Origin of the sequence: Amycolatopsis sp. NPDC050768, from assembly GCF_040654155.1 — a bacterium.
Taxonomy (GTDB): Bacteria; Actinomycetota; Actinomycetes; order Mycobacteriales; family Pseudonocardiaceae; genus Amycolatopsis.
On the sequence record NZ_JBFAHL010000017.1, the window covers coordinates 170,542 to 224,017 of the forward strand.

General features: G+C 71.0%; 58 protein-coding genes and 1 pseudogene (1 of these 59 cut by a window edge). 48 read left to right on the forward strand and 11 right to left on the reverse strand.

Annotated elements, in window-relative coordinates; genetic code table 11:
• From alaS to AB0H62_RS38340, 7 genes are all read left to right on the forward strand, one after another.
• Positions 1-161 carry the 3' end of an alanine--tRNA ligase gene (gene alaS, locus AB0H62_RS38310; RefSeq protein WP_220238438.1) on the forward strand. 2,503 nt of this gene lie to the left of the window's left edge, so 161 of the gene's 2,664 nt are visible here — the last part of the coding sequence; the start codon falls outside the window, past its left edge; it ends in the stop codon at positions 159-161.
• Complete coding sequence (gene ruvX / locus AB0H62_RS38315) at positions 151-651, forward strand: Holliday junction resolvase RuvX (RefSeq protein ID WP_220238439.1); 501 nt, start codon at positions 151-153, stop codon at positions 649-651. The genes alaS and ruvX overlap by 11 nt, the downstream gene beginning before the upstream one ends.
• A 704-nt stretch (positions 652-1,355) precedes the next feature.
• On the forward strand, positions 1,356-2,888 hold the full coding sequence (gene mltG, locus AB0H62_RS38320) for an endolytic transglycosylase MltG (RefSeq protein ID WP_360591568.1): 1,533 nt from the start codon (positions 1,356-1,358) through the stop codon (positions 2,886-2,888).
• Entirely contained in the window at positions 2,875-3,738 is an 864-nt protein-coding gene (locus AB0H62_RS38325) for a shikimate dehydrogenase (protein ID WP_220238441.1), read from the forward strand. The genes mltG and AB0H62_RS38325 overlap by 14 nt, the downstream gene beginning before the upstream one ends.
• Before the next feature lie 64 nt (positions 3,739-3,802).
• Positions 3,803-5,080: a GrpB family protein gene (locus AB0H62_RS38330; protein WP_360591570.1), complete on the forward strand. Its 1,278-nt coding sequence runs from the start codon at positions 3,803-3,805 to the stop codon at positions 5,078-5,080.
• The gene (locus AB0H62_RS38335) at positions 5,077-5,715 is read left to right on the forward strand and encodes an HAD-IA family hydrolase (RefSeq protein ID WP_220238443.1); all 639 of its coding nucleotides are present in this window, start codon (positions 5,077-5,079) and stop codon (positions 5,713-5,715) included. The genes AB0H62_RS38330 and AB0H62_RS38335 overlap by 4 nt, the downstream gene beginning before the upstream one ends.
• A gap of 19 nt (positions 5,716-5,734) precedes the next feature.
• The gene (locus AB0H62_RS38340) at positions 5,735-6,676 is read left to right on the forward strand and encodes a D-2-hydroxyacid dehydrogenase family protein (RefSeq protein ID WP_360591572.1); all 942 of its coding nucleotides are present in this window, start codon (positions 5,735-5,737) and stop codon (positions 6,674-6,676) included.
• Positions 6,677-6,805: 129 nt separating this feature from the next.
• Here the strand turns inward: AB0H62_RS38340 and AB0H62_RS38345 are convergent, their stop codons facing one another.
• On the reverse strand, positions 6,806-7,621 hold the full coding sequence (locus tag AB0H62_RS38345; protein ID WP_360591574.1) for a serine hydrolase domain-containing protein: 816 nt from the start codon (positions 7,619-7,621) through the stop codon (positions 6,806-6,808).
• Positions 7,622-7,993: 372 nt separating this feature from the next.
• On the opposite strand from AB0H62_RS38345, the gene AB0H62_RS38350 reads away from it, so the two are divergent.
• A complete protein-coding gene (locus AB0H62_RS38350) occupies positions 7,994-8,392 on the forward strand; it encodes a hypothetical protein (RefSeq protein ID WP_220238446.1) in 399 nt (132 codons plus the stop codon).
• An 87-nt stretch (positions 8,393-8,479) separates the two neighbouring features.
• Entirely contained in the window at positions 8,480-9,622 is a 1,143-nt protein-coding gene (locus AB0H62_RS38355; protein WP_360591576.1) for a glycosyltransferase, read from the forward strand.
• 76 nt (positions 9,623-9,698) lie between these two features.
• Here the strand turns inward: AB0H62_RS38355 and AB0H62_RS38360 are convergent, their stop codons facing one another.
• From AB0H62_RS38360 to AB0H62_RS38370, 3 genes are read right to left on the reverse strand one after another with little or no spacing between them, the layout of a single operon-like run.
• Complete coding sequence (locus AB0H62_RS38360; protein WP_220238448.1) at positions 9,699-9,968, reverse strand: HPr family phosphocarrier protein; 270 nt, start codon at positions 9,966-9,968, stop codon at positions 9,699-9,701.
• A 33-nt stretch (positions 9,969-10,001) separates the two neighbouring features.
• Positions 10,002-11,243 carry a PTS transporter subunit EIIC gene (locus AB0H62_RS38365; RefSeq protein WP_220238449.1) on the reverse strand — a complete coding sequence of 414 codons (1,242 nt, stop codon included), beginning with the start codon at positions 11,241-11,243 and terminating at the stop codon, positions 10,002-10,004.
• On the reverse strand, positions 11,240-12,049 hold the full coding sequence (locus tag AB0H62_RS38370) for a GntR family transcriptional regulator (RefSeq protein ID WP_220238450.1): 810 nt from the start codon (positions 12,047-12,049) through the stop codon (positions 11,240-11,242). The genes AB0H62_RS38365 and AB0H62_RS38370 overlap by 4 nt, the downstream gene beginning before the upstream one ends.
• Positions 12,050-12,214: 165 nt before the next feature.
• Here AB0H62_RS38370 and AB0H62_RS38375 point away from each other — a divergent pair, with 165 nt between their 5' ends.
• The gene (locus AB0H62_RS38375; protein WP_255637710.1) at positions 12,215-12,526 is read left to right on the forward strand and encodes a PTS glucose/sucrose transporter subunit IIB; all 312 of its coding nucleotides are present in this window, start codon (positions 12,215-12,217) and stop codon (positions 12,524-12,526) included.
• Entirely contained in the window at positions 12,523-12,978 is a 456-nt protein-coding gene (locus AB0H62_RS38380; RefSeq protein WP_220238451.1) for a PTS glucose transporter subunit IIA, read from the forward strand. The genes AB0H62_RS38375 and AB0H62_RS38380 overlap by 4 nt, the downstream gene beginning before the upstream one ends.
• An 81-nt stretch (positions 12,979-13,059) precedes the next feature.
• On the opposite strand, the gene AB0H62_RS38385 is transcribed toward AB0H62_RS38380, so the two are convergent.
• On the reverse strand, positions 13,060-13,497 hold the full coding sequence (locus tag AB0H62_RS38385; protein ID WP_220238452.1) for a Rieske (2Fe-2S) protein: 438 nt from the start codon (positions 13,495-13,497) through the stop codon (positions 13,060-13,062).
• A 127-nt stretch (positions 13,498-13,624) separates the two neighbouring features.
• Between AB0H62_RS38385 and AB0H62_RS38390 the strand changes: the two genes are divergently transcribed.
• From AB0H62_RS38390 to AB0H62_RS38435, 10 genes and pseudogenes are all read left to right on the forward strand, one after another.
• Positions 13,625-14,029 (forward strand): hypothetical protein, encoded by a 405-nt coding sequence (locus tag AB0H62_RS38390; protein WP_220247518.1) that lies wholly within the window; start codon positions 13,625-13,627, stop codon positions 14,027-14,029.
• 42 nt (positions 14,030-14,071) lie between these two features.
• Positions 14,072-14,557: a sigma-70 family RNA polymerase sigma factor gene (locus tag AB0H62_RS38395; RefSeq protein ID WP_220247519.1), complete on the forward strand. Its 486-nt coding sequence runs from the start codon at positions 14,072-14,074 to the stop codon at positions 14,555-14,557.
• Positions 14,554-14,709: pseudogene (locus tag AB0H62_RS38400) on the forward strand (zf-HC2 domain-containing protein); the annotation flags it as partial. The gene AB0H62_RS38395 and the pseudogene AB0H62_RS38400, both read left to right, overlap by 4 nt.
• Positions 14,710-15,933: 1,224 nt before the next feature.
• The gene (locus tag AB0H62_RS38405) at positions 15,934-16,686 is read left to right on the forward strand and encodes an A24 family peptidase (protein WP_360591579.1); all 753 of its coding nucleotides are present in this window, start codon (positions 15,934-15,936) and stop codon (positions 16,684-16,686) included.
• Between the two features lie 45 nt (positions 16,687-16,731).
• Positions 16,732-17,919 carry a chorismate synthase gene (aroC, locus tag AB0H62_RS38410; RefSeq protein ID WP_220238453.1) on the forward strand — a complete coding sequence of 396 codons (1,188 nt, stop codon included), beginning with the start codon at positions 16,732-16,734 and terminating at the stop codon, positions 17,917-17,919.
• Positions 17,916-18,440, forward strand: coding sequence for a shikimate kinase (locus tag AB0H62_RS38415; RefSeq protein WP_360591582.1), 525 nt, complete (start codon positions 17,916-17,918; stop codon positions 18,438-18,440). The genes aroC and AB0H62_RS38415 overlap by 4 nt, the downstream gene beginning before the upstream one ends.
• A gap of 57 nt (positions 18,441-18,497) precedes the next feature.
• Entirely contained in the window at positions 18,498-19,607 is a 1,110-nt protein-coding gene (gene aroB, locus AB0H62_RS38420; protein ID WP_220238455.1) for a 3-dehydroquinate synthase, read from the forward strand.
• Positions 19,604-20,035 carry a type II 3-dehydroquinate dehydratase gene (gene aroQ, locus AB0H62_RS38425; protein WP_220238456.1) on the forward strand — a complete coding sequence of 144 codons (432 nt, stop codon included), beginning with the start codon at positions 19,604-19,606 and terminating at the stop codon, positions 20,033-20,035. Before aroB ends, aroQ begins: the two co-directional genes overlap by 4 nt.
• Positions 20,032-20,955: a GNAT family N-acetyltransferase gene (locus AB0H62_RS38430; protein WP_360591584.1), complete on the forward strand. Its 924-nt coding sequence runs from the start codon at positions 20,032-20,034 to the stop codon at positions 20,953-20,955. Before aroQ ends, AB0H62_RS38430 begins: the two co-directional genes overlap by 4 nt.
• A gap of 21 nt (positions 20,956-20,976) precedes the next feature.
• The gene (locus AB0H62_RS38435; protein WP_360591586.1) at positions 20,977-22,506 is read left to right on the forward strand and encodes a beta-xylosidase; all 1,530 of its coding nucleotides are present in this window, start codon (positions 20,977-20,979) and stop codon (positions 22,504-22,506) included.
• On the opposite strand, the gene AB0H62_RS38440 is transcribed toward AB0H62_RS38435, so the two are convergent.
• Entirely contained in the window at positions 22,430-23,023 is a 594-nt protein-coding gene (locus tag AB0H62_RS38440; RefSeq protein WP_220238457.1) for a B-4DMT family transporter, read from the reverse strand. The two genes, AB0H62_RS38435 and AB0H62_RS38440, sit on opposite strands and share 77 nt — an antisense overlap.
• A 136-nt stretch (positions 23,024-23,159) precedes the next feature.
• Between AB0H62_RS38440 and AB0H62_RS38445 the strand changes: the two genes are divergently transcribed.
• The 3 genes from AB0H62_RS38445 to nusB are packed head-to-tail and all read left to right on the forward strand — an operon-like array spanning position 23,160 to position 25,323.
• A complete protein-coding gene (locus AB0H62_RS38445) occupies positions 23,160-24,257 on the forward strand; it encodes a Xaa-Pro peptidase family protein (protein ID WP_220238458.1) in 1,098 nt (365 codons plus the stop codon).
• 44 nt (positions 24,258-24,301) lie between these two features.
• Positions 24,302-24,865 (forward strand): elongation factor P, encoded by a 564-nt coding sequence (efp, locus tag AB0H62_RS38450; protein ID WP_220238459.1) that lies wholly within the window; start codon positions 24,302-24,304, stop codon positions 24,863-24,865.
• Positions 24,865-25,323: a transcription antitermination factor NusB gene (nusB, locus tag AB0H62_RS38455; RefSeq protein ID WP_220238460.1), complete on the forward strand. Its 459-nt coding sequence runs from the start codon at positions 24,865-24,867 to the stop codon at positions 25,321-25,323. The genes efp and nusB overlap by 1 nt, the downstream gene beginning before the upstream one ends.
• A gap of 381 nt (positions 25,324-25,704) precedes the next feature.
• Here nusB and AB0H62_RS38460 read toward each other — a convergent pair whose 3' ends face one another.
• Entirely contained in the window at positions 25,705-26,193 is a 489-nt protein-coding gene (locus AB0H62_RS38460; RefSeq protein WP_003096372.1) for a helix-turn-helix domain-containing protein, read from the reverse strand.
• Positions 26,194-26,454: 261 nt separating this feature from the next.
• On the opposite strand from AB0H62_RS38460, the gene pyrR reads away from it, so the two are divergent.
• From pyrR to AB0H62_RS38530, 14 genes are all read left to right on the forward strand, one after another.
• Positions 26,455-27,072 carry a bifunctional pyr operon transcriptional regulator/uracil phosphoribosyltransferase PyrR gene (gene pyrR, locus AB0H62_RS38465; protein WP_220238461.1) on the forward strand — a complete coding sequence of 206 codons (618 nt, stop codon included), beginning with the start codon at positions 26,455-26,457 and terminating at the stop codon, positions 27,070-27,072.
• Positions 27,069-28,001 (forward strand): aspartate carbamoyltransferase catalytic subunit, encoded by a 933-nt coding sequence (locus tag AB0H62_RS38470; protein ID WP_220238462.1) that lies wholly within the window; start codon positions 27,069-27,071, stop codon positions 27,999-28,001. The genes pyrR and AB0H62_RS38470 overlap by 4 nt, the downstream gene beginning before the upstream one ends.
• Entirely contained in the window at positions 27,998-29,284 is a 1,287-nt protein-coding gene (locus AB0H62_RS38475) for a dihydroorotase (RefSeq protein WP_360591590.1), read from the forward strand. The genes AB0H62_RS38470 and AB0H62_RS38475 overlap by 4 nt, the downstream gene beginning before the upstream one ends.
• The gene (locus AB0H62_RS38480; RefSeq protein WP_220238464.1) at positions 29,284-29,799 is read left to right on the forward strand and encodes a transporter; all 516 of its coding nucleotides are present in this window, start codon (positions 29,284-29,286) and stop codon (positions 29,797-29,799) included. The genes AB0H62_RS38475 and AB0H62_RS38480 overlap by 1 nt, the downstream gene beginning before the upstream one ends.
• Positions 29,796-30,929 (forward strand): glutamine-hydrolyzing carbamoyl-phosphate synthase small subunit, encoded by a 1,134-nt coding sequence (gene carA, locus AB0H62_RS38485; protein ID WP_220238465.1) that lies wholly within the window; start codon positions 29,796-29,798, stop codon positions 30,927-30,929. The genes AB0H62_RS38480 and carA overlap by 4 nt, the downstream gene beginning before the upstream one ends.
• Entirely contained in the window at positions 30,929-34,243 is a 3,315-nt protein-coding gene (carB, locus tag AB0H62_RS38490; RefSeq protein ID WP_220238466.1) for a carbamoyl-phosphate synthase large subunit, read from the forward strand. Before carA ends, carB begins: the two co-directional genes overlap by 1 nt.
• Positions 34,240-35,085, forward strand: a complete 846-nt coding sequence (pyrF, locus tag AB0H62_RS38495) for an orotidine-5'-phosphate decarboxylase (protein WP_220238467.1) — start codon at positions 34,240-34,242, stop codon at positions 35,083-35,085. Before carB ends, pyrF begins: the two co-directional genes overlap by 4 nt.
• A gap of 107 nt (positions 35,086-35,192) precedes the next feature.
• On the forward strand, positions 35,193-35,510 hold the full coding sequence (mihF, locus tag AB0H62_RS38500) for an integration host factor, actinobacterial type (protein WP_003096398.1): 318 nt from the start codon (positions 35,193-35,195) through the stop codon (positions 35,508-35,510).
• Complete coding sequence (gmk, locus tag AB0H62_RS38505; RefSeq protein WP_220238468.1) at positions 35,507-36,169, forward strand: guanylate kinase; 663 nt, start codon at positions 35,507-35,509, stop codon at positions 36,167-36,169. The genes mihF and gmk overlap by 4 nt, the downstream gene beginning before the upstream one ends.
• A gap of 23 nt (positions 36,170-36,192) precedes the next feature.
• Positions 36,193-36,444: a DNA-directed RNA polymerase subunit omega gene (gene rpoZ / locus AB0H62_RS38510; protein ID WP_220247522.1), complete on the forward strand. Its 252-nt coding sequence runs from the start codon at positions 36,193-36,195 to the stop codon at positions 36,442-36,444.
• Positions 36,437-37,675 (forward strand): bifunctional phosphopantothenoylcysteine decarboxylase/phosphopantothenate--cysteine ligase CoaBC, encoded by a 1,239-nt coding sequence (coaBC, locus tag AB0H62_RS38515; protein ID WP_220238469.1) that lies wholly within the window; start codon positions 36,437-36,439, stop codon positions 37,673-37,675. Before rpoZ ends, coaBC begins: the two co-directional genes overlap by 8 nt.
• A gap of 81 nt (positions 37,676-37,756) precedes the next feature.
• Complete coding sequence (metK, locus tag AB0H62_RS38520) at positions 37,757-38,959, forward strand: methionine adenosyltransferase (RefSeq protein ID WP_220238470.1); 1,203 nt, start codon at positions 37,757-37,759, stop codon at positions 38,957-38,959.
• A 202-nt stretch (positions 38,960-39,161) separates the two neighbouring features.
• On the forward strand, positions 39,162-41,324 hold the full coding sequence (locus tag AB0H62_RS38525) for a primosomal protein N' (protein WP_220238471.1): 2,163 nt from the start codon (positions 39,162-39,164) through the stop codon (positions 41,322-41,324).
• Between the two features lie 443 nt (positions 41,325-41,767).
• Entirely contained in the window at positions 41,768-42,322 is a 555-nt protein-coding gene (locus AB0H62_RS38530; protein WP_220238472.1) for a GNAT family N-acetyltransferase, read from the forward strand.
• 1 nt (position 42,323) lies between these two features.
• Here AB0H62_RS38530 and AB0H62_RS38535 read toward each other — a convergent pair whose 3' ends face one another.
• Both AB0H62_RS38535 and AB0H62_RS38540 read right to left on the reverse strand, forming a co-directional pair.
• On the reverse strand, positions 42,324-43,451 hold the full coding sequence (locus AB0H62_RS38535; RefSeq protein ID WP_360591595.1) for a hypothetical protein: 1,128 nt from the start codon (positions 43,449-43,451) through the stop codon (positions 42,324-42,326).
• Position 43,452: 1 nt separating this feature from the next.
• Positions 43,453-44,517 (reverse strand): helix-turn-helix transcriptional regulator, encoded by a 1,065-nt coding sequence (locus AB0H62_RS38540; protein ID WP_220238474.1) that lies wholly within the window; start codon positions 44,515-44,517, stop codon positions 43,453-43,455.
• A 252-nt stretch (positions 44,518-44,769) separates the two neighbouring features.
• Between AB0H62_RS38540 and AB0H62_RS38545 the strand changes: the two genes are divergently transcribed.
• The 4 genes from AB0H62_RS38545 to AB0H62_RS38560 all read left to right on the forward strand — a co-directional run bounded on the left by AB0H62_RS38545 (position 44,770) and on the right by AB0H62_RS38560 (position 46,714).
• A complete protein-coding gene (locus AB0H62_RS38545) occupies positions 44,770-45,399 on the forward strand; it encodes a hypothetical protein (RefSeq protein WP_220238475.1) in 630 nt (209 codons plus the stop codon).
• A 20-nt stretch (positions 45,400-45,419) separates the two neighbouring features.
• Complete coding sequence (locus tag AB0H62_RS38550) at positions 45,420-46,082, forward strand: Crp/Fnr family transcriptional regulator (protein WP_220238476.1); 663 nt, start codon at positions 45,420-45,422, stop codon at positions 46,080-46,082.
• A gap of 84 nt (positions 46,083-46,166) precedes the next feature.
• Positions 46,167-46,496, forward strand: a complete 330-nt coding sequence (locus AB0H62_RS38555) for a hypothetical protein (RefSeq protein ID WP_255637717.1) — start codon at positions 46,167-46,169, stop codon at positions 46,494-46,496.
• A complete protein-coding gene (locus tag AB0H62_RS38560) occupies positions 46,493-46,714 on the forward strand; it encodes a hypothetical protein (protein ID WP_220238477.1) in 222 nt (73 codons plus the stop codon). Before AB0H62_RS38555 ends, AB0H62_RS38560 begins: the two co-directional genes overlap by 4 nt.
• Positions 46,715-46,862: 148 nt before the next feature.
• Here the strand turns inward: AB0H62_RS38560 and AB0H62_RS38565 are convergent, their stop codons facing one another.
• Positions 46,863-47,318: a GatB/YqeY domain-containing protein gene (locus AB0H62_RS38565; protein ID WP_220238478.1), complete on the reverse strand. Its 456-nt coding sequence runs from the start codon at positions 47,316-47,318 to the stop codon at positions 46,863-46,865.
• Between the two features lie 95 nt (positions 47,319-47,413).
• On the opposite strand from AB0H62_RS38565, the gene fmt reads away from it, so the two are divergent.
• From fmt to AB0H62_RS38580, 3 genes are read left to right on the forward strand one after another with little or no spacing between them, the layout of a single operon-like run.
• Positions 47,414-48,340 carry a methionyl-tRNA formyltransferase gene (gene fmt, locus AB0H62_RS38570; RefSeq protein WP_220238479.1) on the forward strand — a complete coding sequence of 309 codons (927 nt, stop codon included), beginning with the start codon at positions 47,414-47,416 and terminating at the stop codon, positions 48,338-48,340.
• Positions 48,337-49,761 (forward strand): transcription antitermination factor NusB, encoded by a 1,425-nt coding sequence (locus tag AB0H62_RS38575; protein WP_360591599.1) that lies wholly within the window; start codon positions 48,337-48,339, stop codon positions 49,759-49,761. Before fmt ends, AB0H62_RS38575 begins: the two co-directional genes overlap by 4 nt.
• Positions 49,758-50,261 carry a flavoprotein gene (locus AB0H62_RS38580; RefSeq protein ID WP_220238481.1) on the forward strand — a complete coding sequence of 168 codons (504 nt, stop codon included), beginning with the start codon at positions 49,758-49,760 and terminating at the stop codon, positions 50,259-50,261. The genes AB0H62_RS38575 and AB0H62_RS38580 overlap by 4 nt, the downstream gene beginning before the upstream one ends.
• A 54-nt stretch (positions 50,262-50,315) precedes the next feature.
• Here AB0H62_RS38580 and phoA read toward each other — a convergent pair whose 3' ends face one another.
• A complete protein-coding gene (gene phoA, locus AB0H62_RS38585; protein ID WP_220238482.1) occupies positions 50,316-51,701 on the reverse strand; it encodes an alkaline phosphatase in 1,386 nt (461 codons plus the stop codon).
• Positions 51,702-51,871: 170 nt separating this feature from the next.
• On the opposite strand from phoA, the gene rpe reads away from it, so the two are divergent.
• From rpe to AB0H62_RS38600, 3 genes are all read left to right on the forward strand, one after another.
• Positions 51,872-52,558 (forward strand): ribulose-phosphate 3-epimerase, encoded by a 687-nt coding sequence (gene rpe / locus AB0H62_RS38590; RefSeq protein WP_220238483.1) that lies wholly within the window; start codon positions 51,872-51,874, stop codon positions 52,556-52,558.
• A 92-nt stretch (positions 52,559-52,650) separates the two neighbouring features.
• The gene (locus AB0H62_RS38595) at positions 52,651-53,256 is read left to right on the forward strand and encodes a riboflavin synthase (RefSeq protein WP_354885620.1); all 606 of its coding nucleotides are present in this window, start codon (positions 52,651-52,653) and stop codon (positions 53,254-53,256) included.
• Positions 53,257-53,286: 30 nt separating this feature from the next.
• The coding region (locus AB0H62_RS38600) for a 3,4-dihydroxy-2-butanone-4-phosphate synthase (protein ID WP_360591602.1) at positions 53,287-53,476 on the forward strand (190 nt) is incomplete at its 3' end.

Below are 53,476 nucleotides of genomic sequence, written 5' to 3' on the forward strand. Positions count from 1 at the left end.
AGGGCATCGCGGCGGGCAAGCTCGTGCCGTCGTTCGCCGAGGCCATCGGTGGCCGCGGCGGCGGCAAGCCCGACATGGCACAGGGTGGCGGCAGCAACCCGGCCGGCGCGCAGCAGGCCGTCGAGGCGCTGCGTGCGGCGGTCGCCGGCGTTGGCCGCTAGCTCGCGGCGGGGCCCGGATCGACCCGGTGAGTCCGATCCGGGCCGCGGCAGGCGGCTCGGGGTCGATGTCGGGTCTGTCCGGGTGGGGGTGGCGCTGAGCGATCCCGCCCCCATCCTCGCGAGCCCGCTCGTTACCCTCTCCCGTGATGCGAAGGACGACAGCGATCTGGACAAGCTTGCCGAACTCGTCACCGAACACGAGGTGGTCGAGGTGATCGTGGGCTTGCCGAAGACACTGGCGAACCGAACCGGACCCGCCGCGCAGATCGCGGTGGAGTACGCCGACAAGCTGGCCACGCGGGTCGGCGACGTGCCGGTGCGCCTCGCCGACGAACGGTTGACGACGGTCACGGCGTCCCGAATGCTTTCCCAGCGGGGGGTCAAGGGACGCAAGCAGCGGGCGGTGGTCGACCAGGCCGCCGCCGTCGAGATCCTGCAGGCCTGGCTCGACGCCGCCGCCGCGCAGCGCGCCCGGAAAGGCGAGTCATGACCGAGCCCCGCGGTCCCGAAGACCAAGGCGGCCGCCGACGGTTGCGCGATCCCGGCACCCCACCGCCGGGCGGGCCGCGGCGAGCCCGGCGCACGCCGCCGCCGTCCGGCGCCCATGAGCAGCCGCCGCGTTCCCACCACGCCGCCCCCGAGCCGTACGACGACGCCCCGCCGCCCCCACCGAGCGGCGGCCGACGGCGCCGTCGCGAGGCCTCGGACGAGGTGCCGCCTCCTCCTCAGGCCCCTCCGCCGGGCCCACCGGGCTCTCCGCCCGCCACCGGCCGTCGCCGCCGACGCGATCCCGCCGACGTGCCTCCGCCTGACTTCCCGCAGCCCTCGGGTGACCCTCGCCGAGGCGATCCGCCGCAGCCTTCCGGCGACCCGCGGGGTGCCGGCGAGATGCCGCCTCCGCCGCCGGGCCCGCCCGCCGGGCCGCGCCGCCGTCGCCGCGCCGAGCCGGGCGACGTGCCTCCGGCACCGCCGCGCCGCCGTCCGCGCTCGGACACCGGCGACCTGCCGCTGCCCGGCGACCCCGGCCCTTCGCGCCCGGTCCGCCGTCCCGGCCCTCCGGACGGCTCCATGCCGCCGGATCCACGTTTCGCAGGTCCTGTGGACGGCTCGATGCCGCCTGACCCGCGCTTTGCCGGCCCGGTGGACGGTTCGATGCCGCCTGACCCGCGTTTCAACGGCCCGGTCGATGGCTCCATGCCGCCGGACCCCCGGTTCGCCGGCCCGCCTGACGGCTCCATGCCTCGCGACCCCCGCTTCGCCGGTCCCGTCGACGGTTCGATGCCGCCTGACCCGCGCTTCGCCGGCCCGCCCGACGGCTCCATGCCGCCCGACCCGCGGCTCGGCAGGCCGGGTCCGTCGCCGAGGCGCAGGCCGCAGCCGGTCGAGCACCCGACCGACGTGATCCCGGCCGTGCCGGACTCGGCGCCGCAGGAGCGTGAGCAGCTCGACGACCTGTTCGGCGACGACGACTACGAAGACGAGTACCGCGAAGACGGCGAGTACGACCAGGCGTACGACGACGAGGAGTACGGCGAATACGAGGACGCCGAGTACGAAGACGAGGAGTACGCCGAAGAACCCGCGCCCGCCAAGAAAAAGAAGAAGCGCAAGCGCAGCAAACGCGCGCTCGGCTGGGTCGCGGCGCTGCTGGTCCTCGTGGTGTTCGCCGGCGGCGCGTACTACGGCTACCAGAAGATCTTCGGCTACAACGACTTCGACGGCACCGGCGAAGGCAGCGCGCTCATCCAGGTCGAAGACGGCGACACCACGTCGGCGATCGGCGGCAAGCTGGTGGACGCGGGCGTCGTCGCGAGCACCTCGGCGTTCGTGAAGGCCGGCGCGGAGAACACCGCGCTGAGCCGGATCCAGCAGGGCTACTACCTGCTCAAGCAGCACATGTCCGGCGAGAGCGCGGTGTCGCTGATCACCTCGCCGGGCGCGCACGTCGGCCGGCTGGAGATCCGCCCGTACATGCAGCTCGACGACGTGAAGCAGCCCGGCGACAAGGTCGCGCCGGGTATCTACTCGGCGATCTCCAAGGCCTCGTGCGCCGAGCTCGACGGCAAGAGCACCTGCGTCTCCACGGACGCGTTGCGCAAGACCGTCGCGGACGCCGATCTCAAGACGCTCGGCGTGCCCGACTGGGCGGTGGACCCCGCGCAGAAGGCCCTGAGCAAGGACAAGCGCATCGAAGGCCTGATCGCGCCGGGGCTCTACGACGTCAAACCGGGCTGGACTGCGTCGGAGCTGATCACGAACCTCGTGAAGCAGTCGGCCTCGGCCATCCAGGCCGCGGGCTTGAGCGCCCAGAGCACCGGGCCCAAGCAGACGCCGTACCAGACGCTGATCGTCGCGTCGCTCATCGAGCGCGAGGCGATCACCCCCGATTTCCCCAAGATCGCGCGGGTCATCTACAACCGGCTCGACCAGAGGATCAAACTCGGCTTCGACTCGACCGTGAACTACGTGGTCGACAAACCGACCCTGCTCACGAACAAGGCGGATCGGGAAGCCCCGGGGCCGTACAACACGTATCTGAACTACGGCCTCCCGCCGACCCCGATCGGGGTGCCCAGCACCGACGCCATCAAGGCGGCGCTCGACCCGCCGGACGGCGACGAGCTGTACTTCGTGAAGTGCGAGAAGGACGGGCACTCCTGCTTCGCCACGACGCTGACCGACCACAACAAGAACATTGATCTGGCGCATTCCCGTGGCGTCTTCTGACGGGCCCCGCAAGGCCGCGGTGCTGGGCAAGCCGGTCGAGCACTCGCTTTCGCCGGTGCTGCACCGCGCGGCGTTCGACGCGCTCGGGCTCACGGGCTGGACGTACGAGCGCGTGGAGACCGGGGCCGACGAGCTGCCCGGGTTCGTCGACGGGCTCGGCCCCGAGTGGGTCGGCCTGTCGGTGACGATGCCGGGCAAGCGCCGGGCGCTCGACCACGCGGCCGAGGTCACGCCACGCGCGGCGGCGGTCGGTGCGGCGAACACGCTGGTGCGCGTCGAGGGCGGCTGGCTCGCCGATTGCACCGACGTCGACGGCGTCACGGGCGCACTGCGGGCCGCGGGTGGGTACGCACCTTCGCCGGGCGACCGGGCGGTGGTGCTCGGAGCCGGCGGAACGGCGGCGGCCGCGGTGGTCGGGCTCGCCGCGCTGGGCGTGGCGTCCGCGAGTCTCGTGGTGCGGGAGCCTAGGCGGGCGGGGGAGACGCTCGACGCGGCCAAGCGCGCGGGCCTCGATGTCGAGGTGCTCCGGTGGTCCGAAGTGGACTTCCCGGCGCTGGCGGCGCGCACGGCCGTGCTGGTGAACACCGTGCCGCCAGAGGCGGTGCTGGCTCACATCTCCGCGCTCGCGGGCGTGCCCAGCGTGCTGGACGTGATCTACCACCCGTGGCCGACGCCGCTGGCCGAAGCCGTCGCCGCTCGCGGTGGCCGGCTGGCGACGGGGCTGGACATGTTGCTGCACCAGGCGTTCGGCCAGGCGGAGCACTTCACGGGCCGGCCCGCGCCGCGTGAGGAGATGCGCGCTGCCCTGCGGGCGGCGACCGGGGACATCCTGCCGCTGCCGATTTCCTGAGGCGTGCCGGCTGCCGAATCGCTATCCTGGCCGACTGCCCATTCGCCGTTGATCAGGGGGATCCTTGCCGTCCACGAGCCAGCAGCCGCACACCGACGACGAAATCCGCGAGTCCTGGGTCGACGAGCCGCCGCGCCTCGACACCACGGTGACGCTTGCCGAGTACGACTCACAGTGGCCGGTGTTGTTCGAACGCGAAGCTGAGCGAATCCGCACAGCTCTGGGGGAGAACGTGGTGCTGCTCGAACACGTCGGGTCCACTTCGGTACCCGGCCTCGCCGCCAAGCCGATCATCGACATCCTGCTGGAAGTCCCGGACTCCGACGACGAGGACGCCTACGTGCCGGCGCTCGAAGCCGCGGGCTACCGGCTCGTGATCCGCGAGCCGGACTGGGAGAAGCACCGCTGCTTCACCGGGACCGACCCGAAGGTCAACCTTCACGTCCATTCCCCGGGCAACGGCCAGACCGAGCGATACCTGCTCTTTCGTGATCGGATGCGCACACATCCTCAGGAGCTGGCGACATACCTTGCGAAGAAACGCACACTGGCTGCGAAAACCTGGACGTACATCCAGCACTACGCGGACGCGAAGAGTGAGGTCATCGACGAGATCGTCGGCCGCGCCCGCGCCGCGCGGCTCGAAACGGCGCAGTACGACGGGTTCAGCCAGGCCTACGCCGAGCACGCGGCGAAAAGCGTGACGAACGCGCTGTACGACCGCCCGGCGATCGTGGAGCTGGCCGGTGACGTGACCGGCAAGCGGGTCCTTGACGTCGGGTGCGCGGCCGGTCATCTGAGCGCGTTGCTCGCCGGCCGAGGTGCCGACGTGCTGGGTGTTGACATCAGTGAAGGCCTGATCTCCTTGGCGCACAAGGAGTTCGGTGGCCTGGCGAAGTTCGAGGTCGCCGACATCGCGAAGCCACTGTCCCTTGAGGACGGTTCGATCGACGTCATCACCGCGTCCCTTGTCCTGCACTACCTGGCAGATTTCGGACCGACGTTGTGCGAATTCCACCGCGTGTTGCGCCCGGGCGGACAGCTCGTGTTCTCGGTGCACCACCCCGGCGAGGACTGGCACTGGTTCGAGCGCGAGAACTACTTCGAGACCGAGCTGCTCGACGACGAGTTCCTGCTCGGTTCCCACCGTCAGGCGGTGCAGTTCTACCGCCGGCCGCTCAGCTGGACGTTCGACGCGGTGCGCGACGCGGGGTTCACCGTCGACCGGCTGGTGGAACCGATGCCCGTGGCCGAGGCCGACGCGGCCGACCCGCGGATCGCAGAGGGGCTGCGGACGAAGCCGCGGTTCCTGTACTTCCGTTGTGTGGCAGGAGAAGCATGATCCTGGAGTGCCGTGCGGTGCTGTTCGACGTCGACGGGGTGCTAGTGGACTCCACGGCTTCGGGCGAGCGGTCGTGGACGCGGTGGGCGCGAGAGCACGGGCTGGACCCGGCCGTCGTGCTCGACGGGGTGCACGGCCGCCGGTCCACGGAGACGGTGCGGATGCACCTGCCCGAAGCCCAGGCCGACGAAGGCCTGCGCCGGATCGACGAGCTGGAGATCGGCGACGCCGGCACCACCGTCGCGATCCCCGGCGCGGCCGAGCTGCTCGCGAGCGTGGCAGGGAACTGGGCCGTGGTGACCTCGGCGTCGCGGCCGTTGCTCGAAGCCCGGCTCGCCGCCGCGGGCCTGCCGCTCGCGCCCGTGGTGGTGACGGCCGCCGACGTGTCGCGGGGCAAACCGGACCCCGAGGGCTATCTGCTCGGGGCGCGGCGGGTCGGCGTGCCGATCGGCGAGTGCGCGATCTTCGAGGACAGCGGCAACGGCCTGGCCGCCGCGGTGGCGGCCGGCCCCGCCGCCGTGGTGGGCGTGGGCCGCGGCGCGCTGGACTCGCCCGCCGCGCCCGTGGTCCAGGATCTGGCCGGGATCCGCTGGACCGGCGCCGGCTTGCGGGTGGACGCTGTTCTGCGCGCCTGAGCGGACTACGGTGGGGCGCATGAAGATCGCGATCCTCGACGACTACCAGAACGTCGCGCTCAGCTACGCCGACTGGGACTCCCTCGGTGCCGACATCGAGGTCATCACCGAGGCCTTCACCGGCCCCGACGACGTGGTCCGGAAGCTGGCCGGCTTCGACGTCGCCGTGGCGATGCGCGAGCGCACGCGGTTTCCCTCGGAGGTGCTCGATCGACTGCCGGATTTGCGCCTGTTGGTGAGCACCGGCCGTCGCAACGCGGCGATCGATGTCGCGGCGGCGAAGCGCAACGGGGTCGTCGTGTCGGCGACGGGGTACCTCGGCTCGCCGACGCTGGAGCACACGTGGGCGTTGATCCTGGCCGCGGCGCGGAACCTGCCGGCGGATGTGCGGTCCATGCAGGAAGGTGGGTGGCAGGTCGGCGTCGGGACCGTGTTGAGCGGGAAGACGCTGGGCCTGCTCGGGTTGGGGCGCCTGGGGAGTGCTTCGGCGAAGATCGGGCAGGCGTTCGGAATGGAGACGATCGCGTGGAGCCCGAATCTGACGCCCGAAAAGGCCGCGGAGCACGGGGTGACGGCTGTCGGCAAGAAAGAGCTGTTCGAGCGTAGTGATGTGTTGTCGGTGCACGTGGTGCTGTCCGACCGTAGCCGCGGGTTGGTCGGGGCCGCGGAGCTGGCGCGGATGAAGCCGACGGCGTTGCTGGTGAACACGTCTCGTGGGCCGATTGTGGATGAAGCTGCGTTGGTGGATGCCTTGCGTTCGCGGCAGATCGCCGCGGCGGCGTTGGATGTGTATGACGTGGAGCCGTTGCCGGCTGATCATCCGGTTCGTGGTCTCGACAACGTGATTCTGACGCCGCACGTCGGATATGTGAGCCGGGAGACGTACGAGATCTTCTATCGGGATGCGGTGGAGGATATTGCGGCTTTTCAGGCTGGGGAACCGATCCGCGTCATGGAGTGAGGTTTTCGGTTCGTCGCCTTGGGTGGTGGGCCTGGTTGCGTAGGTCCGTCGCCTTGGGTGGTGGGGCAAAACGCCCCAATGTGGCGTTGGTTGCGTTGAGCGCACCGAACGCAACATTGGGGCGGTGAGTCAGCCCTTCAGTTCTGCCAGTACCGCATCCGTGAACGGGGGCCACACCTCGGCTGCCCACGGGCCGAACGAGCGGTCCGCCAGGGCGACGCAGGCGTGGCCTGCTTCGGGGTCCACCCAGAGGAAGGTGCCGGACTGGCCGAAGTGGCCGAAGGTGCGCGGGGAGCTCGCGGAGCCGGTCCAGTGCGGAGACTTGTGGTCGCGCAGCTCGAAGCCGAGGCCCCAGTCGTTGGGTTTCTGGTAGCCGAAGCCGGGGAGGACGCCGTTGAGGCCGGGGAAGGCGACGTCGGTGGCGGCGGCGAGGGTGGAGGGCGCGAGGAGCTTCGGGGACTGCAGTTCGGCGGCGAAGCGCAGTAGGTCGTCCACAGTGGACGTGGCGCCGGAGGCGGGGGAGCCGTCCAGGGCCGTGGTGGTCATGCCGAGGGGGTCGAGCAGGGCTTCGCGCTGGTAGTCGGCGAAGGCGATGCCGGAGTGTTCGGTGAGGGTTTCGGCCAGGACCTCGAAGCCGGCGTTGGAGTACAGGCGGCGGGTGCCAGGCGGGGCCATCTCCTTGTGCGCGTCGAAGGCGAGGCCGGAGGTGTGCGCGAGCAGGTGCCGCACGGTGGAGCCCTCGGGGCCGGCGGGCGTGTCCAGCTCGACCACGCCCTCCTCGAGCGCGATGTGCGCCGTGTACGCGGTGAGCAGCTTGGTCACCGACGCCAGGCGGAACACGCGGGCGGAATCGCCGCGGCGGTCGCGCACCGCGCCGTCGGCGGAAACCACCCCGGCCGCGGCGTTGTCCACCGGCCACTTGTCGATCAGGCGCAGGCTTTCCATGTAGCCAGCTTAAACATCCCGGTTACGCGCGAAGGGGCCACCCGGTGTCGGGCGTCCTCTGCGGGCCTGGATCGGCTGCCTGCATCGTCTGGTCGGTGCTGGTCAGGGCGATCGGGCAGTGGTGACTTGATCACTCGATTGGCGGGTTTTCGCGTGTGAGATTGCCGGATACTGTCGAGATCGCAGGGGGAGGGGACGAGGTGGCGGTTTACTGCCGTCGCAGATTTTAAACTGTGCTTTCATTGGCGGCTTGGAATAACAGCCACTGGGCTGGCCATGCAATTTTCGCTGTGTCTGTCGACGCAGTTCTGTGGATTGTCGCCTGAAAATCTCCCGTCGTAGGTTTACATTAACGTTTGGGAAGGAAGCGCTATGTCGACCGATGCGAGGGAAGGGTTTCTTGGTCGCATTGAGGAAGATCTTGCCGCCCCAGTGCCGGCGAGGCGGTCGGGATCGGGACGCCGCGCCTTGAAATCTGGGCTGGCTGTGGGCGCTTTGGCTGCTTCTGCGGTGCTTTCCGGGTTTGGTGGTGTCGCTTCGGCTGAGTCGATGTCTGCGAGCTCGGCCGCAGCTCCCGCGAGTTGTTCGACGCCTGATCCGATTCCGCGGACGCAGTCGAAGTGGTGCAACCTGGCCAATTTCGTTTTTGCCTATGAGTACGACTATTCGCCCAATGGTGGAATCGTGTATTGCTATGTTTTCGATCTCACTGTCTATAATGCGCCGTGCGGCGGCACGGTTCATGTTGGAGAGAAGGAAGCATGCGCGTGACCGCGTGACCGCGTGACCGCCAGGTTTTCTGGGCGTGGGGCGAGTTTTCACGTCTTGCCTCACGCCCGCCTGCCGAAGGGGGACAATATGAGATATTTGCCGGTCCACGTGGTGATTCTGGCCAAGGATGAAGAGCGTTGTATTGGCCGCTGCCTTGACAGTGTCATCGGGCGCGGGTTCTCGAGCATTGTGGTCCTGGACACGGGGTCGGTGGACAGTACTTGCGGGTTGGCGGCAAGTTACGAGGCACATGGCGTGCAATTGGTTCGGATTCCATGGATGGAATCCTTTGCGGCCGCCAGAAATCGGGCACTTGAGCTATTTGACAGCGTCTGGGTCTTTTTCGTTGATGCTGACGAATGGCTCCCCGTGGGAGAGGTTGAGAAACTCTTTGGCGGATTGAGCGCACTTGCCAATCAGCCTCGGGAAGATCTGGCCATCGCGCCGGTTATTTACGATGTCGACCGCGATTCCTGGGTAAATGAAGTGCCGCGTGTGTTCTTCGCAAGCGGCTGCATAGAGTACCGAGGTGAAGTTCACGAGTATCCGGTGGTGTCGGCTGATGGTGACTCGCCGGTTCGCCTGCATAAACTCAACTTCACGCTCAATCATGACGGTTACGGTAGGGAGGTGGCTGTCCGGAAGCGAAAGACGCAGAGAAATCTGGCGCTGCTTTCGGCTGCGCGAGAGCGCGACCCTGAAAACCCGAGATGGCTGTATTTTAGTATCCGCGACGGCCTTCCATTGCACAGTCCTGAATTTCTCCTGCAGGCCTGCAATAAACTCGTAGAAATGGCTGATCACAAGTCGTCTGGCGGTGACCGTACGAACGCCGGCGAGTATCTCCGGCGCGCTCTTCCTCTCGCGTCTCAGAACCTGGGGTTCCACGGCTGGTGGAGCGAGGTGGAACGGAACTGTGTCGTACTTGACGAGTTGGACGGCGAATGCAGTCCAGATGCACAGTATTTACGCAGGATTTCGGATCTCTGGCTAGGTGGTCTGCCTGATTCCTCGTTGAGCGAGCTCATTCGCATTCGTAAGGATGACCGAATCGTAGCGAAGAGTACCCTCTGTCCGCAGGGAAGGCACTTGGATGCGGTTATCGCGGCCGGAATTGAGGCGCGATACGGAGGCGACGAGGCTGACCGATACCGGGATATGTGTGCGCCCTGGGATGACATGTTCTTCGTGTCATCGAGAATTCGGATGCCTCAGGCGGAGTTGGCTTGAACGCTGGTAGCCAGTGGTTCTTGAAGCCGCAAAGGGCGGGGGCGGAGTGTGAATCCGCCCCCGCCCGAGCAGCCTGTCAGTTGCCGTCGAGATCCGTGGCGACGAGCTCCGCCACCGCTTCGATCGCGGCGTCGGCGCCCTCGCCCTCGGCGCTGATGACCACCTCGTCGCCGAAGGCGGCGGCGAGCGTCATCAGGTTGAGCACGCTGCCGGCGGCCACCGCGTCGCCGCCGGCCTTGGCGATGGTCACCGCGACGGGTTGCGCCGCGGCCGCCTTGGCGACCAGCGCGGCCGGCCTGGCGTGCAGGCCCACCTTGCTGGCCACGGTGACTCGTTTCTCCGGCATGGTCGTCCTCTCTCGGTTTTCTTGTGGTCGAGCTTACTTCGCGGCCGTGCGGTCGAGGTCGGCCTCGATGGAGTCGTCCTCGCGGCCCGGTGTCTTCAGGTTCCACTTCGTGATCACGAACCGGAAGACCACGTAGTAGATCGCGGCGAAGACCAGGCCGATCGGGATCAGCCAGACGACGTTGTGCGCGGTGTCCAGCGACGAGTTCAGGGCGAAGTCGATCGCGCCGCCCGAGAACGAGAAGCCGAGGTGGATGTTGAGCGCGTTGCAGACCGCCAGCGAAACACCGGTCATGATCGCGTGGAAGATGTAGAGCGGCCACGCCACGAACATGAACGCGAACTCGATCGGCTCCGTGACACCGGTGATGAACGAGGTCAGCGCAGCCGAGATCATGATCGAGCCCACGAGCTTCTTCTGGCCCGGCTTCGCGGTTTGCCAGATCGCGAGCGCCGCGGCGGGCAGGGCGAACATGAAAATCGGGAAGAAGCCGGTCTGGAAGATGCCCGAGCCCTGGACGTGGTTGTTCAGGAAGTTCGGGATGTCACCGCCGTTGAAGACGAACCACACCGGCACGTTGAGCAGCTGGTGCAGGCCGATCGGGATCAGCAGGCGGTTGAGCACGCCATAGATGCCGCCACCGACCACCGGGGAGCCGACCACAGCCTTGCCGACGTCGTTGATCGCGGCGTCGACGTACTTGAAGACCAGGCCGAAGATCACGCCGAGGATGATCATCGCGAACGCGGTGACGATCGGCACGAAGCGGCGGCCGCCGAAGAAGGCCAGCCAGCTCGGCAGCTTGATCCGGTAGTAGCGCTGCCACAGCAGGGCGGCGACGATGCCGCTGATCACACCGGTCAGCACGCTGTAGGGCCAGTGGATCGGCGACGCGTCCCACGCGGGCTTGTAACCCTGCTGGCTGCTGATCGGCGCGATGGCCTGGATCACCTTGTTGAACACGATCCAACCCACGACCGCGGCGACGGCTGTCGAGCCGTCGCCCTTACGCGCGAAGCCGACCGCGATACCGATGGCGAACAGCAGCGGCAGCCAGTCGAACAGGCCACCGCCCGCTGCGCCGATCACGGCCGAGACCTTGTCCCAGCCCAGGCCCTTGCTGCCGAAAACGTCGTCCTGGCCCAGCCGGTTGAGAAGACCGGCAGCGGGCAAGACGGCGATGGGCAGCATCAGGCTGCGGCCGAAGCGCTGCAGCCCGGCGAGCCCGCCGCCGCTCTTCTTGCCCTTCGCCCCCTCTGTGGTGGTGGCGCTCATCGTCGGGTACCTCCGTGGTGGGGTTGGTGGCCGGAATCCGGGGTGTTCCGGTCCAACTGCATGGTCACCTGGTAGTGGTCTCCCCGGTACCAGGACGTCATGTCCTCCACCGGTTCTCCGCCTGCGCTGGAGACCCGGCGGAAAACGAGGAGCGGAGTGCCGGTGCGCATGCCGAGCAGGCGCGCCGTCTCGCGATCCGCGGACTCGGCCCACACCGTCTGGTACGCCTGGTCCGGCCGCAGGTCGTAGGCCTCGGCCAGCTGGGCGTACAGGGAACGGGTGAGGTCGAGGTCGAGCAGTCCGGGCGTGCGGCCCGCGTGGTACCAGCCGCGTTCCACGGCCAGCGGCACGCCGTCCGCGCGCCGCAGCCGCACAAGCCGGTGGGCCGCCACGCCCTCGGCGAGGCCGAGTGCGTGCGCCGAGGTCACCGGCGGGACCTCGAGCGACGTGGACACCACCTCCGTGGTCGGGGTGAGCCCGCGCCGGCGCATGTCGTCGGTGAAGGACATCAGGTAGAGCTGCAACTCCATGCGGCGCGCGGCGGTGAACGTGCCCTTGCCGCGCACCCGGGCCAGCAGGCCCTCTTCGACGAGCTTGCCGATCGCCGAGCGGACCGTGAGGCGCGAGACACCGTAGCGCTGGGCGAGCTCCCGCTCCGACGGGATCGGCGAACCGGGCGGGAGCTCGCGCTCCACAGACCGGCGCAGGATCTCGCGCAGCTGGGCGTGCTTGGGCGTGGGCCCGTTGATCACCCGGTCGACCCGGTCGACGCCGTCGGGCGGCGGGACGTGCGCGGCAGCGCTCATCGATGTCACCCTCCTCGTGTCGTCGCACCGGGCGACCGGTGCTCGCGTCTTCGCCGGAAGATTGGTACGTTCCGGTCTAGACCAATAATTCCGATGGGGCAGAATGCTCCGCCTCGCGAGTGGGTGTCAACCACCGTTATACGTTCGTGGCCTGCGGCGACGTGCATGCCGACGAACGGCGTAGTACTGGTGGAGCGCACTGGCTCACGTGGGGAACCAACGGGAAACGAGGAGGCCGCGATGGCGGATGACAGGCCTGAGAAGATTCTCGCGGCGCTCGGCGGCGTGGACAACGTCGTCGAGATCGAAGGCTGCATCACGCGCCTTCGCTGCGAGCTGGAGGACACCAGCCTCGTCGACGAGGCGGCGCTCAAGGCCGCGGGCGCGATGGGCGTGGTGAAGATGGGCTCCGCGGTGCAGGTGATCGTCGGCCCCGAGGCGGACACGATCGCCAGCGACATCGAGGACCTGATGTGAGCCTCGAAATCCTGAGCCCCGTCGCGGGCGAGGTCGTCGCGATCACCGAGGTGCCCGACCCGGTGTTCGCCGAGGCGATGGTCGGCCCCGGCATCGCCGTGAAGCCGAGCGGCGGGCGCTCCGACGCCGTCGCGCCGGTCGACGGCACCGTCGTGACCCTGCACCCGCACGCCTTCGTGGTGGCGACCGAGGACGGGCGCGCCGTGCTCGTGCACCTCGGCATCGACACGGTGAAGGAGAAGGGCGAGGGCTTCACCCTCCACGTGGTCAAGGGCGAGTCGGTGCGCGCCGGCCAGCCGGTGATCGGCTGGGACCCCGAGGCCGTGACGGCCGCCGGCTACTCGCCGATCGTGCCCGTGGTCGGGCTCGACGCCCAGGCCGACGTGCTCGCGGGCCTCGAGCCCGGGCGCACGGTCGCGGCGGGCGACCCGCTGTTCAGCTGGAACGGCTGAGGAGTTTCACGCCGAAAGGGCCCCTTGTGGACGGTGATCGTCCACAAGGGGCCCTTCGCGTGCGTTGGGTGGTTTACGTCGTCAGGCGGTGACGACCTCTCCGTTGTCGACCTTCACGTTGATCTTCGGCAGCGGCTTCTCGGCCGGGCCGTTCTTCACCGCACCCGTGAGCGAGTCGTACACCGAACCGTGGCACGGGCAGTGGATCTCGGCGCCCTGCGGCGGGTTCACGGTGCAGCCCTGGTGGGTGCAGATGGCGCTGAAGCAGTTCACGGTTCCGGCGGTCGGCTGGGCCACGATCACGTCCTGGCCGTCGGGGGTCTTGGCGGACTTCGCCTGGCCGACGGGCACGTCGGACAGCGCGATCACCTTCCCGCCGGGCTTGGGGGCGTCGCCGCCCGAGGAGCCCGAGTCCGAGCCGGCGCCACAGGCCGCGAGGGCGACGGTGCCCACGGCGACGCCGGCGACGGCGGCCCCGGTGGTGAGAACGGAGCGGCGGGTGTGCAGTTCGGCAGTCATGCCCCTACTAACGAGATGATCGCCCGGCTGGTTCACCCGTTCACCGCAAAGCGTTGTCCGGTGAACCGGATCGGCCGTGTCCCCGTGTAATGGGGGAGAGGATTCAGACGGGGTGAAGGAGAACATCATGCTGGCCAACTGGATGCGAGGGTTGGGCGCGATCGGGCTGGTCGGGTCCGCCGCGGTCCACTTCTACCTGTACTTCGGCAGCGGCTACTCGGACATCGCCGTGGTCGGTCCGCTGTTCCTGGTGAACGGGATCGCCGGGATCGTGATCGCCGTCGCGCTGCTGTTCTGGCACCACTGGGTGCCGCCGTTCTTCACGCTCGGCTTCGGCGGCGTGACGTTGCTCGCCTACCTGCTGTCGGTGACCGTGGGCCTCTACGGCGTGCACGACCAGTTCAACAGCCAGTTCGAGTACTGGGGCGTGGTCACCGAGGCGCTGTGCGTGATCTGCGGCCTGGTGCTGCTGGTGCAGGAGGTGCGCGCCAGGCAGTCTTCCGGCGGGCACGCGGTGCCGGCCGGACGCTGACCGGGGCTTTCCGTGGCGAGGAGTGACGTCGAGGACCAGCTGATGCGCGCGCTGCACGAGGAACACGCGGCCGCGCTCTGGTCCTATGCCCTGCACCTGACGGGCGGCAACAGGAACCACGCGGAGGACGTGGTGCAGGAGACGCTGCTGAGGGCGTGGCGGCACACCGACGTGCTGGACCAGTCACAGGGCTCGGCCCGCGCGTGGCTGTTCACGGTCGCGCGCCGGATCGCCATCGACGGGTGGCGGTCGGCGACCTCGCGCTCGGAGGTCGTCACCGACGCTCCGCCCGAGCGCGCGGTGGCCGACGGCACCGAGCGGGCCGTGCAGGGATGGCTGGTGGCCGAGGCGCTGGGCGAGCTCTCGGTGCGCCACCGCGAGGTGCTCGAACTGTGCTACTTCCAGGGGTACTCGGTGGCCGACGCGGCCCACCGCCTGGGGATAGCCGAGGGGACGGTGAAGTCCCGCACGCACTACGCGCTGCGGGCGCTTCGCCTGGCTTTGGAAGAGCGGGGGGTGACGCAGTGACCGCCGACGAGTTCGCGACCTACGACGCCGCGTACGTGCTCGGTGCGCTGTCACCGGAGGACCGGCAGGCGTTCGAGGAGCACCTCCAGGAGTGCGACCGGTGCGCCGCCGCGGTCCGCGAGCTGGCCGGGCTCCCGGGTTTGCTCGCGCAGACCAGAGGTGGTTCTCCGGGGGGAGCCTTCGGGCCCGGCGAACGTGACGGCGGCGGCGCGGGGACGCCGCCGGGTTCGGGGCCGGTGCCCGATCTGGTGATCGTGCCGGGTTCGGGGCCGGGCTCGGATGTGCCGGGTGTGCCGGGGTTTGCACTGGGTGTGCCGGGATCGGATGTACCGGGGCGGGGATCGGTTGTGCCGGGCGTGCCGGGATTTGTGCCGGGATCGGATGTGCCGGGACATGTGCCGGGTGTGCTGGGCTCGGATGCGCCGGGTATGCCGGGACCGGGCTCGCGGTCGGTGCCTGACCTGTCGGCGATGTCGTCGACGCCGGGCTCCCAGGCGATGCCGGACTTGCTGCCGATGCCGGACTTGCTGCCGGTGCTGATGCGGAAGGTGCGGCGCCGCCGGCGGATCCGGGACGGGGTGACCGGGGGAGTGGCCGCGCTGGCCGTCGCTGCCGGGGTGGCTTTGGCGGTGTCCGTTTCGCTGCCGGACGTGTCTCCGCCGCCCGCTGCGCCCGCTGTCGCCGCGCCTCCGCCACCGCCTGCGCTCGCCATGTCGGCCCTCGGCGAATACCCGATCCAGGCCGCGGCCCGCATCGACCCCCAGTCGTGGGGCACCGAGGTCCAAATGTCCTGCAGCTACCGCGGCGGCAAGGGCGGGGACTACTCGCTCGTCGCCCTCGGCCGCGACGGCACCGCGACCGAACTCGCCACCTGGAAGGCCCTTCCGGAGAACACGGCCAAGGTCGTGGTGGGCACACCGATGAAGTCCCAGGACATCGCCTCGCTGGAGATCCGGAGCGTACGGACGGGGAAACCGTTGATGCGCCTGGTTTATCCATGACTCGCTGACTCACGGGCTCGCTTCGGCCCACCCCAATGTGGCGTTGGTTGCGTTCAACGCACCGAACGCCACGTTGGGTGCGCCCAGCGCACCCAATGCCGCATTGGGGCGCTTGGCGCGACCTCCGGATGCTGTGACTCGAGTTGTTGGCGCGTAGCTGCTGACGGGCTCGGGTTCTTTGTGTGCCGGCCGGTTTGGGCTGCCCGGTCGAGTGAATCGAGCGGGTTTTCGGCGCGAGCGGTCCACTCGCGACAGGCGCGGTTTGGCGTGGTGGGCGGGCGCTGCGAACGTGGGTGCATGTCCTGGGGAATGGTCGTTGTGGGTGGGGCGGTGGTGCCCCTCCTGGTGTGGTTGCTGAGGCGGGCGGGTGCGCCCGTGTCGCCGGTCGTGGCCGTCGCCGTGGTGGTGGCTGCGCTGCTCGTCGTCGTGTGGCGGTGGCAGGAGGGGCGCTGGGCCGAGTGGTGGTGGCCGGTGCCGTGGGTGCTCACGGTGGTCGGGGTGCCGTTGTGCCTGGCGGATGTCCGGCATCGGCGGTTGCCGGATGTGCTGACGTTGTCGGCGTATCCGGTCATGGCGACCGCACTGACCGTCGCCGCCGTAAGCGGGGGCGGGGCGACGCTGCTCGTGAGCGCGGCGGAGGGCGTGCTCGTGTTCGGCGGCGTCCATCTCGTCGTCCACCGGGTCAGGCCGGCGCAGCTCGGGGCAGGAGACGTGAAGCTCGCCGGTGTGCTCGGCGCGGTGCTGGGGGCGCTCGGCTGGGCGTCGGTGGCGGTCGCGGCGGTCGCGGCGGCCGGCCTGAGTGCCGTCGTGGCCGTGGGAGCGCAGGTGCCGGCCATCGCCGAGCGGGCGCGCCGCACCCAACGAGCGAGCGGCCTTCCGGCATCGGCCACCTCGCCGAAGGGCGCATCCCGCGCAGGTAGCCATCCGGCATCGGCCACCTCACCGAAGGACGCGCCAGGCGCGCATCCGGCATCGGCCACCCAGGAGACATCCCCACCACAAGCCAGGGACGGGCCTTGCGCCCATCGGGCGATTCGGTGTGGTGTGCCCCACGGGCCGGCGTTGGTGGTCGCGGCCTGGACGTGCGCCGTGTTTCCCGGGGTGGGTTCGGGGGTGGTGCCGAGCTGAGGGGCTGCTGGTCAGGCGCCCCGCGAGCCGTGACAGGATTGCCAGGTGTTGCGCTGGATCACCGCAGGAGAATCGCACGGACCCGCCCTCGCCGCTGTGCTCGAGGGCCTGCCCGCTGGTGTGGAGGTGACCACCGGAGACCTCACCGCGCAGCTCGCGCGGCGACGCCTCGGGTTCGGTCGCAGCCCGCGCATGGGGTTCGAGACCGACCACGTGCAGTTCCTTGGCGGCGTCCGCCACGGGATCTCGCAGGGCGGCCCCATCGCGGTGCAGATCGAGAACGCCGAGTGGCCCAAGTGGGAGCAGGTCATGGCGGCCGACCCCGTGGACCCCGAGGTGCTCGCCGGCCTGGCGCGCAACGAGCCGCTCACGCGGCCGCGCCCCGGCCACGCCGATCTGCCCGGCATGCAGAAGTACGGCTTCGACGAGGCCCGTCCCGTACTGGAGCGCGCGAGCGCCCGCGAGACGGCGTCACGCACGGCGCTGGGCACGGTGGCGCGCAACTTCCTGCGCCAGCTGCTGGGTGTGGAGGTGCTGAGCCACGTCGTGTCGATCGGAGGTGCCGACGCGCCCGAGGGGCCGCTGCCGCAGCCGGGTGACCTGGCCGCGATCGACGAGAGCCCCGTGCGGGCCTTCTCGGCCGAGGGCACCGAGGCGATGGTCGCCGAGGTCGACGCCGTGCGTAAGGCGGGCGACACCGTCGGCGGCGTGATCGAGGTGCTCGCCTACGGGCTGCCGCCGGGCCTCGGCTCCCACGTGCACTGGGACCGCCGCCTCGACGCGCGCCTCGCGGGCGCGCTCATGGGCGTGCAGGCCATGAAGGGCGTGGAGGTCGGCGACGGCTTCACCACCGCGCGGCGCTGGGGCAGCCAGGCCCACGACGAGATCGACCGCGGCACCGGTCCGGTCGGCGTCACGCGCCGCTCCAACCGCGCGGGCGGCCTCGAAGGCGGCATCACCAACGGCGAGCCCCTGCGCGTGCGCGTGGCGATGAAGCCGATCTCGACCGTGCCGAAGGCGCTGTCCACGGTGGACGTGCGCACGGGTGAGCCGGCCGTCGCGATCCACCAGCGCTCGGACGTGTGCGCCGTGCCGCGGGCGGGCGTCGTGCTCGAGTCCGTGGTGGCGCTGGTGCTGGCCGACGCCGCGCTGGAGAAGTTCGGCGGCGACTCGCTGGCCGAGAGCAAGCGCAACGCCGAGGGCTACCTGAAGGCGCTCGAGGAGCGCTGGTGAGCCCCCGCGCCGTGGTCGTGGGACCGCCGGGCTCGGGCAAGAGCACGGTGGGCCCGCTGCTCGCCGAGGCGCTCGGGGTGGCGTTCCGCGACACCGACGACGACATCGTCGAGCGCACCGGCCGCGCGATCTCCGACATCTTCGCCGAGGACGGCGAGCCGGCGTTCCGCGCGCTCGAAGCGCAGGCCGTCGCCACCGCCCTCGACGAGCACGACGGTGTCCTCTCCCTCGGCGGCGGCGCTCCGCTGACCCTGGAGACGCGGGCGCTGCTGGCGAAGCACACCGTGGTGTTCCTGAGCGTCGGCCTCGCCGCCGGCGTGCAGCGCACCGGCCTGTCGAGCGCGCGTCCGCTGCTCGCGGGCGTGAACCCGCGCGCCACGTTCAAGTCCCTGCTCGACGCGCGCCTGCCGGTGTACCGGGAGGTGGCGACCGTCGAGATCGAGACCGACCAGCGGACGCCCGCCGAGGTGGTGGCCACCGCGGTCGCCGCGATCGAACCGGCCGAAGTCCGCAAGCAGTAGGACGCTGAGCAACACAGACCCGGAGTGCCACAACTCCAGGAGTAGTGAGGAAAACCCGTGTCCCAACCCGTCCGGATCCGCGTCGCGACCGCGCACCCGTACGACGTGCTCGTGGGCCGCGGCCTGCTCGCCGAGCTCACCGCGCAGCTCGCCGACGCGTCGAAGATCGCGCTGATCCACCCGCCCACGCTCACCGCCACGGCCGAGGCCGTGCGCGAGGAGCTCGCCGAAGCGGGCCTCGACGCGCACCGCGTGGAGATCCCGGACGCCGAGGACGGCAAGGCCTTCTCCGTCGCCAGCTTCTGCTGGGAGGTCCTCGGCCGGATCGGGCTCGACCGCCGCGGCGTGGTCGTGGGCCTCGGCGGCGGCGCCGTGACGGACCTGGCCGGCTTCGTCGCCGCCACCTGGATGCGCGGCGTGCGCCTGGTCAACGTGCCGACCACGCTGCTCGGCATGGTCGACGCGGCCGTCGGCGGCAAGACGGGCATCAACACCGAGGCCGGCAAGAACCTCGTGGGCGTGTTCCACGAGCCGAGTGCCGTTCTCGTCGACCTCGCGACGCTGGAAACCTTGCCCCGCAACGAACTCGTGGCCGGCATGGCCGAGGTCGTGAAGACCGGCTTCATCGCCGACCCGCGCATCCTGGAGCTGATCGAACAGGATCCCGAAGCCGCCCTCGACCCGACCGGAGACGTGCTGGCCGAGCTGGTCCGCCGCTCGATCCAGGTGAAGGCCGACGTCGTCGCCGCCGACCTGCGCGAGTCCGACCTGCGCGAGATCCTCAACTACGGCCACACCCTCGGCCACGCCATCGAGCGCCGCGAGCGCTACCGCTGGCGCCACGGCGCGGCCGTGAGCGTGGGCCTGGTGTTCGCCGCCGAGCTCGCCCGCCTCGCCGGGCGCCTCGACGACGAGACCGCCGCGCGCCACGCGTCCGTGCTGAAGCTGATCGGCCTGCCGACCACCTACGACGCCGACGCACTGGGCCAGCTCATGGAAAGCATGAAGGGCGACAAGAAGACCCGCTCCGGCGTGCTGCGGTTCGTGGTCCTCGACGCGCTCGCCAAGCCCGGCCGCCTCGAAGGCCCGGACCCGGCGCTGCTGGCCGCCGCGTACTCCGCGGTCGCGGCCGACGCCCCCAAGAGCGGCGGGAGCGTGCTGCTGTGAAGGTCTTCGTCTTCAACGGCCCCAACCTCGGCCGCCTCGGCAAGCGCGAGCCCGCCGTCTACGGCTCGACGACCCACGACGACCTCGCCGCCCTCTGCGTGAAGACGGGCACCGAGCTCGGCCTCGACGTCGAGGTGCGCCAGACCGACCACGAGGGCGAGCTCGTCGGCTGGCTCCACGAGGCCGCCGACGGCGGTCACCCGGTCGTGCTCAACGCCGGCGCCTGGACGCACTACTCGATCGCCGTGCGCGACGCCGCCGCGCAGCTGTCCGCGTCGCTGATCGAGCTGCACATCAGCAACGTCCACAAGCGGGAGCAGTTCCGCCACCACAGCGTGCTCTCCGACGTCGCCACCGGCGTGATCGTGGGTCTCGGCGTCGACGGCTATGGCCTCGCGCTGCGCTGGGTCGCAGCGAACGTGAAGTGACCCAGGAGCTCATCACCGACCGGCTCCGGCTGCGCGCCCTGACCGAGGCCGACACCGACGCCGTGGTGGCGGTGTTCACCGACCCGGAGATGAGCCGGTTCTTCGCCGCCGACTTCTCCGACCCCGACCAGGCCCGCGCCATGGTGGCCCGCCGCCTTGCCTACGACGGGCCCGAAGGCCAGGGCCACTGGGTGGTCGAGCACGAGGGCGAAGTCGTCGGCGTCGCTCACCTGCGCCCGTCGTCCGAGCTGCCTGGCGACGGCGCCGAGGTGGGGTACTTCGTCGCCGCGAAGCACGCGGGGAAGGGCTTCGCCACCGAAGCCGCCCGCGCGCTCGTGGACCATGGCCTCACCACTCTCGGCCTGCCCGCCGTATGGGCGCTCGTCCACGAGGACAACGCGGCCAGCCTCGCGATCACCCGCCGGCTCGGCTTCCTCGACGTCGGCTCCGGCGTGCACTACGGCGACGTGCACCGCGTGCTCGTCGCGCTGCCCACCGCGCACGGCCGGCCCCACCACCTCGAGCTTTGGGTCCCCGACCTCGCGCGCGCCGAACGCAGCTGGGGTTGGCTGCTGGGCCGGCTGGGCTGGCGCGAGTACCAGCGCTGGCCCGACGGCGTCAGTTGGCGCCTCGGCCCCACGTACCTCGTGGTGGAGGCCTCGCCCGCCATGGCCGCCGGACCGCACGAACGCCTTCGCCCCGGCCTCAACCACCTCGCCCTGCACGTCGCCACCCGCGCCGAGGTCGACGAGCTCGCGGCCGGCGGGCCCGGCTGGCGGCCCCTGTTCGCGGACCGTTTCCCCTACGCGGGCGGGAAACCGCACTACGCGGCCTACCTCGAGAACGACGACGGCTTCGAGGTCGAGCTTGTTGCCCTCGAACACCCGCGAGACGGGGACGCGTTCACCCAACCGGGTTAGGACTGGTTAGACTCGACCATCATGCACCCGTTTCGTGGCGGGGTTCGGCGACCCGCGCGAGCCCTGTTCGCCCTGGCGTTGTCGGGGGTCGTCGTGGCGGGCTGCAGCGACAGCTACGCGCAGACCCAGGCCGACGGACCCGACCACGGCGGCATCGCGGGCGGCAAGCCGGCTCCGGCGAAGCCCCCGCGCGTGGCGAACGTCCCCCTGGAGACCGCGAAAGCCCGCCAGAGCAACGGAGTGGTCGCCGCCGGAGCCGCCGACGCGGTCTACAACTACGGCCCCACGGCGATGGTCGAAAACGGCAAGACCCGCCTGTGGTGGTGTAGCCAGTACGGCAGCGCGGCCCCGCCCGGCGACGACATTCTCTACGCCGAGGCGCCCTCCGCCGACGGTCCCTTCACCGGACCCGGTGGCGGCGCGCCGATCGCGGTCCTGTCCGGTTCGCCCGGTGCGTTCGACGGCGTGCACACGTGCGACCCGTCCGTGCTGCGCGTCGGCGGCACCTACTACCTGTACTACACCGGCGCGGCGGGCGACCACGCGCTCGGCAACGCCGTCGGCCTCGCGACGAGCCCCGACGGCGTCCACTGGACCCGCGCGGCGGGCGGGCGCCCGATCCTCGGGCCTTCGCACGACGTGCACCGCGACAACGTCTACGGCGCCGGCCAGCCCTCGGTCGTGTTCCTCGACGGCTGGTACTACCTCATGTTCACCGACACCACCGGCCGCGCCGCCGGCTGGAACGGTGCCGGCCAGTTCGTGATCCGCTCCCACGACCCGGCGTTCGGCAGCGGCGTGGAAGCGTTGGGGGACAAGGGTTTCGGGCCCGTATCGAGCACCTCGGCACCACGTGAGCGCTCGGTGGTCGACGGGTTCAGCGCCGACCTCGAATGGGTCGGCGCGCTCGACGCGTTCGTGATCGCCCACGAGACCGCGGACGGCACCACGCTCACCTTCTGGGACAAGGACTTCACCCTCCAGCCCTACACGCCGCTGGTGATCCCCGGCGCGTGGAAGGAAGGACCCGGCCTCATTCGCCGCCCGGACGGCCACGCTCCGACGTCGGTCACCGACCCGTGCGACACCGTCTCGTTCGACGTCGTGCGCGCGACCGCGATCGGTTCCGCGGGTGCGCCGACGGGCCTGAAGCACTTCGGGCTCGACGTGCAGGGCGCCGGCGGCTGCTCGAGCCCCGACCGCGTGACCACGACGTTCGACGGCGTCGCGATGCCGTCACCGGACCGCCGGATGGACCTGTTCCGCCGCGGCGTGCGCATCCGCGTCGACCGCCGCTCCGTCGCGACCGCGCTGGCCGGGGAAGTGGTGGACCGGCCGCTCGCGCCGGTCGCCGGGCTGCCCGTGAAGACGACGCTGAAGTCCGGCATGAACGTGGTGCACTCGTACGGCCACGGGTACGGCGTGGTGCTCGGCAACGAGCTCTACGGCCTGCCCGACACCACGATCGTGGACCTCAACGGGGCCGAGGTGACGGAGATCGACCCGCGACAGTGGGACGCCTACGCGCCCGGGCTCCCGCTGGGCGGCTGACGGGCGACGGCTTCGGCCGCGGCGCGCCGGCCGGCTCGGCCTCCGGCAGCTCCAGCTGACCCGACTGGCTGCCTGACCCGTCGTCCTCGTCGTCCTCGGGTTCCGGCTCCTCGTCCTCCGGCGCGGGCCGCCGCACGCGCGAGCCGACGAACAGCCCCAGCCCGGCCGGCACCAGCACCAGCAGCGCCGAGAACGCGGCACCCCCGGTGAGCGCCGCGCCCAGCTCCGACGTCCCGGTCTGGTCGACGAACACCGCACGCCCGATCACATACAGGATGCCGGAGACGACGCCGGCCACCAGCGACGCGATGAACCAGGCCCGGCCGCGGTCCGGTTTGCCGCGCCAGCCGTCGACCGCGCTCCACAGCGCCGCGACGCCCACCAGCACGGCGAGGGTGACGGACGTGATCACAGTCTGGTCGGTCGGGTGGAACACGGACCACTTGGCGAGCAGCGTCATGGCGGCGGCGTGGACGACGGCCATGACCAGCCCGCGAGTCAACCAGGCACCCAGCATGGACGGAGTGTAGGTGCCACCGGGTGAACGCCGTGTGGTCCACCCGGAGCAGCGGCTCCGGGTGCCCGGCCGCTTGCGGACGGTGACCGCCGCGAGCGTCCCCGAACCGGGCGATCCGCGTGGCTAAGCTGGCCGGGTGCCTGAAACCCACGCTCACCGTCGCGGCGCGCTGCGGTCCCTGATCACCGATTCCGGGGTCGACGCGCTGCTGGTCACCGACCTGCTCAACATCCGCTACCTCACCGGGTTCACCGGGTCGAACGCCGCGCTGCTCGTGCACGCCGGCGGCGAGGCGCAGACCGTGTTCTGCACCGACGGCCGCTACACGACCCAGTCGGCGTCCGAGGTGCCCGATCTCGAACGCGTGATGGGCCGCGCCAGCGACCGTGTGCTCGCCGACTTCGCGGCCCGCGCCCACGCGACCTACGGGCGTACCGGGTTCGAGAGCCAACACGTGAGCGTGGAAGACCACGAGGCGCTCAAGGTGCGCTTCGACAAGGTGGCGCTGGTCCGGACGCCCGGGCTGATCGAGCAGCTGCGCGCCGTGAAGGACGAGGTCGAGGTCGCGGCCCTGCGCTCGGCCTGCGCGGCGGCCGACCGCGCGCTCGCCGACCTGCTGGCGTCCGGCGGCCTGCGCGCCGGGCGCACCGAGCTGGAAGTGGCACGCGACCTGGAGAACCGCATGCTGGAGCACGGTTCGTCGGAGCCGTCGTTCGCCACGATCGTGGCCGCCGGGCCCAACTCGGCGATCCCGCACCACCAGCCCACCGGCGCACAGCTGCGCGAAGGTGACTTCGTGAAGCTCGACTTCGGGGCGACCGTCGACGGCTACCACTCCGACATGACCCGCACGTTCGTGCTCGGCAAGGCCGCCGACTGGCAGCGCGAGCTCTACGACCTGGTCCACCGCGCCCAGGCGGCCGGCACCGCGGCCGTGTTCCCGGGCGCCGACGTGTCCGAAGTGGACGCCGCGGCCCGCTCCGTGATCGCCGCCGCGGGCCGCGCGGACGAGTTCGCGCACGGCCTCGGCCACGGCGTCGGGCTCGAGGTGCACGAGGCGCCCAGCCTCGCTACCACGGGCGTCGGTACACTGTCCGCCGGTATGGCGGTCACCGTCGAGCCCGGCGTCTACCTCGCGGGGCGCGGTGGCGTGCGCATCGAGGACACGCTCGTCGTGCGGGACTCCGGGCCCGAACTCCTCACCCTGAGCACCAAGGACCTCGTGGCCGTCTGAGACGGGCCGCGGACGAAGAGATCGACACAGGAGACCGAAAGCTCGTGGCCACCACCAACGACCTGAAGAACGGGCTCGTCCTCAACCTCGAGGGCCAGCTCTGGACCGTCACCGCGTTCCAGCACGTCAAGCCGGGCAAGGGCGGTGCGTTCGTGCGCACCACGCTCAAGCACGTGCTGACGGGGAAGGTCGTCGACAAGACCTTCAACGCCGGCACGAAGGTCGAAACGGCCACCGTGGACCGCCGGAACATGACCTACCTGTACAAGGACGGTCAGGACTTCGTGTTCATGGACGGCGACACCTACGACCAGATCACGGTTCCGGCCGAGGTCGTGTCGGACAACGCCAACTACATGCTCGAGAACACCGAGGTCCAGGTCGCGGTGCACGAGAACGAGGCGCTCTACATCGAGCTCCCGACCTCGGTCGAGATCGTCATCCAGCACACCGACCCGGGCCTGCAGGGCGACCGCTCCACCGGCGGCACCAAGCCGGCGACGCTCGAGACCGGCGCGGAGATCCAGGTCCCGCTGTTCGTCTCGACCGGCGAGAAGATCAAGGTCGACACGCGTGACGGCCGGTACCTCGGCCGCGTCTCCAGCTGATGGCGGACAAACAGAAGCCGCACCCGAACCGCGGCGGCGCGATCAGCAGGCGGCAGGCCCGCCGGCGTGCCGTCGAGATGCTGTACGAAGCTTCGCAACGCGGCACCGACCCGGTCACGCTGCTGGCCGACCGGGTCGGGTCCACCGACGTCGACCCGGTCGCCGACTACACGATCACCGTCGTGGAGGGCGTCACGACCCACCGCGAGCAGGTCGACGAGCTGCTGGCCGAGCACTCGCAGGGCTGGACACTGGACCGCATGCCGCCGGTCGACCTGGCGGTGCTGCGCGTGGGCGTCTACGAGATGCTCTGGTCCTCCGACGTGCCCGACCCCGTCGCGATCGACGAGGCCGTGGGCCTGGCGAAGGAGCTCTCGACCGACGACTCGCCGCGCTTCGTCAACGGCGTGCTCGGGCGCATCGGGACGATCGCCGACCGCCTGCGGGCCGTGCTCTGACCCGCTGACTTCGTAGTCGAAAACAGCCGAAGGCCGCGAGCTCCGTACTGGAGCCGCGGCCTTCGGCGTTGTGCTGGTGTCCCCAGGAAGCCTCACGAGTGGGGTCCGGAAGAGGTCTTCGTCACACCGAGCGTGTCAGAGCCGGCTCCGGGCCGTGCTCGAGCCCGCCCGGGCGTCGCTCGGTGAACCGGGTTCACCGTCACAGCAACCCGGAAGCGCTAGCCCGAACGGGTCACGCGCCGGAACGGCAGACGCGGGTGCGAGGGGACGGCCGGGGTGGTGTTGATCACCGTCCGCAGCCGGTCCGGCGGTGTCCGAAGCTCGGTGGGTGTTTCCGGTGCCCCGCCGAAAACACCCACCGCGTCGGGCAACCGCCGCCCATCAGTCTTCTTTGGACGGACGGGCCTCGGGCGGCAGGACGCCCCAGTCGATGAGCTGTTCGGTGAGCTCACCGGGGGTCATGTCGTAGATGATCGCGAGCGAGCGCAGGTCCTCGGTGCGGATGGAGAGTACCTTGCCGTTGTAGTCGCCGCGCTGGCTCTGGATCGTGGCCGCGTACCGCGCGAGCGGGCCGACCTTCTCCGCGGGCAGCTGCTGGAGCCGCTCGAGGTTGATCACGATCTTCGTGGCGGGCTCGGCACCCGAGGGCACACGGCCCTCCGGCAGCAGTTCGACCACCGGTACACCGTAGAAGTCGGCCAGTTCGGCGAGCTTTTGGACGGTGACGGCGCGGTCGCCACGCTCGTACGAGCCGACGACGACGGCCTTCCAGCGGCCGCCCGACTTCTGCTCGACGCCGTGCAGGGACAGGCCCTGTTGCTGACGGATCCCGCGGAGCTTGGCCCCGAGCGCCTTGGCGTAATCGCCCATCTGGTGGTTCTCCGTTTCCTCACCCCCACGCCGGTCGTGGTGACCGGTCAGGGGACTCCTCGAGTCGAATACTCAGAGTAATGGTTACGCATAGTTGTCACCAGGTCAAGCAGAAGGTCTCCGTACCTGGTCGCGGACGTGGGCACACCACCCGGAAGGATGATTGACCTCGCCTGCTACTGTCGGTGCGATTTCCCGGCACGAGCTGGGAGTCGACGTCCTTTAAGGACCCGTCCAGAGAGGCGGGGAAGGAGGTCCGCCTTGTCGTCACGTCCGCGTGGCGCGGCGGAACCGGTCGGGGAGCGCGAGCTTCTTTCGGCCGGCGATGTCGCGCGCACCATCGCCCGGATGGCCCATCAGGTCATCGAGAAGACCGCACTCGGTGCGAGTACTTCGGGCGATGCCTCATCCGCACCACTCGCCCCACCCGTGTTGCTGGGGATCCCCACCCGCGGTACTCCGCTGGCGACCCGGCTCGCCGGGAAGATCGGCGAGTTCTCCGGCGTCGTCCCCCCGACGGGGGCCCTCGACGTCACCCTGTACCGCGACGACCTGCGTCGCCGTCCACCGCGCGCGCTCGAGCAGACGCAGCTGCCGCCCGGCGGCATCGACGACCGGGTGGTGATCCTGGTCGACGACGTGCTGTTCTCCGGCCGCACCATCCGCGCCGCCCTCGACGCCCTGCGCGACCACGGCCGCCCGCGCGCCGTGCAGCTGGCCGTGCTCGTCGACCGCGGCCACCGCGAGCTGCCGATCCGCGCCGACTACGTCGGCAAGAACGTGCCCACCGCGCGGGCCGAGGGCGTGTCCGTGCTGCTGTCCGAAACGGATGGGCGCGACGCGGTCCTGCTCCGCGCACCGGAAGGAGAGTCCCGGTGAAGCACCTGCTCGCCACCGACGGCCTGGACGCCGACACCGCCACGGCCGTCCTCGACACCGCAGACGAGCTGAAGCACACGCTGCTCGGCCGGGAGGTCCGCAAGCTGCCGACGCTGCGCGGCCGCACGGTGATCACCCTGTTCTACGAGAACTCGACCCGCACGCGCGTGTCGTTCGAGATCGCCGGGAAGTGGATGAGCGCCGACGTGATCAACGTCTCGGCGTCGAGCTCCTCGGTGAACAAGGGCGAGTCGCTGCGGGACACCGCGCTCACGCTCGCCGCCGCGGGCGCCGACTGCGTGATCGTCCGGCACCCCGCCTCGGGCGCCGCGCACCGGCTGTCGGGCTGGCTCGCCGAGGCCGGCACCGCTGTGGTCAATGCGGGCGACGGCACCCACGAGCACCCCACGCAGGCGCTGCTCGACGCCGCGACCCTGCGCGAACGGCTCGGCTCGCTGAAGGACCGCCGGGTGGCGATCGTCGGCGACGTGCTGCACAGCCGCGTCGCCCGGTCGAACATCCACCTGCTGAGCACCCTCGGCGCGGAGGTGGTGCTCGTCGCGCCGCCGACGCTGCTGCCGGTCGGGGTGGAGACACTGCCGGTCACGGTCTCCCACGACCTCGACGCCGAACTGCCGGCCGTCGACGCCGTGATGATGCTGCGAGTGCAGGCCGAACGTATGCACGGGGGCTTCTTCCCGTCTTCGCGCGAGTACTCGATCTCCTACGGCCTGTCCGAGCGGCGCCAGCGGCTGCTGCCGGACCACGCCGTGGTGCTGCACCCCGGCCCGATGCTGCGCGGGATGGAGATCGCCTCGGCGGTCGCCGACTCCCCGGCCTCGGCCATCACCGAACAGGTCCGCAACGGCGTCCACGTGCGCATGGCGGTCCTCTACCACCTCTTGGCCAGTGAAGGAGCCGCAGCGTGAGCTTGGTGATCAAGGGCGCCCGCCCGTACGGGGAGGGCGAACCGGTCGACGTCCTGATCGAGGACGGCGTGATCACGGCCATCGGTGCCGTCGAGGTCCCCGAAGACGCCGAGGTGGTCGAAGCCGAGGGCCAGGTGCTGCTGCCCGGGTTCGTCGACCTGCACACCCACCTGCGCGAGCCCGGCCGGGAGGACATCGAGACCATCGAGACCGGCTCGGCCGCCGCGGCACTGGGCGGCTACACGGCCGTGTTCGCCATGGCCAACACCGACCCGGTGGCCGACAACGCGCTCGTGACCGACCACGTGTGGCGCCGCGGGCAGGAGGCCGGCCTGGTCGACGTGCACCCGGTCGGCGCCGTCACGGTGGGGCTCAAGGGCGAGAAGCTCGCCGAGCTCGGCACGATGGCCAAGGGCACCGCCGCCGTACGCGTGTTCTCCGACGACGGCGTCTGCGTGGCCGACCCGCTGCTGATGCGCCGCGCGCTGGAGTACTCGACCGCACTCGACGTCGTGATCGCGCAGCACGCCGAGGAGCCGCGGCTTACGGTCGGCGCGCAGGCCAACGAGGGCGAGAACTCCGCCCGCCTGGGCTACCCGGGCTGGCCGGCTTCGGCCGAGGAGTCGATCGTCGCGCGCGACTGCCTGCTCGCGTTGCACGCCAAGGCGCGCCTGCACGTCTGCCACGTGTCCACCTCGGGCACGGTCGACGTCCTGCGCTGGGCAAAGGACCGCGGGACCAAGGTGTCGGCCGAGGTCACGCCGCACCACCTGCTGCTCACCGACGAGCGCCTGGCCACCTACGACCCGGTGAACAAGGTGAACCCGCCGCTGCGCACGGGCGGCGACGTCGAGAAGCTGCGCGCCGCGCTGGCCGAGGGCGTGATCGACTGCGTCGCCACCGACCACGCGCCCCACGCCGTGCAAGACAAGGACACCGAGTGGAGCGCCGCGCGCCCGGGAATGCTGGGCCTGCAGACCGCGCTCTCGGTCGTCGTCCGCGCGATGGTGGAGCCGGGCCTGCTCGACTGGCGCGGCGTCGCCCGCGTGATGAGCGAGCGGCCCGCCGCGATCGGCAACCTGCCCGACCACGGCCGCCCGCTCGAGGTCGGCGAGCCCGCCAACCTGACCCTCGTGGACCCCGGTGCGGAGTGGACGGTGCGCGGGGCTGAGCTCGCGAGCATCTCCGCGAACACCCCGTACGAGGGAATGCGGCTGCCTGCCGTGGTGACGGCCACCGTGCTGCGCGGGCGGATCACCGCGCGCGAAGGGAAGATCTGCTGATGGACCGGTTCCTCCTCGTTCTGGGGATCGTCGCCTTCTTCCTCCTGTGCCTGTGGGGCATGTGGGTGGGCTGGCGGCGCAAGTCGCGCTCGCAGAGCGCGCAGGTGCCGCCGTTCCCGGGAATTCCCGGGGATCCCGGTGAGATCCTGCTGGAGTCGACCGGGCTCTACGTCAGCACCACCACCGCCGGCCACTGGCAGGACCGCGTCGTGACGCGGGGCGCGGGATTGCGCACCGGCGCGGTCTGGCGCCTGTACCCGGGCGGCATCGCGGTGGAACGCGGCGGCGCGCCCGACTTCTGGATCCCGCGCGAGGCGGTCACCGGGATCCGCCGCGACTCGAAGATCGCCGGGAAGGTGATGGGCACCGACGCGCTGCTCGTCATCACCTGGCGCCTGGGAGACGCCGACCTCGACACCGGCTTCCGCGGTGACGAGCTCGACGACTATCCACAGTGGATCGAACAGCTTTCCCCCGACAACTCGGATCACGACATCAAGGGAGGTGCCCAGTGAGCACCGCGAACGGCACTCGCGTCCCCGCCGCCCTGGTTCTGGAGGACGGCCGGGTCTTCCGCGGCGCGGCCTACGGCGCGCGCGGGCGGACGCTCGGCGAGGCGGTGTTCTGCACCGGCATGACCGGCTACCAGGAGACGCTGACCGACCCGTCCTACCACCGGCAGATCGTGGTGCAGACCGCGCCGCAGATCGGCAACACCGGCTGGAACGACGAGGACGACGAGTCGGCCCGCATCTGGGTCTCGGGCTACGTGGTGCGCGACCCGGCCCGCACGCCGTCCAACTGGCGCAGCAAGCGCGGCCTCGACGAGGAGCTGGTCCGCCAGGGCATCGTCGGTATCTCCGAGGTCGACACGCGCACGCTCACCCGCCACCTGCGCGAGCAGGGCGCGATGCGCGCGGGCGTGTTCTCCGGCGACGCGCTGGGCAGCGAAGAGCAGATGGTGGCCGAGGTCCTGGCGAGCCCGCAGATGAAGGGCGCCGACCTCGCGGGCGAGGTCTCCACGGACAAGCCCTACGTCGTCGAGGCGCAAGGCGAACGGCGCTTCCGCGTCGCCGCGCTCGACCTGGGCATCAAGTCCAACACCCCGCGCCTGATGACGCAGCGCGGCATCGAGGTCCACGTGCTGCCGTCCGCGACCACAGTCGAGGAACTGCTCGCGGTCGAGGCTGACGGCGTCTTCCTCTCCAACGGCCCCGGCGACCCCGCGACCACCACGCACGCCACCGCGCTGACGAAAGCCGTGCTGGAGCACGAGATCCCGCTGTTCGGCATCTGCTTCGGCAACCAGATCCTCGGCCGCGCGCTGGGGCTGGGCACGTACAAGATGCGCTACGGCCACCGCGGCATCAACATCCCGGTGATCGACGTGGCCACCGGCCGCGTCGCGATCACGGCGCAGAACCACGGCTTCGCGCTCGAAGGCGAGCCGGGCCAGCGGTTCGAGTCGCCCTACGGCGCCGCGCAGATCAGCCACTACTGCCCGAACGACGACACCGTCGAGGGTGTGCGCGCCTTCGACGTGCCGGCGTTCTCGGTGCAGTACCACCCCGAAGCCGCGGCCGGTCCGCACGACGCGGCGCCCCTGTTCGACGAATTCGTGACCCTGATGGAGAAGAAGGCCTGATGCCGAAGAGGACGGACATCCAGCACGTGCTGGTGATCGGCTCCGGGCCGATCGTGATCGGGCAGGCCGCCGAGTTCGACTACTCGGGCACGCAGGCCTGCCGGGTGCTGCGGGCCGAGGGCCTGCGCGTGAGCCTGGTGAACTCGAACCCGGCCACCATCATGACCGACCCCGAGTTCGCCGACGCCACCTACATCGAGCCGGTGACGCCGGACTTCGTGGAGAAGGTCATCGCGCAGGAGCGGCCCGACGCCATCCTCGCGACGCTGGGCGGGCAGACGGCGCTCAACTGCGCGGTCGCGCTGCACGAGCGCGGCGTGCTCGAGAAGTACGGCGTGGAGCTGATCGGCGCCGACATCGACGCCATCCAGCGCGGCGAGGACCGGCAGAAGTTCAAGGACATCGTGCGCACGATCGGCGCCGAGGTCCCGCGCAGCCGCGTCTGCAACACCATGGAGGACGTGCGCGCCACCGTCGCCGAGCTCGGCCTGCCGGTCGTGATCCGGCCGTCGTTCACCATGGGCGGCCTGGGTTCCGGCCTGGCCTACACGCCCGAGGAGCTGGAGCGCCTGGCGTCCACCGGCCTGAGCGAGTCGCCGGTCACCGAGGTGCTCATCGAGGAGAGCGTGCTCGGCTGGAAGGAGTACGAGCTCGAGCTGATGCGCGACAAGAGCGACAACGTCGTGGTCGTCTGCTCGATCGAGAACGTCGACGCGATGGGCGTCCACACGGGCGACTCCGTCACCGTCGCGCCCACGATGACGCTCACCGACCGCGAGTACCAGGTGATGCGCGACGTCGGCATCGCCGTGCTGCGCGAGGTCGGCGTGGACACCGGCGGCTGCAACATCCAGTTCGCGATCAACCCGGACGACGGGCGCATGGTCGTGATCGAGATGAACCCGCGTGTGTCCCGTTCGTCGGCGCTCGCGTCGAAGGCCACCGGCTTCCCGATCGCCAAGATCGCCGCGAAGCTCGCCATCGGCTACACGCTCGACGAGATCCAGAACGACATCACCGGCGAGACCCCGGCGGCCTTCGAGCCGACGCTCGACTACGTCGTGGTGAAGATCCCGCGCTTCGCCTTCGAGAAGTTCCCGGGCGCCGACCCGACGCTCACGACCACCATGAAGAGCGTCGGCGAGGCGATGTCCTTCGGCCGCAGCTTCCCCGAGGCGCTCGGCAAGGCCATGCGGTCGATCGAGACCAAGGCCACCGGCTTCTGGACGCTGCCGGATCCCGAGGGCGTGACCATGGAGTCCACTTTGGACTCGCTGCGCGTGCCGCACGAGGGCCGGCTGTACGAGGTGGAGCGGGCGCTGCGCCTGGGCGCCACCGTCGAGCAGGTGCACGAGGCCAGCGGCATCGACCCGTGGTTCGTGGACCAGATCGCGCTGATCGGCGAGGTCGGCTCCGAGGTGCGCGATGCGCCGGTGCTCGACGGCGAGCTGCTGCGCCGCGCCAAGCGCACGGGCCTGTCCGACCGCCAGGTCGCCGCGCTGCGCCCGGAGCTGGCGGGGGAGGACGGCGTGCGCACGCTGCGCCACCGTCTCGGTGTGCGGCCGGTGTTCAAGACCGTGGACACGTGCGCGGCCGAGTTCAAGGCGGACACGCCCTACCACTACTCGGCCTACGAGACCGACCCGGCGGCGCAGTCGGAGGTCGTGGCGCAGGGTGACAAGCCGAAGGTGCTCATCCTCGGCTCCGGTCCGAACCGGATCGGGCAGGGCATCGAGTTCGACTACTCCTGCGTGCACGCCGCGATCGCGCTGCGCGAGGCCGGGTTCGAGGCCGTCATGGTCAACTGCAACCCCGAGACCGTCTCCACCGATTACGACACCTCCGACCGCCTGTACTTCGAGCCGCTGTCCTTCGAAGACGTGCTCGAGGTCGTGCACGCGGAGCAGCAGTCGGGCACCGTCGCGGGCGTGATCGTGCAGCTCGGCGGCCAGACCCCGCTGGGGCTCGCGAAGCGCCTGGCCGACGCCGGTGTGCCGGTGGTCGGCACGCCGCCGGAGGCCATCAACCTGGCCGAGGACCGCGGCGCGTTCGGCGAGGTGCTCGGCGATGCCGGGCTGCCGGCGCCGAAGTACGGCACGGCGACGTCGTTCGAGGGCGCCAAGCGGATCGCCGACGAGATCGGCTACCCGGTGCTCGTGCGCCCGTCCTACGTGCTCGGCGGGCGCGGCATGGAGATCGTCTACGACGAGGAGACCCTCGCCGGCTACATCCGCCGCGCCACCGAGGTCACGCCCGAGCACCCGGTGCTCGTGGACCGCTTCCTCGACGACGCGATCGAGATCGACGTCGACGCGCTGTTCGACGGCGAGGAGCTTTACCTCGGCGGCGTGATGGAGCACATCGAGGAGGCCGGCATCCACTCCGGTGACTCCTCGTGCGCGCTGCCGCCGATCACGCTCGGTGCCACCGACCTCGAAGAGGTGCGCCGCTCCACGGAGGCGATCGCCCGCGGCGTGGGTGTGCGCGGCCTGCTGAACGTGCAGTACGCGCTCAAGGACGACGTGCTGTACGTGCTGGAGGCCAACCCGCGCGCCTCGCGCACGGTGCCGTTCGTCTCGAAGGCCACCGCGGTGCCGCTCGCGAAGGCGGCGGCGCTGGTGATGACCGGCTCGACGATCAAGGACCTGCGCGCTTCGGGTGTGCTGCCTGCTGAGGGCGACGGCGGCCGGATGCCGGCCGACTCGCCGGTGGCGGTCAAGGAGGCCGTGCTGCCGTTCCACCGGTTCCGCACGCCGGAGGGCCACGGCGTGGATTCCTTGCTGGGCCCGGAGATGAAGTCCACGGGCGAGGTGATGGGTGTGGACGTGTCCTTCGGGAAGGCGTTCGCGAAGTCCCAGAGCGGCGCGTACGGCTCGCTGCCGACGTCCGGGCGCGTGTTCGTCTCGGTGGCCAACCGCGACAAGCGCTCGATGGTCTTCCCGGTGAAGCGGCTGGCGGACCTCGGGTTCGAGATCCTGGCGACGTCCGGCACCGCCGAAGTGTTGCGGCGCAACGGAGTCGACTGCACGGTGGTGCGCAAGCACTACGAAGGTTCCACCGAAGCCGAGCCGAACATCGTCGACGTGATCCTCGCGGGTGGCGTCGAGATGGTCATCAACACGCCGTACGGGAACAGCGGCCCGCGCATCGACGGCTACGAGATCCGCACCGCGGCGGTGTCGCGCGACATCCCCTGCATCACCACCGTGCAGGGCGCGGCGGCGGCCGTGCACGGCATCGAAGCGCTCATCCGGGGTGACATCGGGGTGCGCAGCCTCCAGAGTCTCCAGGCGGCGCTGAAGGCCACGAAGTGAGCGGGCAGCGGTTCGGGGCCCGGCTGGCGAAGGCGGTCGCGGAACGCGGGCCGCTGTGCGCCGGCATCGACCCGCATCCGGGCCTGATCGAGTCCTGGGGCCTGCCCCTGGACGTCAGTGGTCTGGAACGGTTCGCGCTGGGCGCCACGGAGGTCCTGGCGGCCGCCACGGCGATCGTGAAGCCGCAGTCGGCGTTCTTCGAGGCGTTCGGCCCGCCCGGCGTGGCGGTGCTCGAACGCGTCGTGGACGCGGCCCACGACGCCGGTGCCCTCGTGCTGCTCGACGTCAAGCGCGGCGACATCGGCTCCACGATGGCGGCCTACACGGCCGCCTACGTGGCCGAGGGGGCAGCGTTCAAGGCCGACGCGGCCACCGTTTCGCCCTACCTCGGGTTCGGCGCGCTGGATCCAGCCGTGGCGGCCGCCACGGCGGCGGGCAACGGCCTGTTCGTGCTCGCGCGCACGTCGAACCCGGAGGCCCACGCGCTGCAGAGCGCGCGGCTGGCGGACGGCCGCACGGTGGCCCAGAGCATCGTCGACGCGGCCGCGGACCACAACGCCGGTGCCGAGCCCCTCGGCGACGTCGGCGTGGTCGTGGGCGCCACGATCAGCCCCGGTGAGCTGGACCTTTCCCGGCTCGCCGGGCCCGTGCTCGCGCCCGGGTTCGGCGCCCAGGGGGCAACTGTGGCGGACTTAAGGGCAGTCTTCGGGCCCGATCTGCCGGGGGTGCTGCCGGCGTCTTCGCGCGACCTGCTGCGCCACGGTCCGGACCCCGAGGCCATGCGCCGCGAGGTCGTCCGGGTCACGGCGCTGCTGGGCCACACAGCCGAAAAAGACCAATAGCAGGCCCCGGAATCGGCCTCCACCAGCCACCCCCGCATTGTGGCGCCTGCTCAAGGGTGGGTACCGTCGCGTCACCCACCCAGATTTGAGAACTACCGGAGGAAAACGTGGCACTTCCCCAGCTGACAGAGGAACAGCGTGCTGCGGCGCTGGAGAAGGCCGCCGCCGCCCGCCGCATCCGTGCTGAGCTGAAGGAGCGGCTGAAGCGGGGCGGTACCACTCTGGTCGACGTGCTGAAGCAGGCCGAGGAGAACGAAGTCCTCGGCAAGATGAAGGTTTCGGCCCTGCTCGAGGCTCTCCCCGGCGTCGGCAAGGTTCGTGCCCAGCAGACCATGGAACGACTGGAGATCGCGCCCAGCCGCAGGCTCCGCGGACTCGGCGACCGGCAGCGCAAGGCGCTGCTGGCCGAGTTCAGCGGAGAGTGAGCGGCGTCGGTCAGGACTACCCGGTGATCCGGGGCACCGACCGCGACGGTGAGCCGGTGGCGGGGGATACCTCCCGACACCGGCTCACCGTCGTCTCGGGGCCTTCCGGGGTCGGGAAGTCGAGCGTGGTGGGGGAGCTGCGCAAGCTCGAACCGGACATCTACTTCAGCGTCTCGGTCACGACGCGGAAGCCGAGGCCCGGAGAAGTCGACGGAAGCCACTACCACTTCGTGGAGCGGGCCGAGTTCGACCGGATGGTCGCAGACGGGCAGCTGCTGGAGTGGGCGGAGTTCGCGGGCAACCGCTACGGCACGCCGCGCGAGCCCGTGGAGCGGGCCCTGGCGGCCGGCCGGCCCGCCGTGCTGGAGATCGAGCTGCAGGGCGCGCGGCAGGTCCGGGCGGCCATGCCGGAGGCCCGGCTCGTGATGCTGATGCCGCCGTCGTGGGACGAGCTGGTCGGCAGGCTCACCGGGCGCGGCACCGAATCCGAGGCGGCGGTCGCCGCCCGGCTCGCCGAGGCGGAACGCGAACTGGCGGCCGCGGGCGAGTTCGACGTCCGGCTCGTGAACGCCGACGTGAGGACCGCCGCGGCGCGGTTGCTAGACTTGATTACCGGTGGCGATTCCTCTGCCGCCGATATCCTGGACGATACGGAGTAGCACGAGTGGCTGTTCAACAGGCGATGCTGGAAGAGCTCGAGGGCATCACCAACCCGCCGATCGACGACCTGCTCGAAAAGGTCTCCTCGAAGTACGCGCTGGTGATCTACTCGGCCAAGCGCGCGCGTCAGATCAACGACTACTACGCCCAGCTGGGCGAGGGTCTGCTGGAGTACGTCGGCCCCCTCGTGGAGCCGGGCCCCCGCGAGAAGCCGCTGTCGATCGCGCTGCGCGAGATCCACGGTGGCCTGCTCGAGCACACCGAGGGTGAGTGACACCAAGCCCAGGATCGTCCTGGGCGTAGGCGGCGGCATCGCCGCCTACAAGGCCTGTGAGGTCCTGCGAGGCCTCACCGAGTCCGGGCACGACGTTCGCGTGGTGCCCACCGAGGCCGCGCTGAACTTCATCGGCGCGGCCACCTTCGAGGCCCTCTCGGGACACCCGGTGCACACCGGGGTGTTCACAGAGGTGCCCGAGGTGCAGCACGTGCGCGTCGGCAAGGAAGCCGACCTCGTGCTGATCGTCCCGGCGACCGCCAACCTGCTGGCCAAGGCCGCGCACGGCATCGCCGACGACCTCCTCACCACGACCCTGCTCACCGCCCGGTGCCCGGTCGCCTTCTTCCCGGCGATGCACACGGAGATGTGGGAGCACCAGGCCACGCAGGACAACGTGGCGCTGCTGCGGTCGCGCGGCATGGTCGTGACCGAGCCCGCAGCCGGACGCCTCACGGGCGTCGACACCGGCAAGGGCCGGCTGGCCGACCCTGCCGAGATCGTGGACCTGGCCCGCCTGCTGCTCGACGAGCCCCGCGCGTTGCCGCGCGACCTCGAGGGCCTGCGCGTGGTCGTCTCCGCGGGCGGCACGCGCGAGCCGCTGGACCCGGTCCGCTACCTGGGCAACCGTTCGTCGGGCAAGCAGGGTTTCGCGCTCGCTCGCGTCGCCGCCCAGCGCGGTGCCGACGTGACGTTGATCGCCGCCCACACCGTCGAGTTGCCCCAGCCCGCCGGTGCGCACCTGGAGCGCGTGTCGAGCGCGGAGGAGCTGCGCAAGGCCGTGCACGCGGCCGCCGCCGACGCCGACGTGGTCGTGATGGCCGCCGCCGTCGCCGACTTCCGGCCGGCCATGCGGGCCGAATACAAGATCAAGAAGTCCGACGACTCGCCCGACCCCGTGATCACCCTCGACCGCAACGCCGACATCCTCGCCGAGCTGGTCCAGGGCCGTCGCGAGGGCCAGACGGTGGTCGGGTTCGCCGCCGAGACGGGCGACGAGCACGGCAGCGTGCTCGACCACGCGCGCACGAAGCTGCGGCGCAAGGGCGCCGACCTGCTGGTGGTCAACGCGGTGGGCGACGGCAAGGCGTTCGGCACGGAGGACAACTCCGGCTGGCTGCTGGCCGCCGACGGCACCGAGCAGGCGATCCCGCTCGGCGCGAAGGCGCGGCTCGCGGCCACAGTGTGGGACGCTGTAACAAGCTTGCGCGAACGTCGACTCCAGCACTAGGCCTTCTGGGTAATGTAGGGCTGTCTAAGGGGTACCTAAGTTCACGGGTACCGAGCCGAAATCGAGGGAAGTGACGAGGTCGTGACTGCGTCCACCAAAAGGCTGTTCACGTCGGAATCGGTGACCGAGGGCCATCCCGACAAGATCTGTGACGCCATCAGCGACTCGATCCTCGACGGCCTGCTCACCAAGGACCCGCGCAGCCGGGTCGCCGTGGAGACGCTCATCACCACGGGCCAGGTGCACGTGGCCGGCGAGGTGACCACCGAGGCCTACGCCGACATCCCGACCATCGTGCGGGACGTGATCCTGCGGATCGGCTACGACTCGTCGGCCAAGGGCTTCGACGGCAACTCGTGCGGCGTGAACGTGGCGATCGGCTCCCAGTCGCCGGACATCGCGCAGGGCGTCGACACCGCGTACGAGTCGCGGGTGGAAAGCGACGAGGACGAGATCAACCGTCAGGGCGCGGGCGACCAGGGCCTGATGTTCGGCTACGCCTGCTCGGACACCCCCGAGCTGATGCCGCTGCCGATCGCGCTGGCCCACCGGCTGTCGCGCCGGCTGACCGCGGTTCGCAAGGACGGCGTGCTGCCGTACCTGCGCCCGGACGGCAAGACCCAGGTCACCATCGAGTACGCGGGTGAGCAGCCCGTGCGCCTCGACACGGTGGTCGTGTCCACGCAGCACGCCGACGGAATCGACCTGGAGCAGATGCTCGGCGTCGACGTCAAGCAGCACGTGGTCGAGCCGGAGCTGGCCGAGCTGGGTCTCGACACGGCCGGCACCCGCCTGCTGGTCAACCCGACCGGCCGCTTCGTGATCGGCGGCCCGATGGGCGACGCCGGCCTGACCGGCCGCAAGATCATCGTCGACACCTACGGCGGCATGGCCCGCCACGGCGGTGGTGCCTTCTCGGGCAAGGACCCGTCCAAGGTCGACCGCTCCGCGGCGTACGCGATGCGCTGGGTGGCGAAGAACGTGGTCGCCGCCGGGCTGGCCGGGCGCGTCGAGGTGCAGGTGGCCTACGCGATCGGCAAGGCCGCTCCGGTGGGCCTGTTCGTGGAGACGTTCGGCACCGAGACGGTGGACCCGACGAAGATCCAGGACGCGATCAGCGAGGTCTTCGACCTCCGTCCGGCCGCGATCATCCGCGACCTCGACCTGCTGCGCCCGATCTACGCGCCGACCGCCGCGTACGGCCACTTCGGCCGCACGGATCTCGACCTGCCGTGGGAGAGCACCGCGCGGGCCGACGCGCTGCGTTCGCTCGCGGGCGCCTGAGTTTCTCGGTAGCTCTGACTGCCGGTGAAGGGCTCCTTGGGGAATTCCCTCAAGGAGCCCTTCACTGCTTTCCGGCGGCGGCACGCTCGAACCACCTGCCCACCGCACCCCGATGCAGCATGGGGTGCGGTGAGCGCACCGAACGCCGCGTTGGGGCGTTCTGGCGGTGGGACCGTCGGTGGGGTCTGGTAGAGATCTCGGGGTGAGCAGCTCCGAACCCGCCCCGCTGTGGGACCTCCCGGAGCCTTCGCGCTCCGCCTCGGAGCCGAAGGCTTCTTCGTCGCGTGCCGGTGCGGCCAAAGCTGCTGTGCCGAAGTCTGGTGCTGCGTCCGGTGCTGCGGCGAAGAAGGCCGCCGCGAAGAAGGCTCCGTCGCGCAAGGGGGCGCAGCAGCCGGCGCCCGAGCTGCCCGTCGCGAAGATCGTGGTGGACATCCCGCTGGCGCACCTGGACCGGACGTTCGACTACCAGGTGCCCGACAAGCTGCATGACGCCGCGGTGCCGGGTTGCCGCGTGCGGGTGCGGTTCGCGGGGCAGCTCGTGGACGGCTACCTCGTGGAGCGCACGGACACCACGGAGTACGAGCGGAAGCTGGCGTACCTGGAGCGCGTCACGTCGAGTGAGCCGGTGTTGCCGCCTTCGCTGCACGCCGTGTGCCGGTCGGTGGCCGACCGCTACGGCGGCACCCTGTCCGACGTGCTGCGGCTGGCTTTGCCGCCGCGGCACGCCAAAGCCGAGGCCGAGCCCGCTTCGGAACCGGCGCCGTCGCCGGACGTGCCGGACGTGTCGGCGTGGTCGCGGTACCAGTGGGGTCCGGCGTTCCTGGACGCCGTGGCCGACGGCAAGCCGGCCAACGCGGTGTGGCAGGCCCTGCCGGGCGAAGACTGGCCGCGCCGGCTCGCGGAGGCCGCGGCGGTGGCGGCGTCGTGCGGCCGGGGCGCGGTGCTCGTCGTGCCGGACCATCGGGACCTCACGCGGGTGCACGAGGCGTGCGCGGCGCTGATGGGCGAGGACGCCGTGGTGGCGCTGATCGCCGGGCTCGGGCCCGCGGAGCGGTACCGGCGCTGGCTCGCCGTGCTGCGCGGCGGCGTCCGGGTCGTGGTGGGCACGCGCGCGGCGATGTTCGCACCGGTGGCCGACCCGGGCCTGTTCGTCGTGTGGGACGACGGCGACGACTTGCACCTCGACCCGCACGCGCCTTACCCGCACGTGCGCGACGTGCTCATGGACCGCGCGCACGCCACGAAGTCGTCGCTGCTGGTCGGCGGTTTCGCGCGCACGGCGGAGGCGCAGCTGCTCGTGGAGTCGGGCTGGGCGCAGGCCGTGCTGGCCGACCGCGCCGAGCTGCGCGCGGCCGCCCCGCGGGTGACGCCGGTGGGGGAGGACTTCGACGTCGCCCGCGACGAGGCCGCGCGCGTCGCCCGCCTGCCCGCGGTGGCCTTCGAGGCGGCGCGCCAGGCGTTCGCCGCCGGGCTCCCGGCGCTGATCCAGGTGCCCCGGCGCGGCTACGTCCCGGGCCTGGCCTGTGGCAACTGCCGCACGCCCGCGCACTGCCGCCGTTGCGCCGGTCCGCTGGCGCTGCCCGGCGGCTCGGTGGACGGCGCGCCGAAGCCGCCCGCGTGCCGCTGGTGCGGCGTGCCGGAGACCGCGTTCCATTGCCAGGCTTGCGGTTCCGTGCGGCTGCGCGCGGTGATCGTGGGCGCGAAGCGCACCGCGGAGGAATTGGGCCGGGCCTTCCCGGGCGTTCCCGTGCGTACTTCCGGCGCGGCCGAGGTGCTGGCAACGGTGCCGGGAGGCCCCGCGCTGGTGGTCTGCACCCCCGGCGCCGAACCGGTCGCCGAGGGCGGCTACGGCGCCGCCCTGCTCCTCGACGGCTGGGCCCTGCTCGGCCGCCAGGACCTGCGTGCCGCCGAGGAAACCCTGCGCCGCTGGATGGCCGCGGGCGCCTTGGTGCGCCCGGCCGCTTCGGGCGGCCGGATCGTGGTGGGCGCCGAGGCCGGCCTGTCCGTGGTCCAGGCCCTGGTCCGCTGGGACCCGGCCTGGCACGCCGCCTTGGAGCTCGGCCAGCGCCGCGAACTGGGCTTCCCGCCCGCCATGCGCATGGCCAGCGTCGAAGGCACGCCCGACGCCGTCGCCTCCGTCCTCGACGACCTGCCCCTGCCCGACACCGGCGAAGTCCTCGGCCCCGTCCCCCTGGGCGACTTCGACGCCGACGGCAACGCCTCCCGCGAACGCGCTCTGGTCCGTGTGGCGCGTCCGGAGGGCAAAACGCTGGCCGCTCTGCTCCACGACGCCGCGGCCCGCCGCGACGCCCGAAAGGCGGCCGAGCCGGTGCGGATTCAGCTGGATCCGCTGGAGCTGATCTAGCACCGTTTCAGCCGACGGGCAGGTAGTTCCGCCCAGTCTCTTGGCTGCGCGGTCCGGCGGGTGTGGCGCGCCGGAGGGCTAACCGGGGTCTGCCGGGCTACGAGACGCCGCGGCCCGCTGGGACGCTCGCAAGGCGGCCGAGCCGGCGCGGATTCAGCTGGATCCGCCAGCACCTTCCGAGCCGGCCGTGGTGGTGCAGTCCTCTCCCACACCCCCGGGCGAGGGGCGCCGGACGACGGTCGAAAGGTCGGGTTCGCGAACGTTGTCCGGACCACTGTCCGGCCCACCCCGTTTCGTTTCGGCCTTGATCGGGCATGTGGAAGGCGGTCGGGGGAGGGCCCGGCGGGATGAAGCACGCCCGCGGCGCTGCTCCGTGCGCGCGCCGGGACTGCTCCTTTCGCTGGCTGCGCGCTTTCACCGGGTCCCCCTACGCTGGAGGCGCGATGTTCAGGACCGATCCGCGCGACGCCGACGGCTGCCCGTCCGGCGAAGGGGAGCCCGCGGCCGAGGCGACGATCCGGGCCGCCGAACCGACCGACGTCACCGCGCTGAGCACCGCGCTCGGCGCGGAAGAGTACTTCGCCGACCGGCTCGGGAGGCAGGCCGAGGGGCTGGGCGTCCTGCTCACCGCGTGGTGGGCGGATCGGCCGGTCGGGGCCTTGTACCTGTGGCTCGAGGACGCCGAGGAGCCGCCCATCCGCAGCCGGCTGCCGGGCGTCCCGCTGCTGACGCACGTGGAAGTCCTGCCGGCCACGCGCAATCGCGGCGTCGGCCGGGCGCTGGTCGACGCGGCCGAGGGGCGGCTGGCGAGTCTCGGGCACCGGCGCGCCGCGCTGGCCGTGCGCACGGACAACGCGGACGCGGCCCGGCTGTACCGGAGGCTCGGTTACCGGGACTGGGGGCACGGCACGGTTGTCTGCTACGCCGAGCACTTCCTCCCGGACGGCCGCACCGTGTCCGAAGCCGAGCTGTGCCACGTGCTGGTGAAGACCCTCTGAGTCAGCTCCGCAGCACCAGGTCGGCGATGCCGAGGGTCTGGAACGCGGCGTCCACGCCGCCGGTCACGTGCTGGTCGTGCAGGCCGGCCACGTGCGCGCACCACGTCACCCGGTCTTCCTGCCACGCTCGCAGGAAATCCGCGCACAGCTTCGGCGTGATCATTTCCTCGTTGCGGTGCAAGGCGGTGCGCAGCGCCTCGACCATGTTGTCGCGCCGGTCGGGATCCAGCCCGGCCGCGACCTGAACCTGGAGCATGGCGGCGCGGATGAAGTTCCGGCGGACCTCAAGGAAGCTCGTCCAGTACCCCTCCGTCGCGGCTTCGAGGCCGAGGCCCTGGTCGAGCAGGCCGTAGACGCCCTCGGCGAGCGTGTCGCCCAGTTCCTCGGACTCGGCCCGGATCTGGTTGTACGGGTCGTACTCCGCCTGGTGCGCGGTCCCGGTGAGCGCGGTCGGCCGCAACCTTCTGTCGCCCAGCAGGAAGAACCAGTCCTCGTTGTAGAGGTCCGGGAAGAACGAGTCGAAACACCGCTCGCCCACGACCAGCGCACCGCCGCCGACGAACGTGTCCTGCCGCCCGCCCGACTCGCGGTAGGCGTGGCACACCACGGAGTTGTCGGGCATGCCGGTGTTCGTCAGGCCGACGGCCGCGTGGGCACCGAGCAGACCCGAGGCCTCGCGCAGGTCGGCCGGGCGGGGCAGCGTGATGTCGTCGTCGAGGAACAGCACGCGCTGCCAGTTCGCGAGGCCGGCGACGAGCAGGCCCAGGTTGCGTTTGAGGCTGGTGTCGGCGCCGCGGAGCAGCTCGTGCTCCCACAACAGCTGAGACGCGGCGAAGCGGGGCATGACGCCCGGCGGGAGACAGTCGGTGTCGATCGCGAAGGCCCGCACCCCGGCCTTCTTCGCCGCCAGCGCGACCCGGTCGGCGCTCGCCTTCTGGCTGCAGAGCAGCAGCACCGGCGCGTCGAGCTCCCGGGCGATGGTCCAGGTGTGGTCCAGAGCGTGCTCGTCGCGGCCGTTGGGCACGACGATCGCGTCCAGCTCGGCCTCGGGAGTCCTCCCGGCGCCGACCTCGGCCAACAGGCGCCGGTGGGTGGTGTGCTGCGCCGGCGCTCCGACGGCAGTGGTCATCTCAGCTCGTTTCTGGCCATTCGTGCAGCCGGTGCTCCGCCAGCGTCCAGTCGGGCGTGAGCCCCTGGTTGTTGAAGATCGGCACGCGGCTGATGATGCTGAAGGAGTCCGCGTGGGCGAATCGGGCGTCCAGGTGGGCCTGGTTGCGATCGCGGAAACGCGGGTCGGTCAGCGCTCGCACGGCTCCGAGGGTTCCCCGGCCGTACATCCCGTTGCACACGGTGACGGTGCGTTTGCGGTTGAGCGGGTTGACTCCGTGGTAGAAGAGCGCGACATCGGCGACGAGGGTGTCGGCGTCTGACGTCTGGGCTTTGAAGCGTTCGGTCGTGCCGTCCGTGCGGGTCACCTCGAAGCTGCCCGGCACGTCCTGGCCAGGGCCCCCGCGGCCGATCTGCCGCACCGGCGCGTCGATCAGGTTGAGCAGCTCGCGGGTCTGCGGGTTGAAGTCGACGCCGCCAAGTAGCACGAGGTGCGCCGTGTAGTCCTTGGGGCGCAGGGGGACCCGGGGGTTCGCGGTGCGGAAGGAGACGTTGCTGGTGGGGTTGCAGGCCCGGATGTGGCCGTACAGCTCGATCAGCGCGTCCGGGTCGGCATAGCTGAAGAGCCGGGAGTAGTCGGGACTGGCCGGATCCGCGTAGCCGATCCGCATGTCTTCGGGCAGCTGCGCGTCGACGATCACGACGTCTTCGTTCGGCGGGAACCGCCAGACGTTGCCCGGCGCGAAATCGGCCGAGCCCGTCGCCTCGTGGGAGCCGCCGCGCAGCTCGGTCAGCTCGGCGAGCAGGTCCTCGCGCCCGCGCTGCTCCTGCTCGGTGAGCTGCTCGGCCGCCAGCAGGCGGAACGACTGCCCCTCGATCGACCGCCGGGTGGCGAAGAACGTGGCGTACGCGTCGAGCCGGAGCATGGGTGGCGACACCGGGTTGCTGGTGTTCTCCCACGACGAGAGCAGCGTGTTGCTCACCCCGAACACGTCGGCGAGCTGGCGTTGGGTGATCTGCACCCCGGACCAGGTCTCCTTCCGCAGCGCGCGGAGGCGTCCGGCGAGGGCGGGGCTCGGCTGGGACACGACTTCAGACCTTTCAGTGAAGTCCACTGGAACGCGAGTGACGAAGATTGTACACGGAGAGTACGGAGTCGGCTTGAGAGGCTCGCCGGGACGGGTCCGGCAGGAGATTGAGGGGTTGTTCAGTCCGTCTGTCGGCAAAACTCTTAGGGAGAACTTAAGTCTAAGGCTCTGTTCAGGTTCAGTCGCAGCCTTTATAGTTCGATCTATGGAAGTCTACTGGATTTCAGGAACCACCTGAACAGGGGGTCGGCCATGGACACCAGCGTTCTGCACGTGCCACTGCATCGAGCGATCGTGGTGGTCGACATCGAGGGGTCGACCACCCGCACCAACCCCGCTCGGGCCCGGCTGCGCGCGATTCTGTTCGACCTGCTCGACGAGGCGTTCCGCGCCGGGGGGATCGCGGAGGGGTTCCGGGACCCCTTCGTGGACCGCGGCGATGGCGCGTTGTGCCTGGTCCGGCCGGTCGACGAGGCGCCGAAGACGGTCCTGCTCGCCGAGGTGGTGCCCGCCCTGGCGGAGCTGCTCGCGCGGCACAACGCCGAGAGACCCGACGAGGCCTTCCGGCTCCGGGTGGCGATCCACGCCGGCGAGGTGCACTACGACCTCCACGGCCCCTACGGCGAGGACGTCGACCTCGCCTGCCGGCTGCTCGACGCCACCGAGCTGCGGCGCCGGCTGCGCACCGCCGACGGGCCGCTCGCGCTGGCCGTCTCCGAGGCCATCCACTGGTCGGTGGTCCGCCACGACTACGACGGGATAGACCGCACCGCGTTCACCGACGCATTCCACGTGCGGGTGGGCGGGAGACGGATGCGGGGCTGGCTCCGCACCGCAGACTGGGCCGGGGCCGGCAGCCCCAGGACGGGGCTCACCGCCTGACGAGCCGGGAGGTGACCGGCGTGGAGACGACCGGATTCTGGCCGGCGCTGGGCGAGGCCGACCGCGGCAAGGTGGCGGAGCTGGCGGTCCGCCGCACCTACCGCCGGGGCGACGTGGTGTGCCGCGAAGGCGACCGCGCCGCGGTGGTGGTGCTCCTGCTGTCGGGCCACGTCCGGATCACCAACGCGACTTCCGACGGCCGCGAGGTCGTGATCGCCGTGCGCGGCGCGGGCGACGTGGTCGGCGAGCTCGGCGCCATCGACGGCGGCCCGCGCTCGGCGACCGTGTCGGCGCTGGACGATCTCGACGCGCTCGTCGTTCCCGCCGCCCGCTTCGCCGCGCTGTGCCGGCGCGAAGCGGCGATCTCCTGGGCGTTGCTGCTGGTCCTGGCCGACCGCATGCGCGACATCGGCCGGCAGCGGCTCGACGTCGGCGGCGGCACGATCACCCGGCGCGTCGCGGCGCAGCTTATGCAGCTGGCCGTGCAGCACGGGGTGCGCCGGGGCGACGACATCGTCATCGCGATCCCCGGCACCCAGGCCGAACTCGCGACCACCGCGGCGGTTTCGCGCGAATCGTGGGCCCGGGTGACGCGGGAACTGCGCCGGCTCGGCGTGCTCAGCACCGCGCGCGGGCAGGTCGTGATCCACCGGCTCGCGGAACTGGGCCGGCTCGCTCGCTGAACTTTGCCCGAACGTGTCTGCAGACACAGATTTCCCTGCGCCACAGGGGAATCTTGGTAGCACACACTCACGACGGAGGCAGCCATGGACCCGTTTCTTCCCGCCCCGCAACCGATTCGATGGCGCCGCGGGGTCTACGCGGCGGCGCTGGTGATCCCGTTCACCGTGATGCAGCTGTGGGCGCTGCTGGTGCTCCTGAGTCTCGCCGACTTCAGCGGCCTTGTCGTACAAGCGGTTCTGGTGCTCGTGCTCGGCTCGGCGGTCTCGCTCGCCGTCGGCTGGCGGTGGGCCTGGCGCCTGGGTTCCGAACGCCGGCGCGCTCTCGAAACCCGCCGCGAGTTCGAGGCCTGGCGTGATGCCGCACGCGAAACCCCGCCGGCCGAACGGATCGGCGCCGGGCGAGGCCGTCGATGAGCGCGCTGGCGGCCGCCGCCACCGAGAGCGGCCCCGACACGTCGACGGTCGTGCTGGTTGTCGCTCTCGTCGCGTTCATCGTCGCGGTCCGGATCGTGCGGCGGATCGTCGGCTTCGTCGTGAAGACCGCCGCGTCGGCCGCCGCGCTCGCCGGCGTCGTCATGGCGGTCGGCGGACTCGGCGGACTGACGACGCTGGCCGTGCTCGCCCTTCAGTAGGCCGCCCTCGTTCTCCTTGCCACGCCACGATTCCCGGGCGGCCGGGAACCCGGTCCCGCACGCGGCGGGCACCGGGTTTTCTCTTTTTGGCGAAGGAATCCGCTCGACCAGCTCGCCGACGCGCGAACGTTTCGCCGGTGATACCCGCTCAGCCGGCCAGCTGCCGCTTCACCTCCGCCGCGACCCGGCCGCCCTCCGCGCGCCCCGCGATCTTCGGCTGTACCGCCTTCATCACCGCGCCCATCCCCGCCATCCCGGACGCGCCGGTGCTCGCCACGGCGTCCGTCACCAAGGCCGTCAGCTCCTCGTCCGAAAGCTGCGCCGGCAGGTAGCTCGTGAGGACCTCCGCTTCGGCGCGTTCGCGGTCGGCAGATTCGGCGCGGCCGGCGCCCGCGAAGGCCTCGGCGGCATCGCGGCGTTTTTTCACCTCGCGGGTGATGATCTTCTGAACCTCGTCGTCGGAGAGCTCGCGGTGGGTGTCGCCCGCGGTTTCCTCGTAGCCGATGGCCGAGAGCGTGAGCCGCAGCGTCGCGGAGCGGAGCTGGTCGCGCGCCTTGATGGCGGTGGTGAGGTCGTCGTGGAGGGTCTGCTTGAGCGTGGTCATCCCCCGATCCTGGCACCACCGCCGCGGCGACGCGCGGGTCTTCTAGACTCGACCGTGATGTCCAACCAGTACGAATCGCTTCCGGAGGTGCGGTGATGAGGCTCGTTTTCGCCGGTACCCCCGAACCCGCGGTGCCCTCGCTGCGCGCTCTGCTCGAATCCGGCCGCCACGAGGTCGTCGCGGTGGTGACGCGCCCCGACGCCCAGGCCGGGCGCGGCCGCCGCGTCGTGCGCTCGCCCGTCGGGGCGCTCGCCGACGAGCACGGCATCGAGGTGCTCACGCCCGCGCGCGCCGGGGACCCCGCGTTCCTCGCGCGCCTCACGGAGCTGGCGCCCGACGCGTGCCCCGTCGTCGCGTACGGGGCGCTGTTGCCGCAGTCCGCGCTCGACATCCCGGTCCACGGCTGGGTGAACCTGCACTTCTCGCTGCTGCCCGCGTGGCGCGGCGCCGCGCCGGTGCAGTCGGCGATCCGCGCGGGTGACGAGATCACCGGCGCCAGCACGTTCCGCATCGTCAAGGAGCTCGACGCCGGGCCCGTCTTCGGCGTCGTCACCGAGAAGATCGGCCCGGCGGACACCTCGGGTGTGCTGCTGGGCCGGCTCGCCGAGTCGGGCGCGCACCTGCTGCTGTCCACCATGGACGGCATCGAGGACGGCACGCTGCGGGCCGTCGAGCAGTCCGCCGACGGCATGACCTACGCGCCGAAGGTGACGGTCGAAGACGCTCGCGTATCGTTCGCTGACCCGGCCGCGGCCGTCGACCGGCAGATCCGCGCGGTGACGCCGGAGCCGGGCGCGTGGGCGGAGTTCCGCGGCGAGCGCTTCAAGCTGGGGCCCGTCACGGTGGTCGACGAACCGGGCCCGGCGCCGGGCGAGCTCGTGGTCGAGCGCAAGCGCGTGCTCGTGGGCACGGCGACGAAACCGGTGCGGCTGGGCGAGGTCCAGGCATCGGGCAAGAAACGGATGGCGGCCACCGACTGGGCGCGCGGTACACGGATCGAAGAGGGAGAGCGCCTGCGGTGAACGAGCGTGGGGAACGGCGGCCGTCCAGGCCGCAGCGGGGCCGGCCGGCTCCGCGCAAAGAGGGACCGCGCCGTCCGCCGGAGGTCGATCCGGCCCGCCAGGCCGCGTTCGACGTGCTGCGCGCGGTGCGCGAGAAGGACGCGTACGCGAACCTCGTGCTGCCGCAGCTGCTTCGCGAACGTCGCATCACCGGCCGCGACGCGGCGCTGGCCACCGAGCTCACGTACGGCGCTTCACGCGCCCAGGGCCTGCTCGACGCCGTGATCGGCGCTTGCGCCGAGCGGCCGATCGAGAAGACGGACCCGGTGGTGCTCGACGCGCTGCGCCTCGGCGTCTACCAGCTGCTGCGCACGCGCATCCCGGAGCATGCGGCCGTCGGGTCCACTGTGGACCTCGTGCGCGCCGAAGCCGGTTCGTGGGCAACGGGGTTCGCCAACGCGATCCTGCGCTCGGTGTCCGCAAAGGACGAACAGGCCTGGCTCGACGAGCTGGCACCCGACGAGTCGGCCGACCCGATCGGCTCGTACGCTCTGCGCACGGCGCACCCGCGCTGGGTCGCGCGCTCCTTCGCGGAAGCGCTGGGCGACAAGGGCGCGGAGCTGAAGGCGGCGCTCGAAGCCGACGACGCCCGCCCCGAGGTGCACCTGGTGGCGCGCCCCGGTGAGATCAGCGCCGACGAGCTGGCCGCGATCACGGGCGGCGACGTCGCCCCGTACTCGCCCTACGGCGTGCGCCTGCCCGCCGGCGCCGGTGACCCGGCCGACGTCGAGCCCGTGCGCGAACGCCTCGCCGCCGTGCAGGACGAGGGCAGCCAGCTGTGCGCGATCGCCGCCACGAAGGTGCCGCTCGAAGGTTCCGACGAACGCTGGCTCGACCTGTGCGCCGGCCCCGGCGGCAAGGCCGCGCTGCTCGGCGCGCTCGCGGCGATCAGCGGCGCCCGCGTGGATGCCATCGAGAAGGCCCCGCACCGCGCCAAGCTCGTGGAGAACGCCACCCGCGGCCTGCCGGTCAAGGTGCAGGTCGCCGACGGCCGCGAGTCCGGCCTGGAACCGGGCTACGACCGCGTGCTCGTCGACGCGCCGTGCAGCGGCCTCGGCGCCCTGCGGCGGCGGCCGGAAGCCCGCTGGCGCCGCAAGCCCAGCGACGTCTCCGACCTGACGAAGCTGCAGGCCGAGCTGCTCACGGCCGCGCTGGACCTGGTCCGGCCGGGCGGTGTGGTCACCTACGTCGTGTGTTCGCCGCACCTCGCCGAGACCGAGGGTGTCGTCGGCGAGATCGCCCGCCGCACCAAGTCGGAAGTCCTCGACGCACGCGAGTTCTTCCCGGGCGTGCCGCAGCTCGGCGACGGCCCGTACGTGCAGCTGTGGCCCCACCGCCACGGCACCGACGCGATGTTCTGCGCCACCCTGCGCAAACCGTGAGAGACCTCGGCCTGGTCGCGAGCTCGTGCGGTGGGCTGGACACCCGGTTCACCGCCGAGCTGGCCCGCCCCGCCGCCACGCGCGGCTGGCGCCTCGCGGTCACGCTGACGCCCGTCGCCCACCGCTGGCTGGAGGCGACGGGCGGGCTGACCGAGCTGGCCGCTACCACCGACCTGCCGGTCCGCAGCGTCTCGCGCCTGCCCGGCGAGCCGCGCCCGCACCCGGACCCGTCGGTGTTCCTCTTCGCCCCCGCGTCGGCCAACTCCTTGGCCAAGCTCGCCCTGGGCATCGCCGACAACCAGGCGCTGACCCTGCTCGGCGACGTCCTCGGGGCGCCCGGGATCACGATCGTGGTGGCCTATCAGATCCAGGACACGCGGGTGCACCACCCGGCCTGGCAGCGTCACCTGGACACGCTGAAGTCGGCGGGTGTCCGCCTTCACCGCCTCGACCCCCGGCGGCCGTGGTCGGAAGTCCTCGACCTCCTGCCTGGCGCGTAAGAACGAAAAACGGGTGTGCCCCCGGAAACCGAGGACACACCCGTCAGCAGAACGTCAGCGCAGGTGCAGCGCACGCTTCAGCGTCGAGAACACGTCGGTCTGGTTGGTCAGCCCGACGATGTTCGCGGCCTGCGGCCCGTAGCCCGCGATGCGGACCTGGGTGCCGGTGTGCGACTGCGAGCCGCCCGTCTCGGCGGTGCCGTAGGCGATCGTCATGTTCGAGCCCTCGTTGGTGACCAGCGTGGCGGTGAGGCCCGGGGTAGCGGTGGGCTCCACGATCTGGCTGCTGTGGCCGTGGTCGGCCGTCACGAGCACGAGGGTGTCGCGGTGGCTGCGGGCGTACGCCAGGCCCGCGGCGATCGCGGAGTCGAAGTCGACCGTCTCGCCGATCTGGCCGCACGGGTCGGCCGCGTGGTCCTGCTTGTCGATGCTGGCGCCCTCGACCTGCAGGAAGAAGCCCTTGTCGCTGTGGCGGTCGTCGAGCAGCTCGATCGCCTTGCGGGTCTGGTCGGCCAGCTTCGGCTGGGTCTTCGGCAGCGCCGGGTTCGGGGTGCAGCGGGCCGGCTGGGTGCCACCGTGGACCGCGGCAGGACCGGTCCAGTTCACCGGCATGTTGTTCGCGGCGAACAGGCCGAGAACCGGCTTGTCCTTCTTCGCCTTCGCCAGGTCGGCGGCGGTATTGACGACGTTGTAGCCGGCCGCTTTCGCCTGGTCCAGCACGGTCTTGCCCTTGAACTTGCCGGCCGTCACCTTCTGGTCGAAGAAGGCCGCGCCGCCGCCGAGCAGGACGTCGGGGCGGGTCTGCACCAGCTGCTCGGAGATCGAGCCGGCGCCACCGTTCTCCTTGGCGTTCTGCGCGCACTTGGCGGTCGTCTCGACCGGGCCCTTGCAGTCGCGGCTGACGACGTGCGAGCCGAGCACGGCCGGGGTCGCGTCCTGGACCTCGGCGGTCGTGACGTCACCGGTGCGCAGGCCGCCGCGCTTGGCCAGCTCGAGGATCGTCGGCACGGGGTTGCCGTACGCGTCGACCGAGATCGCGCCGTTGTAGGTCTTGGTGCCGGTGGCCCAGCCGGTGCCGGACGCGGCCGAGTCGGTCACGTAGTTCGGCTTGCCGGGGTTGTTCTGCTCCACGGCGTACGTGGTGTAGTCGCCGGTCAGCGGCAGCTCGTCCATCGCGAGCCGCCCGGCCGCGCCGCGCTCGTAGTTGCGCGCCGCCGTGATCTCCGACTGGCCCATGCCGTCGCCGATGAACAGGATCACGTTGCGCGCGGTGCCGCCCTGGATCGCGTTGCGGACGTCCTGCGTGCGGTCACCCGCGGAGGCCGTGCGCGACGTCGCGGTGTCCGAAGTCGCCAGGGCGACCGGGGCCGCGGCGATCAGCGCGGCGCCGAGCGCGCCCGCGGTCAGCCACTTGCGGCGGCCGGCGAAGAGCGTTCTCATGCAGTTTCTCCTCGGATGGGGATTAATCCGGAAACTCCGGCTCGGGCTATTAGTCCGCGTGCATGTGTTCCGCGCGCATCATCCGGATGATCGCTGGATGTCCGAAAAGAGAACAGCGGGCCGCCGCAGCCGGTTCACGACGGTTAACAGGCCCGACCTAGACTCGGGGCGTGGCCGATCGACCCCTCATCGCACCCAGCATCCTGTCCGCGGACTTCGCCCGGCTCGGCGAGGAGATCGCGGCGATCGCGCACCCCGGGGAGACCCGCGCCGACTGGGTCCACGTGGACGTGATGGACGCGCACTTCGTGCCCAACCTGACGCTCGGGCTGCCCGTGGTCGAGGCGCTGCTGAAGTCCACCGACGTGCCGATCGACTGCCACCTGATGATCGACGACCCGGACCGCTGGGCGATCGGGTACGCCGAGGCCGGCGCCTACAACGTCACGGTCCACGTGGAAGCCGCGAACGACCCGGTGAAGCTCGCGAAGGACCTGCGCGCGGCCGGGGCGAAGGCAGGCCTGTCGGTGAAGCCCGGCACCCCGATCGAGCCCTACCTCGAGACCCTCAAGCACTACGACACGCTGCTCGTGATGTCCGTCGAGCCCGGGTTCGGCGGCCAGTCGTTCATCCCCGACGTGCTGGAGAAGGTGCGCACCGCGCGCCGCCTCGTCGACACCGGCCACCTCAAGCTCGTGGTCGAGATCGACGGCGGGATCAACGCCGAGACCATCGAGCAGGCCGCCGAAGCCGGCGTCGACTGCTTCGTCGCCGGGTCCGCCGTCTACGGAGCGGACAACCCGGGCCTGGCGGTCGCGGCGCTGCGTGAACAGGCCGCGCGCCACCGCGCGAACTGACCCCGCGCCCGGGGAAGCACCGGGGTACGGGCGGGTGTTGGATGGAGGGATCACCGGGTTCGGACGGTGACGGCGGCGAGGAGGCAGCAGCAGTGTTCACCGGGATAGTCGAGGAGATCGGCGAAGTCACCGCGGTCGAGCAGGGCACCAACATGGCGCGGCTCACGGTGCGTGGCCCCTTGGTCACGTCCGACGCGAACCACGGCGACTCGATCGCCGTCAGTGGGGTGTGCCTGACGGTCGTGGCCGTCTCGGAGGGTGGGTTCACCGTCGATGTGGTGAACGAGACACTCGCGCGCTCCAGCCTCGCCAAGGTGGCCGTGGGCGACGCCGTGAACCTCGAGCGCGCCACCCCCGCGGGCGGCCGCCTCGGCGGGCACATCATGCAGGGCCACGTCGACGGCACGGGCGTCTTCCTGTCCCGCGACGACACGGGCGTGACCACGTTCGCCCTGCCCACGGGCCTGGGGAAGTACGTCGTCGAGAAGGGCTCGATCGCCGTCGACGGTGTGTCGCTGACTGTGGCTTCGATCACCGACGAGCAGTTCTCCGTGGCGCTGATCCCCACCACGCTCGAGGCCACGACGCTGGGCCGGCGTGAGGCGGGCGACCTCGTGAACCTCGAAGTGGACGTCGTCGCGAAGTACGTCGAGAAGCTCGCGATCCCACATCTGGCCGCGAGCGCGCACAATGTCTGACGTTCGGTCCGACGGTACGAAGGAGCAGCCGTGAGCGAGACGAAGGCGGCCGAGCCGCGGACGGGCTGGACGCCCTGCGGTGCCGGCGCGGTGTTCGACGCGGACGCCATCGAGGCGGCGGTCGCGGACATCGCGGCGGGCAAAGCCGTGGTGGTGGTCGATGACGAGGATCGTGAGAACGAGGGCGATCTGATCTTCGCGGCGGAGAAGGCGACGCCGG

What these genes read in the sequence shown, in the direction of transcription:
- AB0H62_RS38560 (WP_220238477.1), top strand. Translation starts at nt 46,493, where the DNA reads ATGAGCGCGCTGGCGGCCGCCGCCACCGAGAGCGGCCCCGACACGTCG.
- AB0H62_RS38565 (WP_220238478.1), bottom strand. Translation starts at nt 47,318, where the DNA reads ATGACCACGCTCAAGCAGACCCTCCACGACGACCTCACCACCGCCATC.
- carB (WP_220238466.1), top strand. Translation starts at nt 30,929, where the DNA reads ATGCCGAAGAGGACGGACATCCAGCACGTGCTGGTGATCGGCTCCGGG.
- AB0H62_RS38480 (WP_220238464.1), top strand. Translation starts at nt 29,284, where the DNA reads ATGGACCGGTTCCTCCTCGTTCTGGGGATCGTCGCCTTCTTCCTCCTG.
- AB0H62_RS38385 (WP_220238452.1), bottom strand. Translation starts at nt 13,497, where the DNA reads ATGACTGCCGAACTGCACACCCGCCGCTCCGTTCTCACCACCGGGGCC.
- nusB (WP_220238460.1), top strand. Translation starts at nt 24,865, where the DNA reads ATGGCGGACAAACAGAAGCCGCACCCGAACCGCGGCGGCGCGATCAGC.
- AB0H62_RS38535 (WP_360591595.1), bottom strand. Translation starts at nt 43,451, where the DNA reads ATGACCACTGCCGTCGGAGCGCCGGCGCAGCACACCACCCACCGGCGC.
- AB0H62_RS38395 (WP_220247519.1), top strand. Translation starts at nt 14,072, where the DNA reads ATGCGCGCGCTGCACGAGGAACACGCGGCCGCGCTCTGGTCCTATGCC.
- AB0H62_RS38545 (WP_220238475.1), top strand. Translation starts at nt 44,770, where the DNA reads ATGGACACCAGCGTTCTGCACGTGCCACTGCATCGAGCGATCGTGGTG.
- AB0H62_RS38360 (WP_220238448.1), bottom strand. Translation starts at nt 9,968, where the DNA reads ATGCCGGAGAAACGAGTCACCGTGGCCAGCAAGGTGGGCCTGCACGCC.
- AB0H62_RS38555 (WP_255637717.1), top strand. Translation starts at nt 46,167, where the DNA reads ATGGACCCGTTTCTTCCCGCCCCGCAACCGATTCGATGGCGCCGCGGG.
- AB0H62_RS38335 (WP_220238443.1), top strand. Translation starts at nt 5,077, where the DNA reads ATGATCCTGGAGTGCCGTGCGGTGCTGTTCGACGTCGACGGGGTGCTA.
- AB0H62_RS38390 (WP_220247518.1), top strand. Translation starts at nt 13,625, where the DNA reads ATGCTGGCCAACTGGATGCGAGGGTTGGGCGCGATCGGGCTGGTCGGG.
- AB0H62_RS38340 (WP_360591572.1), top strand. Translation starts at nt 5,735, where the DNA reads ATGAAGATCGCGATCCTCGACGACTACCAGAACGTCGCGCTCAGCTAC.
- mltG (WP_360591568.1), top strand. Translation starts at nt 1,356, where the DNA reads ATGCCGCCGGACCCCCGGTTCGCCGGCCCGCCTGACGGCTCCATGCCT.
- AB0H62_RS38345 (WP_360591574.1), bottom strand. Translation starts at nt 7,621, where the DNA reads ATGGAAAGCCTGCGCCTGATCGACAAGTGGCCGGTGGACAACGCCGCG.
- AB0H62_RS38530 (WP_220238472.1), top strand. Translation starts at nt 41,768, where the DNA reads ATGTTCAGGACCGATCCGCGCGACGCCGACGGCTGCCCGTCCGGCGAA.
- AB0H62_RS38370 (WP_220238450.1), bottom strand. Translation starts at nt 12,049, where the DNA reads ATGAGCGCTGCCGCGCACGTCCCGCCGCCCGACGGCGTCGACCGGGTC.
- AB0H62_RS38440 (WP_220238457.1), bottom strand. Translation starts at nt 23,023, where the DNA reads ATGCTGGGTGCCTGGTTGACTCGCGGGCTGGTCATGGCCGTCGTCCAC.
- fmt (WP_220238479.1), top strand. Translation starts at nt 47,414, where the DNA reads ATGAGGCTCGTTTTCGCCGGTACCCCCGAACCCGCGGTGCCCTCGCTG.
- AB0H62_RS38365 (WP_220238449.1), bottom strand. Translation starts at nt 11,243, where the DNA reads ATGAGCGCCACCACCACAGAGGGGGCGAAGGGCAAGAAGAGCGGCGGC.
- AB0H62_RS38435 (WP_360591586.1), top strand. Translation starts at nt 20,977, where the DNA reads ATGCACCCGTTTCGTGGCGGGGTTCGGCGACCCGCGCGAGCCCTGTTC.
- AB0H62_RS38350 (WP_220238446.1), top strand. Translation starts at nt 7,994, where the DNA reads ATGTCGACCGATGCGAGGGAAGGGTTTCTTGGTCGCATTGAGGAAGAT.
- AB0H62_RS38355 (WP_360591576.1), top strand. Translation starts at nt 8,480, where the DNA reads ATGAGATATTTGCCGGTCCACGTGGTGATTCTGGCCAAGGATGAAGAG.
- AB0H62_RS38375 (WP_255637710.1), top strand. Translation starts at nt 12,215, where the DNA reads ATGCCGACGAACGGCGTAGTACTGGTGGAGCGCACTGGCTCACGTGGG.
- phoA (WP_220238482.1), bottom strand. Translation starts at nt 51,701, where the DNA reads ATGAGAACGCTCTTCGCCGGCCGCCGCAAGTGGCTGACCGCGGGCGCG.
- rpoZ (WP_220247522.1), top strand. Translation starts at nt 36,193, where the DNA reads ATGCTGGAAGAGCTCGAGGGCATCACCAACCCGCCGATCGACGACCTG.
- AB0H62_RS38460 (WP_003096372.1), bottom strand. Translation starts at nt 26,193, where the DNA reads ATGGGCGATTACGCCAAGGCGCTCGGGGCCAAGCTCCGCGGGATCCGT.